Source organism: Citrobacter sp. Cpo012 (genome assembly GCF_030333015.1).
In the GTDB taxonomy this organism is placed as follows: Bacteria; Pseudomonadota; Gammaproteobacteria; order Enterobacterales; family Enterobacteriaceae; genus Citrobacter; species Citrobacter portucalensis.
Map to the genome: position 1 here is coordinate 57,672 of NZ_JAOWGR010000038.1, position 57,671 is coordinate 115,342.

Genomic DNA, 57,671 nt, shown 5'->3' on the forward strand with positions numbered 1-57,671 from the left:
GCGGTAAACTTTTGACGCAGATGTTTGTTTCAGGCATGGGAACCAGCGTTATCGCCGGGAACTTTATTGCATTTTCTATCGCCGCGCTTATCAACTTACCGGGGAATGCTTTAGGTTCCGCGTCGACAATCATTACCGGCAGGCGTCTGGGAAATGGCCAGATTGCCCAAGCTGAAATCCAGCTACGGCATGTATTCTGGCTGTCGACGATCGGCCTGACGGCAATTGCCTGGTTAACCGCTCCTTTCGCCGGGGTGATGGCCTCATTTTATACCCACGATCAGGATGTAAAAGAGGTCATAGTCATCCTGATTTGGCTCAACGCAGCATTTATGCCGATATGGGCAGCCTCCTGGGTATTACCAGCAGGCTTTAAAGGTGCGCGAGATGCACGTTTTGCTATGTGGGTATCGATGCTGGGCATGTGGGGCTGCCGCGTAGTCGCGGGTTACACCCTGGGTATCGTATTAGGATGGGGAGTTGTAGGCGTTTGGTTAGGTATGTTCTTCGACTGGGCCGTACGCGCCGCGTTATTTTACTGGCGTATGGTCACCGGCCGCTGGTTGTGGAAATACCCGCGCCCCGAACGCGAAAAGTGCATAAAACAACCGGTTGCGTCTGAATAAGCGGCGAAATGGGGAATATTTCAGCAAACGATCGCATTTATCCATTCAGGCTTTGACAACGCTGAGCGGCATCGCTAATATTCGCCTCGTTCAAACGATTCCTCTGTAGTTCAGTCGGTAGAACGGCGGACTGTTAATCCGTATGTCACTGGTTCGAGTCCAGTCAGAGGAGCCATATTTAAGAAGCCTGCTTAGGAAACTAAGCAGGCTTTTTGCTTTTCTGCGATCCTATTCGCCAGGTAGAGCGCTTCACTCCACACCAGTTTTTTCCATAGTGCCGACAGGAGAATGTCCGTCTGCTTATGCAAAATGTCTCTATGATCCAATTCGTTAACGTCATGGTTAAGTATCTTATCGTGCAACGACATCAGAATGAGACCCATACTTGCCCATGCCGATACTGCTGAAAGCAGCGCTAACCGCTTTATTAGTAATTCCACTGAGTACAATAGCCGGTGAGAAAGTCACGCTACGTTGCCCGGACAGAGGCTGGGCGGAGGTGACATTTCATCTGTTCCAGCACGTTAGCGTGCTGTGGGAAAACAATAGTTTTTATGTTTCCGATGCCCGGCGTAGTCAGAGTAATAAATTCTATACGTTTACCAATCGAGATGTTCTTTCGGTGAAGAATGGATTTCAGTTTATTTATGCGGATTCGGGCCGGGCGGTGTCTTGCTCGATATTGTCGCGGGTGCCGACGCAGGATCTGAGGCTGGAGACCTTGAGGTAACGCAGAGTTCTACCCGCCATTCGGTGACGTCAGAGAAGCCCGTTTACTCACGGGCTTTGGTAGTTAAATCTGATAATCAATCACCGCTTCATCTGGCTCCATCGCCTGGCGCTTAATTTCATCGACGGATAACCCTGCATTGCATAGCTCGATGAATCGCCAGACGTAGTTGCGCTGCAGCTGTCCGCGTTTAAGCCCCAGCCAAACGGTATTTGCATCAAACAAATGCCGGGTATCCAGACGGGTTAAGGTCCCCTCTTCCTGCTCGCCGCTGGATTGCTCTGCCACCAGCCCAATCCCCAACCCCAGCGACACGTAAGTTTTAATCACATCCGAGTCCTGGGCGCTGAGAATAATATCCGGTATCAGCCCTTTGCGAGCAAATGCTTCATCGATGCGGGAACGCCCTGTAATCCCCTGACGATAGGTAATTAACGGCCAGTGAGCAATAGACTCCAGCGTGAGCGGAGAGGCTTTCACTAATGGATGGTCATTAGGAACAAGCAGGCTGTGGTGCCAACGAAACCAGGGAAAAGCCACCAACAATGGATCGCTGCTCAGCCGCTCACTGGCAATTCCGATATCTGCCCCGCCATTTTGTAGCAGGACATCAATCTCCTGTGGCGTACCCTGAATAAGTTCCAGACGCACCTCAGGGAACAGCTCACGAAAAGCTTTTATCACCGCAGGCAAGCTATAGCGTGCCTGGGTATGCGTGGTGGCAATCGTCAGAACGCCGGACGTGTCATTGGTAAACAGATCCGCCAGTCGACGAACATTACTGGCCTCATTCAGAATACGCTCGGCAATAACCAGCAAGGCTTTACCCGGTTCGGTCATGCCCAACAGGCGTTTACCGCGACGGATAAAAATCTCGATACCAAGTTCATCTTCAAGTTCACGAATGTGTCGGCTGACGCCCGACTGCGAGGTGTACAGTATATTCGCGACCTCTGTCAGGTTGTAATCCTGACGGGCCGCCTCGCGGATTATTTTAAGTTGCTGGAAATTCACGTTTCGCTCCGGGCACATCAGACATTACGCTATTGTTAAAGTCTGATGCCCGGCATAACAAATAATAAAAACCTGCATCTTATTCCTTGCGGGAATAAGGTTTAGCTGACCAGCTGCAGCTCGCGATTTTCCAGCGCCGGACGGCTGACCAGCGACAACAGGATCTCCTTCACGGCCTGCGCCTGGGGCGATAAGCTCCCTCTGGCGGATACGTTCAACGATAATGGCAGATTCATCGACGGTGTTGTGATGCGCGCCATCCAGCCGTTAGCCGCATTGCATAATGAACGGGCGGCCGACTCAGGCAACACTGTGACACCCATACCACTGGCAATGGCGGCCGTTAGGGTGGAGATAGACTCAATTTCGCCAATCACTTTAGCCGTTAAGCGACGTAGCGAAAAAGCTTCATCCACGCGCAGGCGAACCGCGCTGTAATCCCGTGGCAAGAACAAATTCATCTGCGCCACTGCGGCTAAATCGACGCTTTGGCCAGGACAGTCACGCGTGCCGACCAGGTACAGATCCTCTTTAAGCAACGGTTGACTGCTGATGCCCGCCACAGGAGAACGCTCATAGAGCACTGCCATATCTAATTGCCCGCTGAGCAGCTTGTCATTCAGCACTGCCCCACTGTTTTCATGCAAATAGACCAGCACATCAGGCAGTTCGGCACGTAGCGTCTGTAATAACGGCATGGTAATGGATGACGCGACTGTCCCCGGCGCAAGGCCGATAGAGACATGTCCACTCAAGGTCTGGCCCACGTTATTAACCGCAAGTTGCGCCTGTTCGCACTGACGTAAAATCGTCCGGGCGTGGGTATATAGCACTTTTCCTGCTTCCGTCGGCGTGACGCCACGCTTGGTACGAATCAGCAATTGCTGATCCAGCTCACCTTCCAGCGTAGCGACCTGCTGGCTCAGCGCGGGTTGCGCAATGTGCAACACTTCCGCTGCCTGGGTCAGGCTACCAATATCGACGATTTTCACGAAATATTTCAGTCGTCTGAAGTTCATTTTGCCTCCTGTCGGAATACCAGAACCCGTGCTGGCAGTCATTAAATTCAGGATTGCAAGATGCTTGCCACTTTCGTCTAAAACGGTGTTTTACGGTTAAAGCCGCGTAAAGTCAGGAGTAAAAGCGAAGGAAGATCATTCTGCACACCTAAGTATCTCATTCAGGCTGCCCTGGAAGAGGTAGACACGCACCAGAATGGGGCAAAAGCATAAAAAGACGGAAAGATCGCCGCTTTGCTGATTTTGTCAGCAAACGAACACACAAATGTATTTACCCCTTTGACAAGCCTCACCACCCTCGCTAATATGCGCCTCGTTCAAACGATTCCTCTGTAGTTCAGTCGGTAGAACGGCGGACTGTTAATCCGTATGTCACTGGTTCGAGTCCAGTCAGAGGAGCCATATTTAAGAAGCCTGCTTAGGAAACTAAGCAGGCTTTTTGCTTTTATGCCATTGCTCATTGCGCATATCAAAACCTCAACTTAGTCTGGCCAACACTTCATTCATAATAGCCGCAGGTATTTGTTCCAGACGCTTGCCGTTCCAGGCTTCCATATCAATAGACCGGAACAACAATGAGTTGAGATGTCCACTCTTCGCTCACAGTAGACTTTAAACTCACCCAGTACCTTCGCTCTGTGCCCAGAAGCGGCGTTTTCTATCACCGCTGATATATTAATCAATGTAGAGCAGGCCATATTTATAATATAAATTGACGGGTACGCTGAATTTTACAGGAACATCTCCAATGAATATTGCCGCCTCAATTGCCCTTTTGGGCGCTTGCCCATTTGTGAGTCTGGCGGCAGTACCGGTGACCTTTTCCGAAACTGCCCTGGATGCCGCAGGGCCAAAAGGCCCTTTGAAAGGCACGTTACTCACCCCGAATTCAAAACCAACAGCCGTTGTTCTTATCGTTCCTGGCTCCGGGCCAACCGATCGGGATGGAAACAACCCGCTTGGTGTGAATGCATCGCCTTACCGACTTCTTGCTGAAGGCCTGGCTGCCAAAGGTTTTGCGACGCTTCGTATCGACAAACGTGGAATGTTCGCTAGCGCAATGGCCGTAAACGATGCCAATGCGGTGACGATTGCTGACTATGTTGACGACATTCGATCCTGGGTAGACGTGCTTCGACGTCACATGCACACTCCCTGTGTTTGGGTTTTAGGACACAGCGAAGGGGGTGTAGTCGCACTTGCCTCGGCTCAAGAAGAGAATGTGTGCGGTGTGGTTCTTATCGCAACGCCTGGGAGGCCGATGGGCGAGGTGTTGAGGGGGCAACTTAACGCTAATCCGGAAAATGAAATTCTATTAAAGCAGGCGCTGCCGATAATTGATGCTCTGGAGCATCGGCGGCGAGTCGATATTACGAATATTCACCCAGCACTGCAAAGTATCTTTAATCCTGCTGTTCAGGGGTTTTTGATCAATGCGTTTTCATATAATCCGGGTCATCTCATTTCGAGTATTTCCAAACCCGTGTTAGTGCTACAAGGGCAACGCGATCTCCAGGTGGAAGAAACGGATGCAAGACTGCTTAAGGCCGCGAATCCTCAAGCGTCCCTGGTTATACTGCCCAATATGAACCATGTTATGAAAGAGGTGACTTCGGACGATCGCAAAGCGAATATCGCGACATACGCTGAACCCGCGCTCCCCTTAGCTCCCGGTTTAATCGACTCGATTGAGCATTTCCTGATCCGCAACTCACCTTTTCCAGAAAAGTAACAGCTGCTCTGCTCTCGGTGTCCTCCCAATACGGTTTACTTTTAAAGAGTTCAGCATGCTTTAAAGCATTCGTCTGCTCCATGCTCACAGCAGACATGGTCAGATGTCATTCCAACCGTCACATGCCAGAAGCAGACTCCCCTTCCCCATCCGATATCCACCTCATAACATTTTTATAAATAACAACGCATTAAGAAGTTCAACGTAATACAATTATATTTATAATTGTAATGATAACCATTCTCATATTACTATAATCGCGTGATAATTAACTTTTGATACATTCCACATGTCTGACCACGCCACTACCACTGCTTCCTTTACGCTCGAGTCGCTTTATGGCGCACATCACGGCTGGTTGAAAAGCTGGCTGACGCGCAAACTCCAGTCCGCCTTTGATGCAGATGACATTGCCCAGGACACTTTTCTACGGGTAATGGGCAGCGACTCGCTCTCGACGATCCGCGATCCGCGCTCCTTTCTGTGCACTCTCGCCAAACGGGTGATGGTCGACCTGTTTCGCCGAAACGCGCTGGAAAAAGCCTATCTGGAGATGTTGGCGCTTATGCCGGAGGCGCTCGCGCCTTCCCCCGAGGAACGCGAGAGCCAGCTCGAAACCCTGCAACTCATCGACAGCATGCTTGACGGGCTGAACGGAAAAACACGAGAGGCGTTTCTGCTTTCGCAACTGGATGGTCTGACATACAGCGAGATCGCGCTGAAGCTCGGTATCTCCGTCAGCTCGGTGAAAAAGTATATGGCAAAGGCTATCGAACATTGTCTGCTGTTTCGTCTGGAGCACGGTCTGTGAACGCTTCTATCACCGATTCTCGCCGCCAGGCATTGCGCTCGGCATCGCACTGGTATGCTGTATTGAGCGGCGAGCGTGTCAGCCCACAGCAAGAAGCGCGCTGGCAACAATGGTACGAAGAGGACAAAGATCATCAGTGGGCCTGGCAACAGGTTGAAAACCTGCGCAGCCAGCTCAGCCGCGTACCGGGCGATGTTGCCAGCCGGGCGCTGCACGATACGCGCCTTACCCGTCGTCATGTCATGAAAGGGTTACTGCTGCTGCTCGGCGTGGGCGGCGGCTGGCAGCTCTGGCAGTCTGAAGCCGGTGAAGGTCTGCGCGCGGATTACCGCACCGCCAAAGGCGCGGTCAGCCATCAGCGGCTGGAAGATGGCTCGCTGCTGACGCTCAACACACAAAGCGCCGCGGACGTTCGTTTTGATACGCGTCAACGAGTTGTCCATCTCTGGTACGGAGAAATTGCTATTACTACCGCAAAAGACGCGCAGCAGAGACCTTTCCGCGTTGTGACCCGTCAGGGCCAGCTCACCGCATTAGGCACAGAATTTACCGTCTACCAGCAGGACAACGTCACACGCGTTGTCGTTCAACAACACGCTGTTGAAGTCTTACTGGCAAATCGTCCGCAGGAAAAACGCATCGTCAGCGCTGGCGAGAGCCTGCAGTTTAGCGCGTCTGAATTTGGTGCAATAGCCTCAGCGGATGATGAAAGCGCCACCTGGACGCAGGGCATTCTGAGCTTCAGCGATAAACCTTTGAGTGAAGTGATTGCCACGCTGAGCCGTTATCGCAACGGCGTGCTGCGCTGCGATCCGGCTGTAGCCGGGTTACGCCTGAGTGGCACTTTCCCGCTGAAAAATACTGATGCAATCCTGGATGTTATTGCCAAGACTCTTCCAGTTAAAATTCAGTCAGTTACGCGATACTGGGTAAATATTTCCGCACTGTAAGAAAAATAATTCTCATTTCGATTGTCCTTTTTCCCCTTCTCATTCGACTCATAGATGAACACAACAAAAATGATGATGGAGAAGGTATGACGCCTTTACGCGTTTTTCGCAAAACAACACCTTTGGTTAACGCCGTTCGCCTGAGCCTGCTGCCGCTGGCCGGCCTGTCGTTATCCGCCTTCGCAGCGCAGGTTGATATTGCACCGGGTTCGCTCGACAAAGCCCTTAATCAGTATGCCGCGCTCAGCGGAATTACCCTGTCGGTTGACGCCAGCCTGACGCGCGGCAAACAGAGTAACGGTCTTCACGGTGACTACGACGTCGAAACCGGCCTGCAACACCTGCTGAACGGTAGTGGCCTGCAGGTGAAACCGCTGGGTAATAACAGCTGGACGCTGGAGCCCGCACCAACACCGCAAGAAGATGCCCTGACCGTGGTGGGCGACTGGCTGGGGGATGCGCGCGAAAACGACGTATTCGAGCATGCCGGCGCACGTGACGTTATCCGCCGTGAGGATTTTGCCAAAACCGGCGCAACATCCATGCGCGAGGTACTGAACCGCATTCCTGGCGTTACCGCCCCAGAAAACAACGGCACCGGTAGCCACGATCTGGCAATGAACTTTGGTATTCGCGGCCTGAATCCGCGCCTGGCCAGCCGTTCAACGGTGCTGATGGACGGTATTCCCGTGCCGTTTGCCCCTTACGGCCAGCCGCAGCTTTCACTGGCGCCCGTCTCACTCGGAAATATGGACGCCATCGACGTGGTTCGCGGCGGTGGCGCGGTGCGTTACGGGCCACAGAGCGTGGGCGGTGTGGTGAACTTTGTTACCCGCGCTATTCCGCAAGACTTCGGCATCGAAGCCGGCGTGGAAGGCCAGCTCAGCCCAACATCTTCACAAAATAACCCAAAAGAAACACACAACCTGATGGTGGGTGGCACGGCGGATAACGGTTTTGGTACCGCCCTGCTTTACTCCGGTACACGTGGAAGCGACTGGCGCGAACACAGCGCGACCCGCATCGACGACCTGATGCTGAAAAGCAAATATGCGCCAAACGAAGTGCATACCTTCAACAGTCTGTTGCAATACTACGACGGTGAAGCCGACATGCCCGGCGGCCTGTCTCGCGCGGATTACGATGCCGACCGCTGGCAATCCACGCGCCCTTACGATCGCTTCTGGGGGCGCCGCAAGCTGGCAAGCCTCGGCTATCAGTTCCAGCCGGACAGCCAACATAAATTCAATATTCAGGGCTTCTACACTGAAACCCTGCGCAGCGGCTACCTGGAACAGGGAAAACGCCTCACCCTTTCACCGCGTAACTACTGGGTACGCGGCATTGAACCACGCTACAGTCAGAGCTTTATGGTGGGTCCTTCCGCGCACGAAGTGGGCGTGGGATACCGTTATGTGAGCGAGTCGACGCATGAAATGCGTTACTACACGGCCACCAGCAGCGGACAACTGCCGTCCAGCGCCAGCCCTTACGATCGCGACACTCGTTCGGGCACCGAAGCGCACGCCTGGTATCTGGATGACAAAATCGACATTGGCAACTGGACTATCACACCGGGTATGCGCTTTGAACATATCGAGTCATACCAGAACAACGCCATCAAAGGCACACATGAGGAAGTAAGCTACAACGCCCCACTTCCGGCGCTAAACGTACTTTATCACCTGACTGATAGCTGGAATCTTTATGCAAACACTGAAGGCTCATTCGGCACCGTACAGTACAGCCAAATTGGCAAGGCTGTGCAAAGCGGCAATGTGGAACCGGAAAAAGCGCGAACCTGGGAGCTCGGAACCCGATACGACGATGGCGCGCTGACGGCGGAAATGGGGCTGTTCCTGATTAACTTTAATAATCAGTACGATTCCAACCAAACCAACGACACCGTTACTGCACGCGGTAAAACGCGTCATACCGGACTGGAAACTCAGACTCGCTATGATCTCGGCACATTGACGCCAACGCTCGACAACGTTTCAGTCTACGCAAGCTATGCGTATGTGAACGCTGAGATTCGCGAGAAAGGCGATACCTATGGCAATCAGGTGCCCTTCTCACCAAAACACAAAGGCACGTTGGGCGTGGACTATAAGCCGGGCAACTGGACCTTCAACCTGAATAGCGATTTCCAGTCCAGCCAGTTTGCGGATAACGCCAACACCGTTAAAGAGAGCGCTGATGGCAGTACCGGTCGCATCCCTGGCTTTATGCTCTGGGGCGCACGCGTAGCCTATGACTTCGGCCCGCAGATGGCAGACCTGAACCTGGCGTTCGGTGTGAAAAATATCTTCGACCAAGAGTATTTCACCCGCTCTTACGACGACAACAACAAAGGCATCTACGCAGGCCAGCCGCGCACGCTGTATATGCAGGGTTCGTTGAAGTTCTAAACCCCCGTTTACCCGGCCTGCATGCTGTTTTTGTAGGTCGGGCAAACGAAACGCCACCCGACGCAGGCAATTTACATGTTCACACCATTACGCACGCTATTCGCCGCTCTGCTGCTCACCGGCCATGCTTTTGCCGCCACGGTTCATGACGAACATGGCACCTTTACGCTTGATAAAACGCCACAACGGATAGTGGTGCTGGAACTGTCGTTCGCGGACGCACTGGCTGCTGTCGATGTCAGTCCGGTCGGCATTGCCGACGATAACGATGCCACACGCATTCTTCCAGAGGTTCGTGCCCATCTGAAACCCTGGCAGTCTGTCGGCACGCGTGCGCAGCCGAGTTTAGAAGCCATCAGCGCGCTGAAACCGGATCTGATCATTGCCGACAGCAGCCGCCATGCGGGTATTTACAGCGCCTTACAGCAAATAGCACCTGTGCTGCTGCTCAAGTCTCGCAATGAAACCTACGCTGAAAATCTGCAATCTGCGGCCATCATCGGTGAAATTGTGGGTAAAAAAGCACAGATGCAGTCACGCCTGGCGCAACACCAACAACAGATGTCAGCGTGGGCCAGCCAACTGCCAAAAGACACGATGGTGGTGTTTGGTACGTCCCGGGAGCAGCAGTTCAACCTGCATACTCAGGAGACCTGGACCGGGGGCGTCCTGACCTCTATGGGGCTGACGGTGCCTGCGGCTATGGCGGGTTCGTCTATGCCGTCCATCGGTCTGGAACAGCTGCTGGCGCTCAATCCGGCATGGCTGCTGGTCGCGCACTATCGTGAAGAGAGCATCGTGAAACGCTGGCAACAAGACCCGCTGTGGCAGATGTTAACTGCGGCGCAAAAACAGCAGACGGCGTCGGTCGACAGTAACGCCTGGGCGCGGATGCGCGGCATTTTCGCAGCCGAACGCATTGCCAGCGACACGGTAAAAATCTTTCACCACCAGCCTTTATCCGATGTGAAATGACAATTTTCAAACATCCAGCGCTACAGTGGGGGCTCCCCCTTGTCGCGCTTATCGCTATCTTCTGGCTGAGTCTGTTTTGCTACTCGGCCATTCCTGTTTCTGGCGTTGATGCCATTCACGCCCTGCTGCCAGGCCATACGCCGACGCTTCCACAAGCGCTGGTGCAAAACCTTCGTTTGCCGAGAAGCCTGGTCGCTATTTTGATCGGCGCAAGCCTGGCTCTGGCGGGAACGCTGCTGCAGACCCTGACGCATAATGCAATGGCCTCCCCTTCACTACTCGGTATTAACAGTGGCGCAGCGCTGACGATGGCGCTTACCAGCGCTATCAGCCCTGCGCCCGTTACGGGTTACTCCATCGCCTTTATCGCCGCCTGCGGCGGTGGCGTAAGCTGGCTGATGGTGATGACCGCAGGTGGTGGATTTCGCCACACCCAGGACAGAAACAAACTGATCCTCGCGGGCATCGCGTTCTCGGCTTTCTGCATGGCCCTTACCCGCATCACTCTGCTGCTGACGGAAGATCACGCCTACGGCATTTTTTACTGGCTTGCGGGAGGCGTATCCCACGCACGTTGGCAGGAGTTCTGGCAGCTTTTCCCAATGGTAGTGGTTGCTGTACCGGTGGTATTGCTGCTGGCTAATCAACTGAACCTGCTTAACGTCAGTGACAGCACCGCCCGCACGCTGGGGGTGAATCTGCCGAAGCTCCGTTTGATCATCAATGTTCTGGTGCTGCTTCTGGTCGGTACCTGCGTCAGCGTGGCAGGTCCGGTGGCGTTTATCGGTCTGCTGATGCCGCATCTGGCTCGCTTCTGGGTGGGATTCGATCAGCGCAAGGTCCTGCCGATGAGCATGCTTATGGGCGCCACGCTGCTGCTGCTGGCTGATGTTCTGGCCCGAACGCTGGCCTTCCCTGGCGAATTGCCCGCGGGGGCAGTAGTGGCGCTGATTGGTGCACCCTGTTTTGTCTGGCTGGTCAGGAGGCGTGGATGAAAATTGCGTTCGTCATTTTCATCGCCCTCGCGCTGGCAGGACTTTCGGTTTTGTCACTACAAATGGGGGTGATCGCCGTTCCCTGGCGTGCTCTGCTGAGCGACTGGCAGACCGGGCGCGAATATCATTTCGTATTAACGTCGTACCGCCTGCCGCGACTGCTGCTGGCGCTGCTTGTCGGTGCAGCCCTCGCGGTGGCAGGCGTGCTGGTGCAAGGGATCGTGCGTAACCCTCTGGCATCACCGGATATCCTCGGCGTAAACCATGCCGCCAGCCTGGCCTCTGTGGGCGCGCTGCTTCTCTTACCGTCACTACCGGTGATTACTCTGCCGCTACTGGCCTTTGCCGGTGGCATGGCGGGCCTGATCCTGCTGAGAATACTGGCGAACACCAGCCAGCCGATGAAGCTGGCGCTCACGGGTGTTGCGCTCTCTGCCTGCTGGGCCAGCCTGACGGATTATCTGATGCTTTCGCGTCCGCAGGATGTGAACAACGCCCTGCTGTGGCTGACCGGCAGCTTATGGGGCCGTGACTGGAGCTTTGTGAAAATAGCCGCCCCACTGCTGATTTTGTTTCTGCCGCTGAGTCTGCGTTTTTGCCGCGATCTCGACCTCCTGGCATTGGGCGATGCGCGCGCCACCACGCTCGGTGTGTCGGTGCCGCGTATTCGGCTCCTGGCTTTGCTACTGGCCGTCGCCATGACATCGACCGGCGTGGCCGTCTGCGGCCCAATTAGCTTTATTGGTCTTGTGGTGCCGCATATGGTGCGCAGCATAACTGGTGGACGTCACCGCTGGCTGCTGCCCGTTTCAGCCATGACAGGTGCGTTGCTGCTGGTGGTTGCCGACCTGCTGGCGCGAATTATTCATCCTCCTCTGGAACTTCCGGCTGGCGTGCTGACCGCCATTATCGGTGCACCATGGTTTGTCTGGCTGCTTGTGAGAATGCGATAAATGACATTACGAACTGAAAATCTGACGGTCTGTTACGGTACAAACAAGGTGCTTGATGGCGTTTCACTCACCCTACCAGCGGGGAAGGCAATCGCCCTGCTCGGCCCTAACGGCTGCGGGAAGTCAACGTTGTTAAACTGTTTTTCACGACTGTTAACGCCGCAGTCCGGAGGCGTATTTCTCGGCGATAGTGCCATCAATACGCTCTCATCACGCCAGATAGCTCGCAGGCTGGCGCTGCTGCCCCAGCACCATTTAACTCCCGAGGGGATCACCGTCCAGGAGCTTGTTTCGTACGGTCGCAACCCGTGGTTGTCACTCTGGGGGCGTCTCTCCGTTGAAGACAATACGCGGGTCCATGATGCTATGAGCCAGACGCAGATCCAACATCTTGCTGACCGACGGTTAACCGATCTTTCTGGCGGTCAGCGACAGCGCGCATTTCTGGCGATGGTCCTGGCGCAGGATACGCCCGTTGTACTACTCGATGAGCCAACCACCTATCTCGATATCAATCACCAGGTGGAACTGATGCGGCTGATGGGCGAACTCAGGGCTCAGGGGAAAACGGTGGTCGCCGTGCTGCACGACCTTAATCAAGCCAGCCGGTACTGCGACCATCTGGTGGTCATGGCGAACGGACATGTTATGGCGCAAGGCACACCAGAAGAGGTGATGAACCCTGGATTGCTGAGAACCGTATTCAGCGTGGATACGGAGATACACCCCGAACCAGTATCTGGCAGGCCGATGTGTGTAGTGAGGTAGATGATACAGTCTGTAATGGTACCAGGGTCTCAACAGGTCGCTTGTCATATCACTCACGCTACGATGACTTCACTCTGCCCTGTGAGTTCAATCGGTCGATGCAACGCTATCCTTAATCGAAGGGGGACGTTGGACGCTGTATGTTCACTAGAATACGGCAGTTTCCGGTGTGATAATTAACCATTACGCGTGGTTGTCGTTGTATCAACGTACTATCCTGGAAAGGATAAAATCCACACATCCCTCTACAGAAACGCATAACAATTCATAAGAAAATCTGTCGGCGCATCATCACTGATTTTTTTATGAAAATTATTTGACTGATCGTTCCATAATCAATACTATGCCGCCTCAACTCATTTCAAGTCCCACATCCCTATGAGTGCTGAAAAACCAACCTTTCCAGGTCGTCCACGAAAGTTCGAAGATCAGGATGTCATTGATGCTGCCGTCGCTGTTTTCAGCGCCAATGGTTATGCAGGCACCTCTGCGCAAGATTTATGCAATGGTACGGGATTAGGGCGGGGAAGCCTATACAATGCCTTTGGAAGCAAGCAAGCCCTGTACGAGCAAGCTTTGTTGCGCAGCCACGAACAAACTATGTCAGCACAGTTAACAATACTCACACAGCCAGGTCTGGTAAAAGAGCGATTGCACACCCTTCTGCTCTGGGGTATTGCCGAAGATCTTTCTCAGCCAGAGCAGCATGATGCGATGGTCTTATTTTCAGCCCTGGAGATGGGCAGTAAAGATGAAGCCGTTGCGAGCCTGAATAATGAATATCGTCAGCATTTAGAAAAAACGCTGGTGTCGGTATTCATCGAAGGCCAACGAAGCGGCGAACTGAACAATAAAGCATCAGCCGTCGAAATGGCGAGAGGCTTTATGGCAGGCTATTACGGTTTACGTGTGCTGAATAAAAACATTTCAGATAGAAAAATCCTCGAAGATGTCGTCGCTGGTCTGTTAATCAATTTATAAATTTAAGCGGAAAAATTCATTATTTACTTGCACTCATTTTTGTAACGATCATTCCAATACAAGGAAAAATAAAAAAACATGCCATTAGTCGTTTATATTTTAGGGTTAGCCATTTTTTCATTAGGTACAGCAGAGTTAATGGTGGCGGGTATGATGACCACGCTATCTGAAGCATTTGGTGTTACAGTCGGCGAAGTCGGGCATTTGATTGCATATTATGCATTCGGTGTAATGCTAGGTGGCCCGGTATTAACCTACACCTTTCTTAAGTTTAAAGCGCCCTATCGCTCAACATTATTATGGCTGTTAGGGTTATATGTTATCGTACAAGGATTAAGCGTCTTTGCCTCTGATTACAATGTGCTAGTTGCCATTCGCATCGTGACAGGTATTTTATGTGCAGGGTGTTTAAGTCTTTCACTCGCGACAAGTATGGCTCTTGTATCTGTTGAAAATCGCCCTCGTGCCGCATCAATAGTGATAGCTGGTTTTATGGTATCCAATGTCTTTGGTGTACCTATCGCGACAATCATTGACCAGCACTGGGGCTGGAAAATAAGTTTTGGGCTGGTCGCGGTCCTGGTTTTCATATGCTTGCTAGCATTAGTACGTTTATTGCCACATATGAGCGGCGGCGGTGCTATCAAGATGGCTGAAGAGATTAAGGCATTTAAAAATAAAGCCTATTGGAAAGCCTGTGCAACCAGCTGTTTGATTTTGGGAGCAAGTTTTGCGGCATTCAGTTATTTTGTCCCCGTGCTGACTGATGTCAGTGAATTTACAATGCAGACGGTTCCCTTCATTCTGATGCTTTATGGACTAGCCAATATCATCGGGAATATGGTAACGGGACGTCTTGCATATCGCCATAGTTTAACTGTTATGGTTGTCGGCTTAACAATATTGAGTATTTCTTTGCTCGGCATGGCGCTATTTGTTCAATATCAGGTCATTGCTATTCTGGCTGTTATACTTATCGGTTTATCTGGCGTACCAATGAATCCGGCAATGATGGCAAGAATTGTCAGCGTGGCACATCCAGGGCCAATGGTCAATGCCGTTCATACTTCCGTGATCAATATTGGATTAGGTGGCGGTTCTTATTTAGGTGGAATGGCAATTTCATCTGGATTCGGTTTACGTTCAGCTCTATGGATTGGAATGGTATTAGCGGTTCTGGCTTTATTATCCGTATTACCTTATATCCGTCGTAGTAAACAAGGCTGGAGTTAATAGGTTCTGAAGATAAAAATGCCCCACTTATAAAAATTACGGGGCGTCGATTTATCCGTTAAATTTTATTCAAAACTCACTGGCTGCATGTCGCTCAAAGTTGACCCTCAGCTCCACGACAGGTGCGTAGTAAACCCATCCGTGTAAGTGCACAATTTTCATGTGTCACTAAAGCAGTGTATTCCCATCAACATTCAGTCAGCTTTATACGCCTGCCACTCGCGCCAGACATTCTCAGGATCAATATCGCGGTAGCCGCGCTCTCTGATTATGCCCTCGGCTGCTTCGGCCGGCAGGCGGATGGCTGTAGCGCCATCGCGGATGGACTCAACCTCATCGCGGGTCAATTCCCGTCCCATGTCCTGTTCTTTATCAATCAGGACGGCGATCAACGCAGGGATAAAAACAATCTTCATACTGATAAGCCTCTGAAATATTCGCATACCACTGTATCACTGACAGTTTTGATATAGTTCAGTAATCGTTAATTTATTACCAGGACAGGAATCATTCATGACATTACAAATCCGTGAAGCCACACCTGCCGACGCGATGTTGCTTAATGCGCTGGGCTACCGCATCTACCGCGCACACTTTGAACAAAAGGCAACAATTTTTGAACACCCTGCTTTCGAGCGGTTTTTTTGCTTTTCTGTTTTCTCATTCATCTTATTTTTCATGTTGCCATCAGATGAGGGAGATAATCGTTTTCACTTCCCGTCTGTCGCGGTAATCTCATAACGGTCGTTAATATTGCGACTGCAATGTGTGTAACCCAACTCAAATACTAATAACTAAAAAACAGTACAGACAGGATAACTATGGATTCCTCCCTCACCTCCACGGGTCCCCAACAGGACGCCTCTTCACTTAACCGCGCCCGACGCGCTGCGCTTGGTAGCTTCGCGGGTGCCGTGGTCGACTGGTATGATTTTCTGCTTTACGGCATCACTGCCGCACTGGTCTTTAACCGCGAGTTCTTCCCGCAAGTCAGCCCGGCAATGGGGACTCTTGCCGCATTTGCTACCTTTGGCGTCGGATTCTTGTTCCGCCCGCTAGGCGGGGTGATCTTCGGCCACTTCGGCGATCGCCTGGGGCGTAAACGTATGCTGATGCTCACCGTCTGGATGATGGGGATCGCCACTGCACTGATAGGGATTATTCCTTCCTTTGACACCATTGGCTGGTGGGCTCCCGTTCTGCTGGTGACGCTGCGTGCTATTCAGGGATTCGCCGTTGGCGGTGAATGGGGCGGCGCGGCGTTGCTCTCGGTCGAAAGCGCGCCGAAAAATAAAAAAGCCTTCTACAGCAGTGGTGTTCAGGTCGGTTATGGCGTCGGGTTACTGCTTTCTACCGGTCTGGTCTCGCTGATTAGCTCGCAAACCACCGATGAGCAGTTCCTGAGTTGGGGCTGGCGTATTCCATTCCTGTTCAGCATCGTGCTGGTATTGGGCGCGTTGTGGATGCGTAACCGAATGGATGAATCGGCCGAATTCGAACAGCAGCAACAGGCGCCGCAACCAGAGAAAAAGAGACTACCGGTAGTCGAGGCGTTAATCCGTCATCCAGGTGCCTTTTTGAAAATTATCGCTCTGCGCCTGTGTGAACTGCTGACGATGTATATCGTCACTGCGTTTGCCCTAAATTACTCCACGCAGAATCTGGGCTTACCCCGTGAACTGTTTCTGAATATCGGCTTGTTGGTGGGTGGGCTGAGCTGTCTGACCATCCCCTGCTTCGCCTGGCTCGCCGACCGTTTTGGTCGCCGGCGCGTTTACATTACCGGCGCACTGGTCGGGACGCTCAGCGCATTCCCGTTCTTTATGGCGTTAGAAGCGCAATCCATTTTCTGGATCGTGTTCTTCGCGATTATGTTGGCCAACATTGCACACGATATGGTGGTCTGCGTGCAGCAACCTATGTTTACCGGTTTGTTTGGCGCAAGCTATCGCTACAGCGGTGCGGGCGTTGGTTATCAGGTAGCAAGCGTGGTTGGCGGCGGTTTTACCCCCTTCATTGCTGCTGCGCTGGTAACATTCTCCGGTGGAGACTGGCACAGTGTGGCCATTTATCTGATGGCGGGTTGTCTTATTTCCGCCACTACAGCATTGCTGATGCGGGATAAGCAGCACGGTTAAGCCCGGGTGCGGAGGCCGGCCGGTCTTCGCACAATCTTCCTCAACGTCTGACTTTTGTTTCACATTCCTGTGACATACTATCGGGAGAGCAGTACATCTGTGGAACAAGGAGACAGACATGAACAATAAGGGCTCCAGCCTGACCCCGGCTCAGGCACTGGATAAACTGGACGCGCTGTACGAGCAGTCGGTTAAAGCACTGCGTAGCGCCATTGGTAAGTATATTGAAATAGGGACGCTCCCTGACGTAATCGCCCGCCATAACGGTCTTTTTGTTTACCCATCACTGTGTGTCACCTGGGATGGCAGCGCCACCAATCCCCCTAAAACCCGCGCCTATGGTCGTTTTACCCATGCGGGCTGCTACACCACTACGATTACCCGTCCGTCGCTTTTTCGTCCGTATCTTGAAGAACAACTCACGCTGCTGTATCAGGATTATGATGCGCATATCTCCGTTGAGCCGTCGCAGCATGAAATCCCCTATCCGTATGTCATTGACGGTTCTGAACTGACGCTCGACCGCTCGATGAGTGCCGGCCTAACGCGCCATTTCCCCACAACCGAGCTGTCACAGATTGGCGATGAAACAGCCGACGGTACCTATCATCCGGCGGAATTCTCCCCGTTGTCGCACTTCGACGCCCGACGAGTAGATTTTTCGCTGGCGCGACTGCGCCACTACACGGGAACACCGGTTGAACATTTTCAGCCGTTTGTGCTGTTCACCAACTACACCCGCTACGTCGATGAGTTTGTGCGTTGGGGTTGCAGCCAGATCCTCGACCCGGACAGCCCGTATATCGCGCTTTCTTGTGCGGGCGGGATCTGGATCACCGCTGAAACTGAAGCGCCTGAAGAAGCGATCTCCGATCTCGCCTGGAAGAAACACCAGATGCCCGCCTGGCATTTAATCACCGCCGACGGTCAGGGGATCACACTGGTCAATATCGGCGTTGGCCCGTCTAACGCCAAAACCATTTGCGATCATCTGGCCGTACTGCGTCCTGACGTCTGGCTGATGATTGGTCACTGTGGCGGACTGCGTGAAAGCCAGGCGATTGGCGACTATGTTCTGGCCCACGCTTATCTGCGTGACGACCACGTGCTGGATGCAGTTCTACCGCCAGATATTCCAATTCCGAGCATCGCGGAAGTGCAGCGCGCACTGTATGACGCTACCAAAGAAGTCAGCGGTATGCCCGGCGAAGAGGTTAAACAACGCCTGCGTACCGGTACCGTCGTCACCACTGACGATCGCAACTGGGAGCTACGCTATTCCGCTTCTGCGCTACGCTTTAACCTCAGCCGCGCGGTGGCTATCGATATGGAAAGCGCCACCATCGCCGCCCAGGGATATCGTTTCCGCGTTCCGTACGGCACGCTGCTGTGCGTTTCCGACAAGCCGCTGCACGGTGAGATCAAACTGCCTGGTCAGGCCAACCGTTTTTATGAAGGTGCCATTTCTGAGCATCTGCAAATAGGTATCCGGGCTATCGATCGTTTGCGTGCTGAAGGCGACCGACTGCACTCCCGTAAATTACGTACATTCAACGAACCGCCGTTCCGTTAAGACCTGAAGGTAACTATGCACAACTCAACTCCTCTTTCCGCCCTGCGCAACCTGCTGATAGCGCAGGGGCTGGATGGCATGATTGTTCCGCGCGCCGATGCTCATCAAAGTGAAGATTGTACGCCGCATGACAATAAACTAGCCTGGCTGACCGGTTTTAGCGGCTCAGCGGGACTCGCGCTGGTCCTGCAAGACCGCGCATTAATGTTTGTCGATGGACGCTATCAGGTCCAGGTGCGCAATGAAGTCTCGCTGGATGATTTTGAAATTCATCATTTACACGATGAACCGCTGGCCGACTATTTGCAGTCTCATGTTGCAGCAGGTAAACGTATCGGCTTTGAACCGATGCTGATGGTCAATAGCCAGTTTGAAGCACTGTCGGCAACCCACTGCGAGCTGGTGCCTCTTGAGCAAGATCCTTTTGACCAGGTATGGCTAGACCGCCCGGCAGCACCCTGCGGCATCATTCGTGAAATGCCCATTGAAATCAGCGGGGAAAGCAGCACGCAAAAGCGTGCCCGCGTCGTGGAACAACTCGCTCAACACCAGGCTGACGTGCTGGCAATTACCCTGCCGGATAACATTGCCTGGTTATTGAATGTGCGCGGTTCGGATCTGGCCATGGTGCCAGTGCCGTTTTCGTTTGCCCTGCTCCATCGCAGCGGTGAGCTGGAATGGTTTGTAGATAGCAATAAAACGCAACAGCTCCCCTCATCACTGCTGGATACGCTTACTCTGGCCCCGCAAGAGAATTTTCTGACTCGCTGCCAGCAATTAGCTAATGGGAAGCATTTCCTGGTCGATAAAGACTACGCCCCGGTCGCATTGCGCTTTGCCATTGAAGAACACGGTGGCAACGTTCTTTGGGCGCCCGATCCCATCACTCTGATGAAATCCCACAAAAATGACGTTGAACTGGCAGGCTATCGGGAATGCCATGAACAAGATGGCGCAGCCTGGGTAAACTTCCTTGCCTGGCTGGCCCATGAAGTTCCTTTGCGCGAAGCGGCAGGCAATCCGGTCACCGAGCTGGAAGCGCAGGCCAAGCAACTGGAATTTCGCCAGCAGCAGCCGGGATTTATCGAGCAAAGTTTCAGCACGATTTCGGCCTCTGCCAGCAATGCCGCAATGTGCCATTACCACTCCAGTGAAAAAACCAATACGCCAATTACCTCACAGGCCATGTATCTGAATGATTCCGGTGGCCAGTACCACAATGGTACGACGGATACGACGCGTACCCTCGCGTTTGGCCCACAGGATCCACAACGTCGCCTGCATTACACCGCCGTGTTGAAAGGCTTTTTGTCGCTTATTTCGCTGCAGTTTCCCAGCGGGACTCAGGGCCATCAACTGGATGCTTTTAGCCGCCGGGCGTTGTGGGAGCTGGGACTGGATTTTGATCATGGCACGGGACACGGCGTGGGTCACCAGTTGCTTATTCATGAGCAACCCCATCGCATTGCCAAAAAAGTAAACCCGTGGCCACTGGTCGCAGGCAACATCATCACCATCGAGCCAGGTTATTATCTGGCCGGACAATATGGGATCCGCATTGAGAATCAGGTGGAGATTATCAACAGTCGTCCTGGTTTCTGTCGTTTCTCAACGCTGACGCTGGTAACGATTGATTTGAATCTGGTCGAACTGCATCTGCTGAGTGATGCTGAGAAACAGTGGATTGATGATTACCACCAGCAGGTCAGAGAGACGCTATCCCCGCGCGTGAACGCAGAGGCACGTCCCTGGCTGTTCGCCGCCACCGCACCGATTCGCATTCAGGCTAATTAATGCAATAAAAAAGGCAGCCCGCAGGCTGCCTTAGTTCTCCCCAACTTCTTACTGCTTAGCTGTTACGGATGTACTCATCCATTTCAGTTTTCAGGTTATCGGACTTAGTCCCGAAGATAGCCTGAACACCGGAACCAGCTACCACAACGCCTGCCGCACCCAGTTTCTTCAGGCCAGCCTGATCCACTTTAGCAACGTCAGCCACGCTGACACGCAGACGAGTGATGCACGCATCGAGGTTAGTGATGTTTTCTTTACCGCCGAATGCAGCAACCAGAGCCGGAGCCATTTCACCGGTCGCACCTGCTTTGCTGTCTTCGGTAGCATCTTCACGACCTGGCGTTTTCAGGTCCAGCGCTTTGATCAGCACACGGAAGATGGTGTAGTAAACAATCGCATAACCGATACCGACAATCGGGAACAGCCACAGTTTGCTGCTGTTACCGGACAGAACGATAAAGTCGATCAGACCGTGGGAGAACGACGTACCGTCGCGCATACCCAGCAGGATACAGATCGGGAATGCCAGACCAGCCAGAATCGCGTGGATGATGTACAGGATCGGCGCCACGAACATGAAGGAGAACTCGATCGGCTCGGTAATACCGGTCAGGAACGAGGTCAGCGCCGCGGAGATCATGATACCGCCCACTTTCGCGCGGTTTTCTGGTTTAGCAGAGTGCCAGATAGCGATAGCGGCAGCCGGCAGACCGTACATTTTGAACAGGAAGCCACCGGACAGTTTGCCCGCAGTCGGGTCACCCGCCATATAGCGAGGAATATCACCGTGGAACACCTGGCCCGCAGCGTTGGTGTACTCACCGATCTGCATCTGGAATGGAACGTTCCAGATATGGTGCAGACCAAACGGTACCAGGCAGCGCTCAATGAAGCCATAGATACCGAACGCCACGACCGGGTTCTGGTATGCAGCCCACTGAGAGAACGTCTGAATAGCAGTACCAATCGGCGGCCAAATGAAGGACAGAACCACACCTGTGAAGATGGCAGCCAGACCAGAAATGATAGGAACGAAGCGCTTACCCGCAAAGAAGCCAAGATACTCAGGCAATTTGATACGGTAGAAACGGTTGAACATATACGCTGCAATCGCACCGGAGATAATCCCCCCGAGAACACCCGTATCAGCAAGGTGTTTAGCGGCGATCTCTTCAGCAGGTAAATGCAGAACCAGCGGCGCAACAACAGCCATGGTCTTAACCATGATGCCGTAAGCAACAACGGATGCCAGTGCAGATACACCGTCATTATTAGTGAAGCCTAACGCAACACCGATAGCAAAAATCAGCGGCATGTTCGCAAAAACAGAACCGCCTGCTTCTGCCATTACGTGCGATACAACGGCTGGCAGCCAGCTGAAGTTAGCGGAACCGACGCCCAGCAGGATACCTGCAATCGGGAGTACGGATACCGGCAGCATCAGCGATTTACCGACCTTTTGCAGGTTAGCAAATGCATTCTTAAACATAATTAGGAGTGCTCCTGAGTATTTGTGCTTATACACTTCATCCTTCAAACCGCCTCAGGGCGGGCTGAGCTCGTTCATCACAGTCACTTACTCTAGTAAGCTCCTGCAATTCACTCACTTGCCGCCTTGATGCAGCTTGATTGACTTTGTGTATTCTACGTTCTCACGCATTGGCGAGGGGGGAGAACCTCGCCGTGTACAGGGCATCTAAGTACCCTTTATTTATTACACAGAGTAAAATAATTCAGTTTGTTTTTGTTTGACGGCTATCACAGTTCAGTCGTGAATGGCCGCAAAATCCGCACATTCCGATAAAATGCGTTTCTGAATGTGTCAAACTGATTATTCACCGCCCATTTTGTGGCGGTGAACTTTACTCGCATTAGTGATTAATTACGAGCTTTAAAAAAAGTCAGTTAACGAACAGATTGCAGGCGAGAAGCGTCGATGTGAAACAGGCGGGCAAAGTTATCAGTGGTTGCCTGCGCCAGTTCTTCAACGGCAACACCTTTCACTACGGCCATGTACTCTGCAACGTCACGAGTCATGGCGGGCTGGTTCTCTTTTCCACGATGCGGTACAGGCGCAAGGTAGGGAGAATCCGTCTCGACCAATAACCGGTCCAGAGGAACATAGCGGGCGGCATCACGGAGCTGCTCTGCATTTCGGAACGTGACGATGCCGGAAAACGAGATATAGAATCCAAGGTCCAGTAATTTGCCCGCCGTTTCTCTGTCCTCTGTAAAACAGTGTAGTACGCCGCCACAATCCGTCACTTTTTCTTCGCGCAGAATAGACAGCGTATCGGCTCGCGCATCGCGGGTATGCACGATAACCGGCTTCTGTAACTCACGGCCGATCTGAATATGGTGGATAAAAGATTCCTGCTGGCGCACCTTTGTTTCCGGCGTGTAAAAATAGTCCAGCCCGGTTTCTCCCATCGCCACAACCCCCTCTTCGGCGGCAAAGCGACGCAGGTCCTCAACATCATAGGTTTCATCCTGATTTAACGGATGCACGCCGCAGGAGAAAACGACATTGTCACGCTCACCGACCAGTTCGCGCATACTGCGATATCCAGGCAGAGTTGTCGCGACGGCAAGACAGAATTTCACATCACGTGCGGCCGCTTTTGCCAGCACGTCATCCACGTCCTTATGCAGAGATTGATAATCCAGGCCATCAAGATGGCAGTGTGAGTCGACTAAAAACATAATGTCTCTCTCAAAGATGGGGAACAGGCAGTACGGTGCCTGGTTGCAGGTAATGCTCAATACGAAGAATAAGATCGGTTAACACCAGCTCACGGTTTACGCCTGTTACGTTCAGCAGTTGCTGACGACAATGACAAACGTCACCGAGTATCGCCTGTATCTGGGCAACGGATAACCGTTCTGCGATAGAAGATATCAGGTCCAACGCATCAGGATTCGTTAAATGGGAAACGCCATACGGACGTTTCAACGCATCCGTCAACAACGTTGCCAGCCAGTGTAAACGGGCGGCAGCCTGATCGTGGTTTAACGCCGCGAGCAAGATATACCAGTCGCCTGCGTTTAATGTGTTCACCAGTGCCGCACAAAAATCTGTGCGGTGCGCCCAGCTTTCAGCCTGTAACAACGTAAGTGCCGCGCCAGGCGAACCAGCACTCAGGCGTAACGCGCTAAGCAGCGCTTCTGACGACGCAGTCACCTCACGAGCAAGCCAGGAAATCGCATACGACTCCGGCGGTGGTGCAAGATGATGTAACCGACAACGGCTGCGTAATGTCGCCAGCAAGCGAGCTGGCTCCGTGCTGGCGAGGAAAAACCAGGTTTGTGCCGGGGGTTCTTCCAGCGTTTTCAGCAAGGCGTTGGCGGCGGCATCGGTTAACTGGGCAGCATCCGGGATCCACACGACCTTCGCACCGCCGAGACGCGAATGCTCGTACAGCTTTTCACTGACTTCGCGTACCGCATCAACCCCGAGCGTGCTTTTGCCTTTTTCCGGCAGCAGCGAATAGTAGTCAGGGTGCGTCCCCGCCTGCATTAGCTGACAGCCGCGGCACTGTCCACAGCTTTTATGCCCTTCCGGCTGCTGGCACATTAAATAGCGGCTGAGGGCGTAAATCAGCGCGTCGTCGCCCATTCCGGGTAACGCCTGAATCAGTAACGCATGGTGACCACGACCAGCCTGGTAGCTGGCTACCAGTTTTTCAAAATCCGGTCGTAACCATGGGTACCATTTCATGCGCCCTGCTCCTTCACCCATTGGGTGATGGTATGACGGATATCAGCCATCACAGCCTCCAACGGCTGCGTAGCATCTATAGTTCGAATGCTGGTGTCTTTGGCAGCCAGCTCAAGATAGCGCGCGCGAGTACGATTAAAGAAGTCGAAAGATTCCTGCTCAATACGATCCAGCTCGCCGCGGGCACGGGCACGCTTCAACCCGACTTCTGGCGTCACATCCAGATAGATCGTCAGGTCCGGGCGAAAATCACCAAGCACCGCATCGCGCAAGGTTGCCAGCATGTTTTGATCGATACCGCGTCCGCCGCCCTGATACGCCTGGGTCGACAGATCGTGACGATCGCCAATTACCCACGCGCCTTTCGCCAGTGCAGGTTTAATAACGGTTTCGACCAACTGTACACGCGCCGCGTAAAACATCAGAACTTCGGCTTTATCGGTAATGACCTCGTCACCGACCGATTTAATATCCAGCACCAGACTTCTTAGTTTCTCAGCCAGCTGCGTTCCACCAGGTTCACGGGTGAAAACCATGTCACGAATACCGAGTTGCTCAAGTGTCTCCACCACCACGTTACGCGCGGTGGTTTTTCCGGCGCCTTCCAGGCCTTCAATGACGATATAGTTACTGCCCATTTTTTTCCTTAAGCACTTTCAGGTAATCCTGCACGGACCGGTTATGGCTGGCAAGATTGGTGTTAAACGTGTGGCCGCCTTTACCGTCAGCCACAAAATAGAGATACGGCGTTTTTGCCGGATGCGCCGCGGCCTGCAATGAAGCCTCTCCCGGCATGGCAATCGGGCCTGGCGGCAGTCCCGTAATGGTATAGGTGTTATAGGCGGTCGGGGTGTCTAAATCCACACGCGACAATTTGCCATTATACCGTGTACCCATCCCGTAAATCACGGTCGGATCGGTTTGTAAACGCATACCGATACGTAAGCGGTTAATAAAGACCGAAGCCACCTGGTCGCGCTCGCTGGCAACCGCAGTTTCTTTTTCAATAATAGAAGCCATGGTTACCAGCTGATTTTTGTCCTGATAAGGCAGGCCATCAGCGCGTCCCTCCCAGACAGTATCCACCGCTTTAACCATTTTCTGATGCGCGCGTTTTAGTAACGCTACGTCAGTAGTATTGGCGGTATACATCCAGGTATCTGGCCAGAACCAGCCTTCTACCCATTGCGGGTTTTCAAGCTTCAGCGCCTCGGCCACGGTCTCATAGCTATCGTCGCTTAACGTATGTTTGATATACGGGGCATCACGCAGCTGTTTGAGGTAATCGCTCAGGCGCATCCCTTCAACCAGACGTAACGGGAACTGCGCCTCTTTGCCGCTTTCCAGCAGTTGCAGCATGTCCCGCACCGTCATGTCAGGCGTGAAGCGATATGTTCCGGCCTTAAAATGCGACAGCTCGGGCTCCACACGCAGCAGCCACTGGAACACGCGCGGACGATTGATAACTTTGTCTGCATACAGCTGTTCGCCGAGAGCCAGACGGCCCGTCCCCGCTTTCAGCGTAAAAATCGTTTCTTCTTTAATCAATAATTTGCTGTCCGCCAGATGGCGAACTTTCCACATTCCCACTCCAGCGGCAATGCCCAGCACAACCAGCAATAACAGGACAACAAGTAACAGTTTTTTCATGACTAATTCGGGTGCTCACAAAGTGGGGCTAAATAATCGAATAACAAACGTGAAGACAACAACGTGTCGCCACAGGCACGCACGGGAATAATGGGCATTAACGCGTTACAGACGACGATTTCATCAGCCTGCATTACCTCCTCCAACCCGGCATACACTTCGACAATACTGAATGGCGATTGTGCCAGCATCCGGATACAGAATTGTCGCATAATACCGTTCACTCCGGCCTGGTCCAGCCGGGGCGTGTAAACCACATCGCCTTTACGCCAGAACAAATTAGCCGCACAGCATTCCGTAACCCATCCCTTGCTGTCAAGAACCAGCGCTTCATCGGCGTCCGTCTGTTCAAGATGAGAGCGAATCAACACCTGCTCCAGTCGATTCAGGTGTTTAAGCCCGGCAAGCAGTGGATTACGTCCCAGCCGCACTGGGCTTAGCGCCAACGTAATACCTTCTTGCCGCCAACGATCGTAATGATCGGGCCAGGATGAAACGGAGAGGATGCGTGTGGCACTATGACAATTTTTGCCACTGTAACCCCGGCCTCCACTGCCACGGCTGATAATCACTTTCAACACACCGCGTACGTGCCCTTTCGCCAGCATTTTCATTTCATTTTGCAGCTCGGACCAATCTTCAAAAGAGATCAGCAGTTTTTGGCAAGCGTCTTGTAAACGCTCAAGATGCGCTGCAAAGAGAGGAATTTCACCGTCGATAATACAGGCAGTGGTAAAACAGCCATCACCAAATTGGGTCGCTCGATCGCTTGCGGCCAGCATATCTTGCTCGCAGCCATTAATTAAGAACATGGTGGCTCCTTATTTCTGGTCCGCTAGTTTGGCAGGATGAGTAACACAGGACAAGGGCGGAAAACCGAATAAAAAAAGGCCCGACAAGCGGACCTTTTCAATTTGCTATCGATGCTAGCGCATCACCTGACGGACTTAAATCTTTTTAAAGATCAAAGAGCCGTTGGTACCACCGAAGCCAAAGGAGTTACACAGCGCATACTCCAGACCACTAACCTGACGCGCTTCGTGAGGTACGAAGTCCAGGTCACAACCTTCATCCGGGTTATCCAGGTTGATGGTTGGCGGAATAGCCTGATCGCGCAGCGCCAGGATAGAGAAAATAGACTCTACCGCGCCCGCCGCACCCAACAGGTGTCCGGTCATGGATTTGGTGGAGCTTACCATCACACGGCTTGCCGCATCGCCAAAGACAGATTTCACTGCCTGGGTTTCAGCTTTATCGCCTGCAGGCGTAGACGTACCATGTGCGTTGACATAGCCGATCTGACCCGCTTCAATAGCCGCATCGCGCAGTGCGTTGACCATTGCCAGCGCAGCGCCTGCACCGTTTTCCGGTGGCGACGTCATGTGGTAAGCATCGCTGCTCATACCGAAGCCAACGACTTCAGCATAGATTTTTGCACCGCGCGCTTTCGCATGCTCGTACTCTTCCAGTACCACCATGCCAGCACCGTCGCCCAGCACAAAGCCGTCACGCTCTTTGTCCCATGGGCGGCTTGCCGCTTGCGGGTTATCATTACGCGTAGACAGTGCACGTGCCGCGCCAAAGCCACCCACACCCAACGGCGTACTGGCTTTTTCAGCACCACCCGCAACCATCGCGTCTGCATCGCCGTATGCAATGATACGTGCGGCATGACCGATGTTATGCACGCCTGAAGTACAGGCGGTCGCGATGGAGATGCTTGGCCCTTGCAGGCCGTACATGATGGTCAGGTGACCAGCCACCATGTTAACAATCGTCGACGGAACGAAGAACGGGCTGATCTTACGCGGTCCACCGTTTACCAGTGAGGTATGGTTTTCTTCGATCAGACCGAGACCGCCAATACCAGAGCCGATAGCGGCGCCAATACGATGAGCGTTCTCTTCCGTAATTTCGAGGCCAGAATCCTGCATGGCCTGAACGCCAGCGACAATTCCATATTGAATGAAGGCATCCATCTTGCGCTGTTCTTTACGCGAGATAATGTCTTCACAGTTAAAATCCTTTACTAAGCCAGCAAATTTCGTTGCATAGGCGCTAGTATCGAAATGGTCGATCAGGCTGATGCCACTCTGACCGGCAAGGAGAGCTTTCCAGGTAGACTCTACGGTATTGCCGACAGGAGACAACATGCCCAGTCCGGTCACAACTACACGACGCTTAGACACGGTTGTCCTCCAGGGAGGGAAAATAATTCAAGTGGGATAAAAAGATAAAACTCAGGCGGTCGAATGACCGCCTGGAGATGTTCACTTACGCCTGGTGGCCGTTGATGTAATCAATGGCAGCCTGAACGGTAGTGATTTTCTCAGCTTCTTCGTCCGGAATCTCAGTATCAAACTCTTCTTCCAGAGCCATTACCAGCTCAACGGTGTCAAGAGAATCTGCGCCCAGGTCTTCAACGAAGGAAGCATTGTTGGTTACTTCTTCCTGCTTAACGCCCAGCTGTTCGCCGATAATTTTCTTAACGCGTTCTTCGATAGTGCTCATACTCTTAAATTTCCTATCAAAACTCGCTTTCGCGATGGTTTTCGTAGTGTATAAAATGTTGAAAAATTTGCAACTAAATCCCGGCAGGTCTTACCACGATTTTACGTTATTTTGAGGCCAAGACCTACAATAACGCAAATATTTTTCATCGTGGTTAAACCATGTACATCCCGCCGTTGACGTGCAAAGTCTCACCTGTGATGTAACTTGCTTCGTCAGAAGCTAAAAATGCAACCGCACTGGCGATTTCCTGAGCGCCACCGAGGCGACCCGCAGGAACCTGCGCCAGAATACCCGCACGCTGATCATCAGACAGCGCACGCGTCATGTCCGTTTCAATAAAGCCCGGAGCAACAACGTTTACAGTAATGCCACGAGACGCAACTTCGCGCGCCAGTGATTTACTGAAGCCGATCAGACCCGCTTTCGCCGCAGCGTAGTTAGCCTGACCCGCATTTCCCATGGTACCAACCACAGAACCGATAGTGATAATACGCCCATGACGCTTTTTCATCATAGCTCGCATTACCGCTTTTGACAGACGGAAAACAGATGACAGGTTGGTTTCGATGATATCGTTCCACTCGTCATCTTTCATGCGCATTAACAGGTTATCACGAGTAATCCCGGCATTATTGACCAGGATATCGACTTCACCAAATTCTGCGCGAATATTTTCCAGAACAGATTCGATAGATGCCGGATCGGTCACATTCAACATCAGACCTTTACCATTTGCACCTAAGTAATCGCTAATGGCCTGCGCGCCGCTTTCGCTGGTAGCAGTACCGATAACTTTCGCGCCACGGGCAACAAGTGTCTCAGCAATTGCGCGGCCAATGCCACGGCTTGCACCGGTAACCAGCGCGATTTTTCCTTCAAAACTCATGGTCTTCCTCTTTTATTGCTCTAGCGCCGCAGACAGTGCCGCCGGCTCATTCAGTGCCGAAGCAGTCAGGGTGTCAACAATACGTTTCGTCAGACCGGTCAGAACTTTACCCGGACCGACTTCATACAGGTGCTCTACGCCCTGGGATGCCATAAATTCAACGGTTTTAGTCCACTGAACCGGGCTATACAGCTGACGAACCAGCGCATCGCGAATTGCGTCTGCCGTGGTCTCGCACTTCACGTCGACGTTGTTCACAACCGGAACAGTCGGCGCGTTAAAGGTGATTTTCTGCAGCTCAACGGCCAGTTTCTCAGCGGCAGGCTTCATCAGCGCGCAGTGAGAAGGAACGCTGACCGGCAGCGGCAGCGCACGCTTAGCGCCCGCGGCTTTACAGGCAGCACCAGCACGTTCTACGGCTTCTTTATGCCCGGCAATAACCACCTGACCCGGTGAGTTAAAGTTTACTGGTGAAACCACCTGGCCTTCGGCAGACTCTTCGCACGCTTTAGCGATAGCGGCATCGTCCAGACCGATAATAGCAGACATGCCGCCAGTGCCTTCCGGAACCGCTTCCTGCATGAATTTGCCACGCAGTTCAACCAGACGTACGGCATCGGCAAAACCGATAACACCCGCACATACCAGAGCAGAATATTCGCCCAGGCTATGACCCGCCATCAGCGCAGGTGTTTTACCCCCCTGCTGCTGCCATACGCGATAAAGCGCAACGGATGCGGTCAACAGCGCGGGCTGCGTCTGCCAGGTTTTATTCAGTTCTTCAGCCGGACCTTGCTGAGTCAACGCCCACAGATCATAGCCCAGTGCAGCTGATGCTTCAGCAAATGTTTCTTCAACAATTGGGTAGTTTGCTGCCATTTCAGACAACATCCCAACGGTCTGGGAACCCTGCCCCGGAAACACAAATGCAAATTGCGTCATGTTTAAATCCTTATACTAGAAACGAACCAGCGCGGAGCCCCAGGTGAATCCACCCCCGAAGGCTTCAAGCAATATCAACTGCCCAGCTTTAATACGCCCGTCGCGGACGGCTTCGTCCAGCGCGCACGGTACGGAGGCAGCAGAGGTATTACCATGTCTGTCGAGCGTCACGACAACATTATCCATCGACATACCCAGCTTTTTAGCTGTCGCGCTGATAATGCGCAGGTTAGCCTGATGCGGCACCAGCCAGTCCAGCGCAGAACGGTCGAGATTATTGGCTTCCAGCGTTTCATCAACGATGTGCGCAAGCTCGGTCACCGCGACTTTAAATACTTCGTTACCCGCCATCGTCAGGTGGATCGGGTTTTCCGGGTTCACGCGATCGGCGTTAGGCAGCGTCAACAGTTCGCCGTAGCGACCGTCAGCGTGCAGATGCGTGGAGAGAATACCTGGCTCTTCTGATGCGCTCAGTACAACCGCACCAGCCCCATCACCGAAAATGATGATCGTTCCGCGATCGGTTGGATCGCAGGTACGGGCCAGGACATCGGAGCCAACGACCAGAGCATGCTTAACTGCGCCAGATTTAACGTACTGGTCGGCAACGCTCAGGGCGTAAGTGAAGCCAGCACAAGCGGCTGCAACGTCAAACGCCGGACAGCCTTTGATCCCCAGCATACTTTGGATCTGGCACGCCGCGCTTGGAAATGCGTGAGTGGATGATGTGGTAGCAACCACAATCAGACCAATTTGTTCTTTGTCGATGCCCGCCATTTCAATCGCACGGTTTGCGGCGGCAAAGCCCATCGTCGCAACTGTTTCATTTGGCGCTGCAATATGGCGTTCACGGATACCTGTACGAGTGACGATCCACTCATCAGACGTCTCAACCATTTTTTCCAAATCGGCGTTAGTACGCACTTGTTCAGGCAGATAGCTGCCAGTACCAATAATCTTCGTATACATGTACGCTCAGTCACTTTTTGGTTATATACCGCTACGAGCAAATCGCTGATACGTTGGCCACATTCACAAACGCACCGTTATCTGTGTGCTCGTGATTTTGCGTTTTCGCCACCGTCCAGCAGTTCGAATCCAGCTGGGTATACAGATTCCAGGCGAGCGGCAATTCGCTGAGGAACTTGTCGCTGCACCGCCTGCACTGCCTGTTCAATCGCGACTTCAAATGCTCGCTGATTGGCCGCACCATGACTCTTAATCACCGTGCCGCGCAATCCTAACAGACAGGCGCCATTATACTGGTCGGGGTTGAGGTGACTAAATCGCCTTGTCAGGCTTTTTTGTAACCAACGTTTTAATAACAGAAGCCACCACGACCGTTTTTTGCCCTCACCCTGAGATTTCAGCAGTGAAAGGAACATTCTGACAACACCTTCCATCGTCTTTAATGTGACATTACCTGTAAAACCGTCACAGACCAACACATCGGTTTTGCCAGTCAGTAACTCATTGGCTTCAAGATAGCCGATATAATTAATGGAAGGGATTGTTTTTAGCACAGCTGAAGCATCTCGAATACTGTCGAGACCTTTCGTTTCTTCTTCGCCGATGTTGAGTAACGCTACGCGAGGATTGGCAATGCCAACAACCTCTTCTGCCAGCACGGAACCCATGACGGCAAATTGCACCAACATCGTGCTATCACAATCTACGTTGGCGCCCAAATCCAGCACCACCGTTTTGCCCTTTTGCTGATGGGGTAACACCGTCACCAACGCAGGACGCTCAATCCCCTCAAGAGGTTTGAGCAATAACTTCGCAAGTCCCATGAGTGCGCCCGTATTACCGGCGCTGACACAAGCTTGTGCCTGACCTTCTTTCACGAGCTCCAGGGCAACACGCATTGAGCTTCCACGACTGGCGCGAATAGCTTGCGAGGGCCGGGCATCACTGGCAATAACTGACTGAGCAGGGATAATCTGCAGACGCGAACGTTGTTCGAAGTCAGCTTTGGCAAGTAATGGCGTGATTGTATCGGGATCCCCGACTAAAAGAAGTGTGAGTTGCGAATTAGAATTCAGTGCCTGCAATGCTGCAGGCACTGTCACGGTAGGGCCAAAATCTCCCCCCATGACATCTAACGCCAGGGTTAGACGTGTCAAGGTATCGTCGCTGCCCGGTTAGGTGTTTCCCCAGTCACCCGGGGAAAGCCTCACTAAGCTTCATCACGCGTTCACTCTTTGTCTTTCTCACCAGAAGTGGGAAAGCCATTGAGTCATGCGTGATTACTTAGCGATTACCTTACGGCCACGGTAGAAACCGTCGGCAGTGATGTGGTGACGCAGGTGTTGTTCACCAGAAGTTTTGTCTACAGACAGGCTGGTGACTGCGGTCAGAGCGTCATGAGAACGACGCATGCCACGTTTGGAACGGGTTGGTTTATTCTGTTGTACGGCCATGGACCTTACTCCTCAATTACTTACGCTTTAAGCTGGCTAATACGGCAAATGGGTTTGGTTTTTGCGCTTCATCAGGCAATTCGCCAAAGACCATGTCCGCCTCGGACACTTCACAGTGTTCAGAATCATGCACCGGAACTACCGGCAAGGAGAGGATAATCTCATCTTCAACCATTGCAAGCAGATCGATTTCACCGAATTCGTTAACCTCAATCGGCTCATACGCTTCCGGGAGTGCTTCAGCCTGCTCGTCAGAACGGACAGGACTAAAACAATATGTTGTGTGAACATGAAGTGGGAACGGTTTCCCGCAACGCTGACATTCGAGCGTAACCGATACCTTCGCATCACCGGTTATAACGGCGAGACGCTGGTTATCGATAGCGAACGACATGGAGCATTCCACATCACTGTCCACACTGACTACAGAATCGGCGACGCGCTCAACCAGATCAGAAGTATAGATACCTTCATAATCGAGGCGTTTTTGAGCCGTACGAACCGGATCAAGAGTCAGGGGTAATTTTACCTTTTGCATAGGGCGCGCATATTAACTTTGTAACGTCATATAGTCAAAGAAAAAGGCAGCCTGTGGTTGCCTTTTGCCAATAATTCGCACACATTGCGGGTCATCGACTTAAAATCGCTCAAGACAAGCCACTACAGCCAGCTTGTAGGTCGAAGTCCATAGTTTAAAATGGCTATCATCAATACGCTATATGCGAGGGAAAAAATATGCCTCAACTTATTCTTGCTTCTACCTCCCCCTGGCGTCGCGCTTTACTCGAAAAACTGGCAATCCCGTTTGAATGCGCTGCGCCAGAGGTTGATGAAACGCCGTTGCCCGGCGAGGCACCACGCCATTTAGTCTTGCGACTGGCGCAGAAAAAAGCGCAATCTCTCGCCCACCGTTACCCATCGCATCTGATTATTGGCTCCGATCAAATTTGTGTTCTTGATGGTGAAATAACAGGCAAACCATTAACTGAAGAAAATGCGCGCCAACAATTACTCAAAGCCCGTGGCAATATTGTGACGTTTTACACCGGACTGGCGCTGTATAATTCTGCGACCGGACATTTACAAACTGAAGTAGAACCTTTTGACGTCCATTTCCGTCATTTAAGCGAGGTGGAAATTGATGATTATCTGCGTAAAGAGCGCCCGCTCCATTGTGCAGGTAGTTTCAAAAGTGAAGGGTTAGGTATTGCACTCTTTGAACGCCTGGAGGGTCGTGACCCAAATACCCTGATCGGTTTGCCGCTTATCGCGTTGTGTCAAATGCTGCGGCGGGAAGAGATGAACCCGTTGAATGCCTGATTGATCTGCCTGATGGCGACGCGATGCGTCTTATCAGGCCTACGGTGCATCACACGATTGTAGGCCTGATAAGCAACGCGCATCAGGCTTTACTGCGTAAAACCTCGAGGCAGCGCTTCAATTGCTTATCCATCGGCGCCTCAATACGCATCACTTCACCCGTTCCCGGATGGGTAAATTTCAACGCTGCGGCGTGCAGGAAAAGTCGATTCAACCCCGTATCCGCCAGTTGCTTATCGAACTCACGGTCACCGTAGCGATCGTCAAAAGCAATTGGATGACCGGCATACTGGGTATGCACACGAATCTGGTGCGTACGTCCGGTCACCGGGCTACAGCGCACAAGCGTGGCAAACGCATAGCGCTCTTCCACTTTAAAACGTGTTTCTGACGGTTTGCCTTCCTGGTTCACCCGCACGATACGCTCGCCACTTTGCAGAATGTTCTTTAACAGCGGCGCCTGCACGGTTTTGACATGCGACTGCCATTGGCCTCGAACCAGCGCGAGATAGTCTTTCTGCATGCCTTTTTCACGCAGTTGTTCATGCAATGAACGCAAGGCTGAGCGCTTTTTAGCCACCAGCAAAACGCCGGAGGTATCCCGGTCGAGGCGATGCACCAGTTCAAGGAAACGCGCTTCCGGGCGCAGCGCACGTAATCCTTCAATGACGCCAAAGCTTAACCCGCTTCCGCCATGTACGGCCGTACCTGAAGGTTTGTTAAGCACCAGAATGTGGTCATCTTCATATAAAATGACGTCGGTCAGCGCCGCGACCTTTTGCAGGTTCGGTGAAATGGCCTCTTCTTCACGTTCAGCGACCCGCACAGGTGGAATACGCACAATATCCCCGTCTTCGAGTTTGTACTCGGGTTTAATGCGTTTTTTATTCACCCGCACTTCGCCTTTACGCAAAATGCGATAAATCATACTTTTCGGCACGCCCTTAAGCTGGGTGCGCAAAAAGTTATCGATGCGTTGCCCTGCTTCGTCGGCAGTAATGGCAACTGTTTTTACGGCTGGAGTCTCTGTTTTCATGGGGGCCGATTTTAAATAGCCATCAAGATTCGCGCCACACATTTTTCTATGCTTATATTAACTGCTATACCTTATTACTTAAGTTTGACATAGCCGATTTGGTGGTTATTAAAGCAATCACTACGCGGAAGTGAAAAAACTGTGAGTAACCGGGTGATAAATGGCAAAAGTCATCTTGCTATAACAAGGTTAGCAGTGGAATAATGAGGTTGTTTCCGTGTTGAATCTTGTTAAAACAAGAACTTTTCCGGAATGACCCAATTTTGCCCGACCGATCATCAACGCAGCAATGGCGTAAGACGTATTGATCTTTCAGGCAGTTAGCGGGCTGCGGGTTGCAGTCCTTACCGGTAATATGGAAGCTTTTCTGGAGAGTAACACCCAGACTGTTCCCCTGATAATTGCGCTGTGTTTCCGTATGAAATGCAGGCAACCGACACTCTGCGCCTCTTTGAGCTGACGATAACCGTGAGGTTGGCGACGCGAATAGACACGAGGCCATCGGTTCACACCCGGAAAGGCATTACTCTGCCCGCAGCTTAGTCGTCAATGTAAGAATAATGAGTAAGTTACGATGAAAAGAATGTTAATTAACGCAACTCAGCAGGAAGAGTTGCGTGTCGCCCTTGTAGATGGGCAACGTCTGTACGATCTGGATATCGAAAGTCCTGGACACGAACAGAAAAAAGCCAACATCTATAAAGGCAAAATTACCCGTATTGAACCGAGTCTGGAAGCTGCTTTTGTTGATTACGGCGCTGAACGTCACGGTTTCCTCCCGTTAAAAGAAATTGCCCGCGAATACTTCCCCGCTAACTACAACTCCCATGGTCGTCCCAACATTAAAGACGTGTTGCGCGAAGGTCAGGAAGTCATCGTTCAGATCGATAAAGAAGAACGCGGCAATAAAGGCGCTGCGCTGACTACCTTTATCAGCCTGGCGGGTAGTTATCTGGTTCTGATGCCGAACAACCCGCGCGCGGGCGGTATCTCCCGTCGCATTGAAGGCGACGACCGTACCGAATTAAAAGAAGCGCTGGCAAGCCTGGAATTGCCTGATGGCATGGGGCTTATCGTGCGTACCGCAGGGGTCGGCAAATCCGCCGAAGCACTGCAGTGGGACCTGAGCTTCCGCCTGAAGCACTGGGAAGCGATTCAAAAAGCCGCTGACAGCCGCCCTGCTCCGTTCCTGATCCACCAGGAAAGCAACGTTATCGTTCGCGCTTTCCGTGACTACTTACGTCAGGACATCGGCGAAATCCTTATCGATAATCCGAAAGTGATGGAGATGGCGCGTCAGCACATCGCCGCACTGGGTCGTCCGGATTTCAGCAGCAAAATCAAACTGTACACCGGTGAAATCCCGCTGTTCAGCCACTATCAGATCGAGTCTCAGATTGAGTCCGCGTTCCAGCGCGAAGTGCGCCTGCCGTCCGGCGGCTCAATCGTTATTGACAGCACAGAGGCACTGACCGCTATCGATATCAACTCCGCACGCGCAACTCGCGGCGGCGACATCGAAGAAACTGCGTTCAACACTAACCTTGAAGCAGCCGATGAAATTGCCCGTCAGCTGCGTCTTCGCGACCTCGGCGGTCTGATTGTAATCGACTTCATTGATATGACGCCGGTTCGCCACCAGCGCGCGGTTGAAAACCGTCTGCGCGAGGCCGTACGCCAGGACAGAGCGCGTATTCAGATCAGCCATATTTCTCGCTTCGGTCTGCTGGAGATGTCTCGTCAGCGTCTGAGCCCGTCTCTGGGTGAATCCAGCCATCACGTGTGCCCACGCTGTTCCGGCACCGGTACCGTACGTGATAACGAATCACTGTCGCTGTCTATTCTGCGTCTGATCGAAGAAGAAGCACTGAAAGAAAATACGCAAGAAGTTCATGCTATTGTTCCTGTGCCAATCGCCTCTTACCTGCTTAACGAAAAACGTACCGCGGTTAATGCTATCGAAACGCGTCAGAATGGCGTGCGCTGTGTGATCGTGCCAAACGATCAGATGGAAACCCCGCACTATTCTGTGCTGCGCGTACGTAAAGGGGAAGAAACACCGACCCTGAGCTACCTGCTGCCGAAACTGCATGAAGAGGCAATGGCATTGCCGACGGAAGAAGAGTACGTCGAGCGTAAACAGCCTGAGCAACCGGCGCTGGCCACCTTCGCCATGCCAGACGTTCCGCCAGCCCCTGCTCTGCAGGAACCTGCCGCGAAAGCCACCGCGCCTAAAGCTGCAGCAGCAACCGCAGCCGTTGCCGCACAACCCGGTTTGATTAGCCGTTTCTTTGGCGCACTGAAGTCCATCTTCGGTGGTAGCGAAGAAGTGAAACCGGTTGAACAACCTGCGCCGAAAGCTGAAGAGAAAACCGAACGCCAGCAGGATCGTCGTAAACCGCGTCAGAACAATCGTCGCGACCGTAACGATCGTCGTGATAACCGTGATAATCGCGGTGACCGTGACAACCGTAGCGAACGTTCAGAAAACGGCGAAAACCGTGAAGATAACCGCCGTAACCGTCGTCAGTCCCAGCAGCAAAATGCGGAAGCTCGCGATAACCGCCAGCAAACCACTGATGTTGTAGACAAAGCGAAATCCGGTGATGAACAGCAGGCGCCGCGTCGCGAACGTAACCGCCGTCGTAACGATGACAAGCGTCAGGCTCAGCAGGAAGTTAAAGAGCTGAACCAGGCTGAACAACCTGTGCAGGATACCGAGCAGGAAGAGCGCGTACGTCAGCCTCAAACCCGCCGCAAACAGCGTCAGTTGACTCAGAAAGTTCGTTTCACAGACAGTCCGGCGGTTGAAGCCGAAGTGGCTACTGTTGCTGCAATCGCTGAAACTGCTGTTGCTCAACCAACAGAGCAGCCGGTACCGGCACAGCGCACCGAACTGGCGAAAGTTGATCTGCCAGCCGTCGTTGCGACTGAGCAGGAAGACAACAGCGAAGCTCGTGACTCCAACGGTATGCCGCGTCGTTCTCGCCGCTCTCCTCGCCATCTGCGCGTCAGTGGACAGCGTCGTCGTCGTTACCGTGACGAGCGTTATCCGGTTCAGTCGCCGATGCCGTTAACGGTCGCCTGCGCATCTCCTGAATTAGCGTCCGGTAAGGTTTGGATCCGCTACCCTGTTGCACGTCCTCAGGATCAGCAGGTTGAAGAACAGCGCGAACAGGAAATGATCCAGCAGCAAGCTGCACCTGTCGCCGTAGAACCTCAGGTTGCTGCCGCTGCCGTTGAACACATTGTGGATACCCCTGCGCCGGTTGAAGCCGTGCAACCAGAGGTTGTCGTAGCTGAGCCTCAGGCCGCCGTTGTTGAAACCACACAGGTTGAAACCACGCATCCGGAAGTGATTGCGACCCCGGTCGAGGAACAACCGCAAATTATCGCTGCATCTGATGCGCCCGTAGCAGAAGAAATCGCCGCTGAAGCCGAACCTGTGGCTGACGTTGTGACTGCACCGGTTGCCGAAGAGCCTGCAGAGGTTGTTATTCCCCAGCCAGAAGTGGTTGAAGAGATTACTGAGGTTGTGGAAACAGCGCCAGTTGTTGAAGAGGTTGCAGCGCCGAAAGACGTTGTTGCCGCGCCTGTCGTCGAAACTGAAGTCGTTAAGGCTGAAGTTGTCGCAGCCAGCGCTGATGCTGAACACCTGCACAGCCATGCAACCGCGCCAATGACCCGCGCTCCGGCACCGGAATATGTGCCAGAAGCGCCGCGTCATAGCGACTGGCAGCGTCCGGCATTCGCCTTTGAAGGCAAAGGTGCCGCAGGTGGACACAGCGCAACGCATCAAGCGACTGCGCCAGCAACACGTCCACAGCCTGTTGAGTAAGCCATAATCAATATCAAAGCCGGCCTTCGGGTCGGCTTTTTTATATCTGATCTACGCCTTTCATCCCCGTCAGCTGCGGCATAACATCCTTCATTAGGGCCAGAAACTTGCGTAAGCGGGTCGGATAGTAACGCGCCCACGGATAAACCAAATGTACAGGCAACGGCGCCGCATGCCACTCAGGTAGCAACGCAACCAGACGTCCATTGGCAATATCCTCCGCCACCATCCAGCTTGAAACAATTGTCACTCCCAACCCCGCCAGCGCGGCATTTCTTGCGACATAAATACTGTCTGTGCTTAATCTGGGTGAAATATTCAGCGTGACTGGCTCATTACGCAATTGGTGCAACAACGAAACGCTATGCTGATAAAACGTGTTCACGGCAATCCAGGGCAGCGCTGATAACTGCTCAGGATGAGAAAGCTCGCCATATTGCTCCAGCAGTCCTGGACTCACCACCATACTACGGGGAACTTCAGCCAGTAAGACGGAAACCGTGGCCGGATCCACCTCAGCACCAACCCTGATCGCGCAATCAATATTATCGCTCAGAAAATCAACGGTTTTATCGTTGAGCATCCACTCTACTGCCAACTGGGGATAGCGCGAAAGAAACTGCAAAAGCGGCTCAAGTAGTTGTTGTTGTCCGAACGCATGCGGTGCGCGGACTCGCAACGTCCCCACCGGTTCATCTTCTGTGACATTAAGTCCATCTTCCAGCGCCAGCCAGGCATCAATAATCTTCTTAGCATGCTGATAGCCTCTTTCGCCGTCGTCGGTCAATTTCATCGCATGCGTGGTACGCATAAGCAGTTTCACACCCAGCAGCGTCTCCAGCGATTGCAGCCGTCGGCTTACGGTCGCCTGCGTCGTCCCTATCTGTTTTGCCGCTGCCGAAAGCGATCCTGCTTCTACGATACGCACAAACGTGCGCATCAGCTCCACCCTATCTATACGTTCAGTTTTTATCATTATCAGTTTCTTCATACGTCTGGCGTATAACTGTTTTACCACTGCGCTCGCTACCGCACCACCCGCAGAAGGATAAAAATAGCCGCACATCCTGTGATTGAGGAATCATTTGTGAACACACATACCGCACTTTCCCGTTGGGTCATTTTTGTTCTGGCAATGGGCGCCGGATTCAGCGTGGCCGCTATCTACTACGCCCAGCCTCTTCTGCCTTTAATGGGTCAGGATCTGGCCTTAAGTCTCACCGGTATGGGGTTGGTCCCGATGCTGACCCAGGCGGGATATGCGTTAGGTATATTGTTTTTATTGCCATTAGGCGATCGTTATGACCGCCGGACATTAATCCTGCTGAAAAGCATCTCTCTTGCCGCGCTGCTGCTGGCCTGTAGCTTTACCGGTCAGTTGCATTCGCTATTACTGGTGAGCCTGCTGATGGGAATGGCGGCAACCATGGCACAAGATATTGTGCCTGCGGCGGCAATACTGGCGCCCGAAGGCAAGCAGGGAAAAACGGTGGGCACCGTGATGACGGGCCTTCTGCTGGGGATTTTACTCTCACGTACCGTCAGTGGACTGGTGGGCGAAGCGTTTGGCTGGCGCGAGATGTACCAACTCGCTGCCGTCAGCATTGCCGTAATTACCGCGATTATGTGGAAAGTACTGCCTCGCTTTACGGTCCATTCCACGTTGAGCTATCCATCATTAATGCTCTCAATGGCGCAACTTTGGCAACGATATTCCACCTTGCGCCGCGCAGCACTGGCACAAGGCTTTCTGTCCATAGCCTTTAGCGCCTTCTGGTCTACGCTGGCGGTAATGTTATCTGAGCATTACCACATGGGTAGCGCTATAGCGGGTGCTTTTGGTATCGCGGGAGCAGCCGGAGCGCTTGCCGCACCGATGGCAGGCCATCTTGCCGATAAAGTGGGTGCGGCAAAAGTGACGCAATTGGGTGCTTTGCTGGTAACGGTATCTTTCGCACTAATGTTTTTGTTACCCGCCCTGCCCGTTCAGGGGCAGTGGCTGCTCATCGCCCTTTCGGCAGTAGGTTTTGATCTCGGATTGCAATCCAGCCTGGTTGCTCACCAGAATCTGGTCTATAGCCTGGAGCCTCTGGCACGAGGACGATTGAACGCTCTGCTGTTTACGATGGTGTTTATCGGTATGGCGCTGGGTTCGGTTCTCGGAAGTCAGGTCTACGCCCTGGCCAATTGGGAAGGTGTCGTTGCGTTGGCTACCTTCAGCAGCGCAATTGCGTTGGTCATAAGACTGACGGGGAACCCGTCGCTTAGTAAGACGTCGGTTGCCTAAAAAAATGCCCGCTCCGGGGTGTTAAAGGAGCGGGCAGACAAACATACCCAGTTTCAAGATATGTTCAAAAAGAGTTATTACCGATTAAGCTGGAACAACGACATTCCCTGCATATCGGTAAATGCTTTATAGGATGCCTGTAGCGCAGCCTGCTGCATGACATAAGACGAGATCGCGGCGTTCCAGTCAACATCCACCAGATTACTCATCTGCTGAGTTTGGCCTAATGCACGATCGGCGCCCAGTGAATCCAGCGAGCTTAATTCACTCAGTTGCGTACCTAATTCTGCACGGACGCTCAAAACATTATTGAGTGAATTCTTTAAACCACGGTTGGTTTTATCAATGGCAGCAGCGGTGGTAGCTTTTGCAACGTCATTACCCTCAATAGGGGTTTTGAGCGCATCAATAGCGGTATCCAGCATTTTAAACAGGTTCTTTTCCTGAGTACCGCCACCAGGTTCCGGTACCGCGTTGCTTGTCAGGTTGGCGAATACTTTATCGCCAGTATGACCAATCACCATGGTTCGGGAGGCATCGACCTGTTGGGTAACGTTTGTTGTACCGCCGCTGTAAGCGCCATCTGCCTGGGCAAACGGTGCGGATTCTGTTTTATATCCACCGAAAATATAGCGACCATTACCGTCGGTACTGTTTGCCAGGTTCATCAGCTGATCGCGGATCCCCTGTAGGTCGGTGGCCAGCGATGCACGGTCGTCATCACTTAACGTTCCGTTCCCGGCATAAACGATTTTTTCCTGTGCAGCCTGAATTGCCGTCGTCACCTGGCTCAGAACATTCTCTTCCAGCGACACCTTTTGCGTCGCGAATGAGCGTGCCAGCGTATATTGGCTGTTCTGCGCCTGAGCCTGAGAAAGTACCACGGCCTGCGAGGCGGCAATCGGATCGTCTGATGGGTTGATCACGCGTTTGCCCGTTGACATCTGCTCGCCGAACTTCATCCATTCAGCCTGAGAGTTAGTGATGCCACGCATATTCTGCTGGTACATCATCTGGGTGCTGATACGCATTGTGTCCCTCTCCCTTAGCGGATATTAATCAGTGCATCAAACAACGCATTCGCGGTCTGCAGCACTTGCGCGTTAGCCAGGTAATACTGCTGAAAACGCTGTAAATTACCGTACTCTTCGTCGAGGTTAACGCCGGAAATAGACTGTTGCTGCCGGTAAAGCTGTGTCACCACGTTGTTCTGGGTGGTGGCACTGGTTTTCAGCGTAGCGGTTTTGTTCCCGACATCGCTTACCAGCGTGGCATATGCATCGTTGAAGGTCTTATTGCCGACAGTCGCTTTGGTTTGCAGATCTAACAGTTTCTGACCGTTACGGTTGTCGCTCTTGCCTTTATCGATCGTGGGGTCCGTATCATTTTTAGACACTTGAGCCATGGCGATTTTCGACTCATCGGTCACCATAACTTTCATATCAACGATAGCGTTACTCACGGGTTTTACAGTAAAACTGTCATTAGCTTTCGCGCCAGCATTAACGGTGATTTCCATCCCGTCAAAGGACATTTTTCCACCGGTAACGGTGGCTTTGAAGCTGGTATTATCCGCCAGGCGAGTAACCTGCCAGTCCTTCCCATCAAAAACGATTTTATAATCTGTCGCCTGTACAGCGGAGCTGTCAGTGATCTTAGCGCTTAACGATCCTGTACCCGTATTTTTCGCGTTGTTGAAGACTTCCGGGCTACCGATAGCAAAGAAATCCTTACCCTGATCGCCGTTGGCATCAAAACCTTCTTTATGCTGAGCGTTAAATGCACTGGCAAATGCAAGCGCCAGTTGGCCGAGGGTATTACGCGTCTGATCCAGCTCCTGAGAACGGAAGGTGAGCAGTCCACCCAGTGAACCGGTATTCAGCAGTTTCTCCGGAATTTCAACAGCTCCGGCAACGCCATCAACGTAGGCCACGGTTGTACGATTAGGATCATCGCTGGAAGGCACTGCCGCCAGTTGACGTGCATTGCTGCCCTGCACCAGCGAATAGCCGTTGGCCATGGTCAGGTTGTAAGTGCCTCCATCCTGAATGCTGACTTCAACACCGACAATCTGATTCAATTCACTGACCAGCTGATCGCGCTGGTCAAGCAGGTCGTTAGGAGACGCACCTGCGCCGACGCCTGTCATACGAGAAATCTGGTCGTTGAGGCTGGCAATTTGTTTCGAATAGTTGTTGATCTGATCAACGCTGGCTTTAATCGCGGTATTGACCTGCTTATCCTGATCGCGCAGATACTGGTCGGTCGTTTTAAACTGATTTACCAATCCATCAGCTTTACCGATTAGCGCCTGGCGTGCCGCCGGATCTTCGGCGTTGCTGACCAGCGTTTGCAGGCTGGTAAAAAAGTCCTGCATGGAGGTCGAAATAGAACTGGTTTTGCTGGAGAGCAGATTGTCGATTTTTGACATTTGCTCATAACGTGTCGTCAGACCGCTGCTCTGGTTCTGCGCTGCTCGCAACTGGTTAGTGATAAAGGAGTCATATTCACGTTGTACACCAGAAACATAGACACCATTGCCTACCCAGCCCCCCGCACCCAGCGTGCTGTTCGCTTGCGCCATAATTGTCGTCTGTCGGGTATATCCGGCAACGTTATAGCTGGAGATGTTGTTACTGGCAGTATTCAACGCGGCCTGCGCTGCGCTGAGTCCACTCATCGCGTTATTAATCAAGCTGGACATGGAGGTTCCTTGTAATCCTTCAATACTCGTTATTATCGGCAGCAGGTCGGTAGACTTGAGCTATTTAAAAGAGATTATCGATGTTCGTGCTGTAGGTTTTGCTCACTTTTTCACTCATCGATTTCAACTGCTGGATCATGCTGGTTAATTTTCGCGCATAGTTAGGGTCCGTGGCGTAACCCGCATTTTGCAATGCCTGCGCCCCTTGCTCGGCGGTCGCGGCAGCGGTCACTGCCGCATAGCGCGGGTTACGGGATATCAGACCGACATAATCCGACAACGCTTCAAGGTAAGAGCTATAGACACGGAATCTGGCTTTCACCTTTTTCGCCTCACCGTTCTCATATTCAGTCGTGGTGATTTCAGTGGTTGGACCTTTCCAGCTTCCTGAAGCCTTCACACCAAAAATGTTAAAGCTCGGTTCACCGTTCTCACGGCGAATTTGTCGCTGCCCCCATCCGGATTCCAGCGCCGCCTGTGCCAGAATCAGATGATGCGGGACCCCGCTTTGCTGGCTGGCCAGCTTAGCTGGCAGCGATAGCTGGGCGAGGAAGTCTTTACTGTCACCTGACAGCGGCTCATCATTGCTTTCTGTCGCCCGGGGGATGGCTTTGCGGACCAGTTGCGTCAGTGCCTGATTTTGATAGCTGGTCACCGTTTCCAGTGAAAACTTCATCGGCACCTGCGGCGCGTCATCCGCAGGTTGCGCTTGCCCTTCAGTCATCTGCTTGACCATCATTTCAGCCAGCCCCAGACCTTTGCCTGCGGTCATTTGCTGCGCAATTTGTTGGTCATACATACTGGTATACAAGCGCGTTGAATCGCTGCTAAACACGCCATCTTTCGGCAGCGCTTCACGCATGCTTTTCAGCATCATCTGCACGAACATCCCTTCAACCTGACGGGCGACCGGACGGATATTCGCCGCCGGGTCCTGGCCCGCTTTCGCTTTCAGTTCGTTCAGTGATTGCGCATCCCAGGCAGCGCTGGTCAACAGTTTGCTGTCACCAATCATTAGATGATTTCCAGTTTGGCGCGTAAGCAACCCGCGCTCTGCATCGATTGCAGAATGGACATCAGATCCATCGGCGTTGCCCCCAGCGCATTCAGCGCACGCACCACATTGTTCAGGTTGGCGCTGGAACGCACGCTTTGCAGCGAACCACCGCTCTGGCGCAGGTCAATCTGGGTTTGTGGCGTCACCACGGTTTGTCCACCGCCAAACGGTGTGTCCGGTTGGCTGACGTTCGCCTGGCGGTTCACCGTGATCGACAAGTTGCCTTGTGCCACGGCACAGCTATCCAGCGTCACTTCGCGGTTCATGACGACGGATCCGGTGCGCGAGTTGATAATCACTTTCGCATCCTGCGGCGTAACGTTCACCTCAATATTCTGGATATCAGCGAGGAAACGCACCTGCGAGCTGTTGCCACTTGGTACGCGAACCTGAATGGTTCGGGCATCCAATGCTGTTGCGCTACCAAAGCCACGCGCGCGGTTGATGGTGTCGGTAATCTGCTGCGCCATCGTGAAATCTTCATTATTAAGCTGCAGATTAATGGTGTTACCACCGCCGAACTGGCTGGGTAATTCACGTTCGATAATCGCGCCGTTGGTAATGCGTCCACCATTGAGCTGGTTAACCTGCACGCTACTGCCACCTGCAGCCGCGCCCGCACCGCCCACCAAAATATTCCCCTGAGCCAGCGCATATACCTGACTATCAACCCCTTTTAACGGGGTCATCAGCAGCGTACCGCCGCGCAGGCTTTTGGCATTCCCCATAGAGGAAACCACTACGTCGATGGTTTGTCCCTGACGACCGAATGCAGGAAATGACGCGGTAACCATCACCGCCGCCACGTTTTTCAGCTGCATATTGGTGCCAGTTGGCACGGTTATCCCCAACTGCGAAAGCATGTTATTGAGCGTTTGCGTCGTAAACGGCGTCTGTGTGGTCTGGTCACCCGTACCATCCAGACCGACTACCAGCCCATAACCTATCAACGAGTTTTCCCGCACCCCCTGAACGCTGGTCAGGTCACGAATACGGTCAGCATGCGCAAAGGTGGTTATCAGCACCAGTACCATTCCAACAAAAGATTTAAACACTGGGTACCTCGCTTACATCGGCGACAAGTTAAGGAAGAAACGCTGCAACCAGCCCATATTCTGCGCTTCATTGATGTAGCCGTTGCCGACGTACTCAATACGCGCATCCGCAACCTGGGTTGACGGTACGGAGTTGCTGCCACTGATGGTGCGCGGGTTAACAACACCGGAGAAGCGGATGAATTCAGTGCCCTGATTTATAGCGATCTGTTTTTCACCCACGACATGTAAGTTGCCATTCACCAGTACCTGATCGACCGTTACGGTCAGCGTACCGCTGAAGGTATTTCTGGCGTTCGCGCCGCCTTTACCGTTAAAGGAGTTACCGCCGGAGGCTTCTACGTCGGCACGTTCGTTACCGAACAATCCTTCCAGATAGCGCGGTACGGTATCAAAGCCAAAGTTTGTCTTGCCGTCGCGACTGGCGTTCGCCGAAGAGCTTTTGCTCGCGCTGACGTTTTCCTGCAATACGATGGTCAGCGTATCGCCAATATTGCGTGGACGACGATCTTCAAAGAGTGGCTGATAACCATAGTTAATCGGTTGTGCCGACTGGAAGATTGAGCCATTCGCCACCGGCGTTGGACCTGGAACTGGCTGGGCAGACGTTGCGCCCTGCACGAGCGGCGTGGCCGGGATCCAGGCACATCCTGTTAGTGAAACCACCAGCAGGGCTAAAATTGGGTATGGGTGAAGCGCGTATTTTCGCATTGCGGTCATCTTCAAAATCAGTGTGCCGGTGAGGTTTTCACCCCACCGGGCTCCACTTTAGAGTTGCGTCAGTTTTTGCAGCATCTGATCGGTGGTCGATACCGCTTTACTGTTGATTTCGTAAGCGCGCTGAACCTGGATCATGTTTACCAGCTCTTCCGCCACGTTGACGTTAGAGGTTTCAACATAGCCCTGATACAGCAGACCCGCGCCGTTCAGCCCTGGCGTGCTCTCATTCGGCGCACCGGATGACTGCGTTTCGGTGTACAGATTCTCACCAATGCTTTCCAGACCGGTATCGTTCATGAAGGTTGTCAGGTTAAGCTGCCCGACCTGAACAGGCGCCGCCTGCCCCTGTTGGGTCACGCTGACAATACCGTCACGTCCAATGGTGATACTGAGCGAGTTAGCCGGAATGGTGATGGCAGGCTGAACCTGAAAACCACCCGCCGTCACCAACTGGCCGTTCTGATCCACCTGGAAAGAACCGTCGCGGGTATAAGCGGACGTACCATCGGGCAACATGACCTGGAAAAAGCCCTGGCCTTTAATCGCCACATCTTTACTGTTGTTGGTCTGCGACAGGTTACCCTGGCTGTGTAAACGCTCGGTCGCAACCGGACGTACGCCGGTACCAATCTGCAAACCAGACGGCAGTGTGGTCTGTTCAGAAGACTGTGCGCCAGGCTGACGAATCGTCTGGTACAACAGATCTTCAAATACGGCACGTTGGCGCTTAAATCCGTTGGTGCTGACGTTTGCCAGGTTGTTGGCAATCACATCCATGTTGGTTTGCTGCGCATCCAGGCCGGTTTTGGCGATCCATAATGAACTGATCATAAAATGTCCTGTATTAACTCATCGACAGCAGTTGGTTGGCGCGGCCCGCGTTATCATCCACGCTACTGATAATTTTCATCTGCATTTCAAAGCGGCGGGCGTTGGCGATCATGTCGCTCATCGCAGCAACCGGTTTAACGTTACTGCCTTCCAGCACGCCAGACATCACACGGATGCTGGGGTCAGCCTGTAACGTCGCACCACGGGTTGCCTGTGCGGCCTGGGTCAGACGGAACATACCGTCATCGCCACGTTGCACTTCAAGCCCTGTAGCCTTCACCAGCTTCAACCGCCCCACTGGCGCGACCGTATTAGCCGGATCGCCAGGGTTAAGTGCAGAAATGGTCCCGTCCGCCGCAATGGTGACTTCTGAACCTTCTGGTACGGCGATCGGTCCGGCTTCGCCAATTACCGGGTGTCCCTGAATAGTCAGTTCACCCGTTGGGCTCACCTGAATAGCACCGTTACGGGTATATCCTTCGCTACCGTCAGCGGTCTGCACAGCCAACCAGCCATCTTGTTGCAGCGCCACATCCAGCGGGCGGGAGGTATAGTCCATCTGACCGGGCGTCATATCGGCCCCCGGCGTGGAGGCCACGACCAGCGTACGCGTCGGTAAAGACAATCCTTCTACAGGAACCGCGCGCAGTGCATTGAGCTGCGCACGAAACCCTGGCGTGGAGGCGTTTGCCAGGTTGCTGGCCGTCACCGCCTGTTGATTCAGCGTCTGACTGGCCGCGCCCATGGCGGTATAAATTGCGTGATCCATTAAGCCATCCCGTCAGGCGCTTAGCGCAGGTTGACCAGCGTGTTGAGGATCTGATCCTGGGTTTTGATGGTCTGCGCGTTCGACTGATAGTTACGCTGGGCGACAATCATATTCACCAGTTCTTTACTCAAATCCACGTTTGACGCTTCCAGCGCGCCGTTGGTCAGCTTGCCGAAGTTACCTTCGCCTGCGGTACCCAGCAGCGCCACGCCGGAAGACTGAGTCGCCGCCCAGACGTTGTCGCCCTGAGACGCCAGACCTTCGTTGTTGGCAAAGTTTGCCAGCACGATCTGCCCCAGAACCTGTTGCTGTTCGTTGGAGTAGTTACCGACCACCGTACCGTCATTATTAATCTGGTAGCTCACCAGATCACCCGGCTTGTAGCCGTTCTGATTCGTGGCAACGATGTTGTTGGCACCGGTGTTCTGCTGCATGGAATTCAGGAAGCTCAGGGAGAAGTTCGCCGGAACTGCGCCATTGATCGTACCGGTGGAGATCTGAATTTGCGGTTGAGGGTTGGCTGGTCCTTCCACGATATGTTTTGGTCCGGTTGGATCTGAGGGGTCTACTGGCTCTTCAACATAATTATTCACAGAAGTCAGCGTACCGTTAGCACTAAAGTTCATCACCGCATTCTTGCTGGCAACTGAACCCGCAACGCTGGCATCCTGGGTGTAGACATCCCATTTGTTAGGGCCTGTTTTGACATAAAAAATGTTCATGTCATGGGCATTACCCTGGCTATCGAAAACGGTAACACTGCCTTTTTTATTGTAGGAATCCGCATCGCTTGGGTTAAACGGGGTCTTGGTAGGAACCTTGTCAGTGGAGTTCAGGTTGACCTGCATTGACGCAGTGGTGGTTGATTTAGCCGCCATCAGCGTATTCGGGATAGTGATCGGTGCCGGGTTCGCACCCTGCTGAACTGTTGGCGGTGTACCGGTAGCCGGATAGCCCGTCAGCTGCAGCCCCTGCATGTTAACGATATTGCGGTTTTCATCGAGCTTGAACTGACCGTTACGGCTGTAGAAAACGGAACCGTTGCTGTCTACCATACGGAAAAAACCGTTCTGGCTGATAGCAACGTCCAGACCACGTCCGGTGTTGGTGGTAGTACCGTCGGTAAAGTCCTGAGTAATACCCGCAACTTTAACGCCCAAACCGACTTTCGAACCGGCAAACATATCGGCAAAAGATGCCGTGCCAGATTTAAAACCGTATGTGGCGGAGTTGGCGATGTTGTTACCAATGACATCGAGGTTGGTCGCTGCAGCGTTCAGACCGCTGACCGCTTGAGAAAAGGCCATGACTTACTCCTGATAAGTGTGAAGGCTTAAATTATCTGCCGTACTTCGTCGAGGGTGGTGGTTCCATAGGTGCCCAGATCCAGCGTATTACCGCCGTTACTGCGAATAACGCCCTGCACCAGCGCAAACTGAAGCGGCTGGGCCACCAGTTGCGTTCCGCCATTACTGGCAGCAATTGACACGTTGTAAGAACCGCTTGGTGCATCCGTGCCATCGGTCATGGTGCCGTCCCAGGTAAAGGTATGAACGCCCGCTTTCAATCCACCAATGTCAATGGTGCGTACCACTTTGCCGTCTTTATCGGTAATGGTTGCGGTAACCTTATCTGCCGGTTGCTGCAGCTCAACGCCAAATGGTGTTGTCGTAGTTTTGGCACCTTCTTCTGTCCCTTTACCGGTCAGGATGGTGGTACCCGGGATCATGACACCGTGGCCAATCAGCGTACTGGCCTGCAGCGACTGGCTGTTGTCGATCTGCCCAGAGATTGACCCTAACGTGGTGTTCAGCTTCTCAATCCCGCTCACGGTACTGATTTGCGCCAACTGGGTAGTCAGTTCGTTGTTTTGCAGCGGGTTGGTAGGGTCCTGGTTTTTCAGTTGTGCAACCAGCAGCGTAAGAAAGCTGCTTTGCAGGTCAGCGGCGTTGCTGCCCGTCAGTGAACTATTCCCCGTGGCGGCATTAACCCCCGTCGTGCTCGGGTCATTCATTTTTACAGCAATAGACATGTGCGCCTCCTTTACTGGCCTAGCGTCAGCGTTTTAAGCATCAAGCTTTTCACGGTGTTGAGCACTTCGACGTTTGCCTGGTAGCTACGTGAGGCAGACATGGTGTTGACCATCTCGCCAACAACGTCCACATTCGGCATTTTTACGTAGCCGTTCGCATCGGCCAGCGGATTACCGGGTTCATAAACCAGCTTATCCGGTGCCTGACTTTCAATGACGTCAGCGACTTTTACGCCACCGGTTGCCGCACCTGGCGCAGCATCTACCTGAAAAACAACCTGCTTCGCGCGATACGGCTGACCGTCGGGTCCGCTGACGCTATCCGCATTCGCCATGTTGCTGGCCGCGACGTTCAGGCGTTTAGACTGAGCCGTCAGCGCAGAACCTGCGATATCAAAAATATTTAACAGCGCCACGGATTAGTTCCCTCCTTGCAGCACGTTCATCATGCCTTTGATTTGTCCGCCCAGCGCCGTCAGCCCCATTTGATATTTGAGGCTGTTGTCTGCAAATTGCGTGCGCTCCCGGTCCATATCTACCGTGTTGCCATCAAGAGATGGCTGGTCAGGAATACGGTAGAGCAGCTCCGTAGACGGCGCAGAAACGGTCTGGGCCGGAATGTGTTGTGCAGAGGTCAGCGTCAACGAAACGCCGCCGGTTTCTTCCCGTCCTCGCACCATGACTTTTTTTAATTCACTGGCGAAATCCAGATCGCGCGCCTGGTACCCCGGCGTGTCGGCATTGGCAATGTTGGCCGCCAATATTTCCTGGCGTTGGGCGCGCAAATTCAGCGCTTCCTGTTGAAAACGTAAGGCGGCGTCGAGCTTATCGAGCATATCTCCTCCGCAAATGACAAAATTCAGCCGACAGCTTAAATCCCATTACGCGCGCGTTATCGCCGGAATAAACGCAAAATGCGTCGCTATTTGTTGCGTTGATGACTGCGTCACACAGGTAAAATCCTGCCACTACCTGAAAAAGCGCGAGGTTTTGATGCAAACGTTTAAACGTGGAATAGTCGTGGCAGCACTGCTGTTCAGCCCAATGACGCTGGCGCAAGACCTGAATTCGCAGCTAACGGCATGGTTTTCCCAGCGCCTGGCCGGATTTAGCGATGAGGTGGTGGTCACTATCCGAACGTCACCAAACTTATTGCCCAACTGCGAACAACCAGCATTAAGCGTGTCAGGTAGCGCGAAACTGTGGGGCAATGTGAATGTGCTGGCCCGCTGTGCCAACGAAAAACGTTATCTGCAGGTGAACGTGCAGGCGACGGGAAACTACGTTGTTGCCGCTGCATCCGTAGCGCGAGGTAGCCCCTTGACCCCAGCCAGCGTAACGCTGAAACGTGGTCGACTGGACCAACTACCGCCGCGCGCGGTGCTGGATATGAGTCAGGTGCAAGATGCAGTGAGCCTGCGCGATCTGGTGCCGGGCCAACCGATACAGCTTTCGATGTTGCGCCAGGCATGGCGGATCAAGGCCGGTCAGCGCGTACTGGTTATTGCCAACGGAGATGGATTTCGGGTCAATGCCGAAGGTAAAGCGCTGAACAACGCCGCTGTCGCACAGAATGCGCGAGTGCGGATGATTTCAGGCCAGGTGGTGAGCGGCGTCGTCGATTCTGATGGGAATATTCTTATTAACCTATAATAGGTTAAAGATTTTTTAGCGTGTGCCGATAGATAAACAACCAATGATTACAGCGGGCCGCTATAGCGTAACCCCTCGATGAGGAAAAATAAAATGAGCATTGATCGTACCTCACCATTGAAGCCAGTAAGCACCGTTCAGCCGCGTGAAACCAGCGATGCGCCGGTACAAAAAGCGCTGAAGGAAAAAACCACCACGACCACCAGCACCAGCGTCATGCTGAGCGACGCCCAGGCCAAACTAATGCAGCCAGGCACCAATGACATCAATATGGAACGCGTGGAAGCACTGAAAACCGCAATCCGTAACGGTGAATTGAAAATGGATACCGGAAAAATTGCCGACTCGCTGATTCGCGAGGCACAGAGCTACCTACAGAGTAAATAAAGTATGACTCGTTTGTCAGAAATACTTGACCAGATGACGACCGTCCTCAATGACCTGAAAACGGTAATGGATGCTGAACAGCAGCAGCTTTCCGCAGGGCATATCAACGGCAGCCAGCTACAGCGTATTACAGAAGAAAAAAGCTCCTTGCTGGCAACCCTTGATTATCTTGAGCAGCAGCGCCGCCTGGAGCATGACGCCACGCGCAGCGCCAATGATGAGATTGCTGAACGCTGGCAGACTATCACCAAGAAAACACAGCATTTACGTGACCTCAACCAGCACAACGGTTGGCTGCTGGAAGGGCAGATCGAGCGTAATCAACAAGCAATACAAGTGCTGAAACCGCACCAGGAACCGGCGTTGTATGGCGCAAACGGTCAAACCTCTGCTGCGCACCGCGGCGGGAAAAAATTCTCTATTTGATGTCAGCCTGATAACGTTTTGCTTATCAGGCCTACGCCTTTTGTAGGCCGGATACGGCGTTATGCCGCCATCCGGCATTGATCCATTACGCCGTCCGGCGCACAAACTCTTTTACTTTAAAGCCCAGTACGGCGAGTGCTGCGAAGTAAGCGGCAATACCTGCCACCACGACCGCCATCAGACGCAGCAGACGCCACAACATCGTTCCCTGCGACCAATCCGGCATGATGTAGAGCATCCCAACCAGCACCGCAGACATCACCAGCACGGAAATCACCAGACGCGCCAGGAACCAGCTCCAGCCCGGTTGTGGGGTAAAGATTTTCTGTTTCCGCAGTTGCCAGTACAGCAGTGAAGCGTTCAGACATGCCGCCAGACCAATCGACAGCGACAATCCGGCATGCTTTAACGGCCCGATAAACGCCAGGTTCATCACCTGGGTCATAATCAGCGTCACAATGGCAATCTTCACTGGCGTTTTAATATCCTGGCGCGAGTAAAAGCCCGGAGCCAACACTTTCACCACGATCAAGCCAATCAAACCTACCGAGTACGCCACCAGCGCACGCTGGGTCATCGCGGCATCAAAGGCGGTAAATTTACCGTACTGGAACAGAGACACCGTCAGCGGTTTGGCCAGAATACCCAACGCTACGGCACTCGGTAATGCCAACAGGAAACACAAGCGCAGGCCCCAGTCCATCAGGCGACAATATTCATCATGATTACCGCTGGAAAAGCTTTTGGACAGCGATGGCAGCAGGATAGTCCCCAGCGCCACGCCCAGAACACCGGACGGAAACTCCATCAGACGGTCGGCATAATACATCCATGAAACTGAGCCAGAGGCCAGAAACGAGGCGAAAATCGTATTGATGATCAGTGAAATCTGGCTGACAGATACCCCAAGGATCGCCGGGCCCATTTGCTTGACGACACGCATCGCCCCCGCATCACGGAAGTTCACGCGCGGCAGCACCAGCATGCCAATTTTCTTCAAGTGCGGAAGCTGATAAATCAGCTGTAGCACGCCGCCAACCGTAACGGCCCACGCCAGCGCCAGCACCGGCGGGTTAAAATAGGGTGCCGCAAATAGCGCGAAGCCGATCATGCTGATATTCAGAAAGGTCGGGGCAAACGCAGGAATGGAAAAGCGGTTCCAGGTATTAAGGATCGCACCAACCAGTGAGGCCAGTGAAATCAGTAGAATATAGGGAAAAGTGATCCGCAGCAGTTGAGTGGTCAGCGCAAATTTATCCGCTGTGTCGGCAAATCCCGGCGCGGTGACTAATATCACCCATGGCGCAGCCAACATCCCGGCTACCGTCACCACGGCCAGCGCCAGCGTCAACAGTCCGGAAACGTAGGCAACAAACACGCGGGTAGCATCTTCCCCCTGCTTGCTTTTGTACTCAGCAAGAATCGGCACAAATGCCTGCGAAAATGCGCCTTCGGCAAAAATTCGGCGCAACAGGTTAGGAAGTTTGAATGCCACAAAAAAGGCATCTGTCGCCATCCCGGCACCAAAGATTCTGGCGACAATCGCATCACGTGCAAAACCCAGCACACGTGAAAACATCGTCATCGAGCTGACGGCTGCCAGCGACTTTAATAAATTCATCTATGTTGTATTCCAGACTCTGAGGCAAAACCCCGACAAACCTGCCCGTAGGTCAGATAAGGCATTCTCGCCGCCATCCGACACTTTTGCTGTGCCTGATGGCGACACCCTGGCACCTTATCAGGCCGACAAACCAGCCTATGGTTGAAAAGAGGTGTTATTTTGAGTGGGCATATAGTACCTGGATTACAATGAATTACTACCGCCAGATGTTACAGGGGGTTATTCAGCCATCGCCTCCCGCCACAGCTTTTCAACAACACGCTGGGCCAGTAGCGCCTGCTCGCCTGCCGTCTGGGGAACCGTCTGATTTTGCACGCACTCAATGAAATGACGCGCACATCCGGCAAAACCACGCTGTTCTAAGGTCGTTTGCCAGCCCGCTATCGGCTTATGAACAACACCTTGCCCACGCTCTTCCTGCCATTCCCGCATATCAGTGACGTCAATCAGGCCGCCGTCCGTCACCGCCTGCACGCTCTCGCGCTGGCTACCAGCACGGCGATGCATACTGGTCGTTATCTGCATTTGACCGACAGAAAAATGATGCTCGGCGTAGAGCATCGCACCAGATTCATTGGTCAGCAGCGTGCCGTTATTTAACTGCGCCTGCCCTCCCGCCAGCCACAAAGCGGTATCGACCACGTGCAGATAGTCGTCCAGCAGAGTGAAGCGCAGATCGTTCGGCCCAACGCTATCCGTACGGTGCTTATCCATACGTACAGACGCTGCGGTGCCCAACTGGGTTTTGAGCTCCTGGTACAGCGGTGCAAATCGACGGTTAAACCCGACCATCAGCGTGAGTTTTTTCCGCGCGGCCAGCTCGACCAGTTGCTCAGCCTCGTGCAGGTTTTCCGCCAGCGGTTTATCCACACACACGTGAACTCCGGCATTCAGCAATTCACTGACTACCGCATAGTGCGTCGCGGTACTGGAGTGGACGAAAACCGCGTCGCAGGTTTGCGCCAGATTCTTCAATGAATCCACGTAGGGTATTCGCCAGGTGTCACAGATACGCTGTGCTTTATCGCGTGAAGGTGAAAAGGCGCCTTGCAGCGTCCAGTCCGCGGAGGTGCCTAGCACGGGTAGCCAGGCCTTTTGCGCAATACCGCCCAGGCCGACTACGCCGATTCGTAATTTTTTCACGTTAGTCTCCCAGGTGCGCCAGCAAGGAATCAAGTCGCTGCTTAAGTTCTGCGACTTCCGTTTCCAGCGCTTCCACGCGCGCCTGCAGATCACCGGAGGCTACAGGGAGTTCATCTGCCGCGGCAATGGCTTCATCAACCTCACCACAAAACAGGTGCATATAGCGACTTTCACGTTTGCCCGGCTCACGCGACAGGCGGATCACATAAGGCCCATCTTCCCGGTTCGCCAGATTTTCCAGCGTCGACTCCACTTCGGCCATATCGCTGAATTCGTACATACGGGATGCGCGGCTACGCAGTTCACCAGGCGTCTGAGCGCCCCGCAGCAGCAGTGTGGTGATTATGGCCACCTCTGCGGCACTAAGCTTCAGATTGCCAAATTCAGAGTTGCAGAAACGCTGCTCATATTTCGTGACGCGATTGCCAAAACCGCTCACCGTGCGCAGAAAATGTCGCTTAACCAGGTTATCCAACTGCTCCTGCACGTCCGATTCCGACAGGTTCATCACCGGTTCACGATTCGTTTTTTGATTGCAGGCTGTTACGACTCCATTAACGGAGAGTGGGTACTGTTCCGGCGTGGTCACTTGTTTTTCTAATAAACAGCCAATCACTCGTGCTTCGGTGGCGGTTAATTCGTATTTCATCGTCTTCTCCATTAATCATGGCTGCATCTGAAACTTAGCGGCCGGGGGTCCATTCTGATGTGGTCAACGCCGTCAGCACGTGATCGCGCCACTGCCCGTCAATCAGCAGGTAGTCTTTGGCATACCCTTCTTTTTCAAAACCCAGTCGCGCCAGCAGGTCACCGCTGCGCTTATTATGTGGCATGTAGTTAGCCATAATGCGGTGAATATGCTGCGTGCGCTGTATATAACGGATGGCCGAGGTTAAGGCTTCATACATTAGCCCCTGCCCCTGCCATTTCTGCGCAATGGAGTAGCCGAGATAACAGGCATGGAAGGATCCCCGCACCACGTTTGAGAAGTTCGCAACGCCGATAATCTCTTTTTCGTCCGGATCGAGCAGCGCAAAATAATAGGCGGTGCCCTGTTTATGAAACTCAGAGATCATGCTCAGACGCGCCTGCCAGCCGGACGGATAGCAGTGGCTTTCATCGCGAATAGGTTCCCAGGGTTTTAAGAAATGACGATTTTCTGCGTAATAATCTGCCAGACGCCAGGCATCACGCTCATGCACTAAACGCACGACCAGGCGGTCGGTGGTTAAGCGCACTTTTGGCACGTTACTGCGATAGCCAAACATTCTATACCTACTCCTTCCCGTAACGTCTTCAATACGCTATTCGCATTACTATACCTGTGCGAATACGCCCTGTGAAAAGAGCAAAATGCCATTTTTTGAATTATTCACACATTTTGATGAAAACTCTCTATCAAGACGGACTTTTGATAAAAAAATATTGTCCCGCGAAGGGTGGGAAAAGCGATGACGACACCGCAGAATAGGAGGTGCTTATCTTTTAAACTCTATCCAGAGTGACGAGTTTTTCCCTGGAGGGGAAATGTCGCAAGTCTCGCAGGCAAGGAACCTGGGTAAATACTTCCTTCTCATCGATAATATGCTGGTCGTGCTGGGTTTCTTCGTCGTTTTCCCGCTGATCTCAATTCGTTTCGTCGACCAAATGGGCTGGGCCGCCGTGATGGTCGGTATTGCACTAGGATTACGTCAATTTATCCAGCAGGGGTTGGGTATTTTCGGCGGTGCTATTGCGGACCGTTTCGGTGCAAAACCGATGATCGTCACCGGCATGCTGATGCGCGCTGCCGGGTTCGCCACCATGGGCATTGCCCATGAGCCGTGGCTGCTGTGGTTTTCCTGCTTTCTCTCCGGACTGGGCGGTACACTATTCGACCCACCCCGCTCGGCGCTGGTGGTTAAACTGATCCGCCCGGAAAAGCGTGGGCGCTTTTTCTCTATTCTGATGATG

Annotated in this window: 57 protein-coding genes and 2 tRNA genes (2 of these 59 cut by a window edge); 25 read left to right on the forward strand and 34 right to left on the reverse strand. The window is 52.9% G+C overall.

The features are described 5' to 3' along the window. From OGX90_RS13420 to OGX90_RS13430, 3 genes are all read left to right on the forward strand, one after another. Positions 1-626 carry the final stretch of an EmmdR/YeeO family multidrug/toxin efflux MATE transporter gene (locus OGX90_RS13420; protein ID WP_003846749.1) on the forward strand. 862 nt of this gene lie to the left of the window's left edge, so only the last 626 of its 1,488 coding nucleotides appear in the window; its start codon lies off the left edge, out of view; it ends in the stop codon at positions 624-626. A gap of 99 nt (positions 627-725) precedes the next feature. Further along, positions 726-801: transfer RNA gene (locus OGX90_RS13425), tRNA-Asn, on the forward strand. 216 nt (positions 802-1,017) lie between these two features. After that, the gene (locus OGX90_RS13430) at positions 1,018-1,356 is read left to right on the forward strand and encodes a hypothetical protein (RefSeq protein ID WP_032942992.1); all 339 of its coding nucleotides are present in this window, start codon (positions 1,018-1,020) and stop codon (positions 1,354-1,356) included. A gap of 63 nt (positions 1,357-1,419) precedes the next feature. Here the strand turns inward: OGX90_RS13430 and cbl are convergent, their stop codons facing one another. Both cbl and nac read right to left on the reverse strand, forming a co-directional pair. Continuing rightward, complete coding sequence (cbl, locus tag OGX90_RS13435; protein WP_020996493.1) at positions 1,420-2,370, reverse strand: HTH-type transcriptional regulator Cbl; 951 nt, start codon at positions 2,368-2,370, stop codon at positions 1,420-1,422. A gap of 101 nt (positions 2,371-2,471) precedes the next feature. Further along, complete coding sequence (gene nac / locus OGX90_RS13440; protein ID WP_286624049.1) at positions 2,472-3,389, reverse strand: nitrogen assimilation transcriptional regulator NAC; 918 nt, start codon at positions 3,387-3,389, stop codon at positions 2,472-2,474. Positions 3,390-3,715: 326 nt separating this feature from the next. On the opposite strand from nac, the gene OGX90_RS13445 reads away from it, so the two are divergent. The 11 genes from OGX90_RS13445 (at position 3,716) to OGX90_RS13500 (ending at position 15,198) form a co-directional block, all read left to right on the forward strand. Next, positions 3,716-3,791 (forward strand) — tRNA-Asn (locus OGX90_RS13445). A 346-nt stretch (positions 3,792-4,137) separates the two neighbouring features. Then, positions 4,138-5,121: an alpha/beta hydrolase gene (locus OGX90_RS13455; RefSeq protein ID WP_286624051.1), complete on the forward strand. Its 984-nt coding sequence runs from the start codon at positions 4,138-4,140 to the stop codon at positions 5,119-5,121. Between the two features lie 289 nt (positions 5,122-5,410). Beyond that, on the forward strand, positions 5,411-5,932 hold the full coding sequence (fecI, locus tag OGX90_RS13460; protein ID WP_008784388.1) for a ferric citrate uptake sigma factor FecI: 522 nt from the start codon (positions 5,411-5,413) through the stop codon (positions 5,930-5,932). Next, a complete protein-coding gene (gene fecR / locus OGX90_RS13465; RefSeq protein WP_286624053.1) occupies positions 5,929-6,882 on the forward strand; it encodes a ferric citrate uptake sigma factor regulator FecR in 954 nt (317 codons plus the stop codon). The genes fecI and fecR overlap by 4 nt, the downstream gene beginning before the upstream one ends. An 86-nt stretch (positions 6,883-6,968) precedes the next feature. Continuing rightward, positions 6,969-9,293: a TonB-dependent Fe(3+) dicitrate receptor FecA gene (gene fecA, locus OGX90_RS13470; protein ID WP_213753136.1), complete on the forward strand. Its 2,325-nt coding sequence runs from the start codon at positions 6,969-6,971 to the stop codon at positions 9,291-9,293. 75 nt (positions 9,294-9,368) lie between these two features. Beyond that, entirely contained in the window at positions 9,369-10,268 is a 900-nt protein-coding gene (locus tag OGX90_RS13475; RefSeq protein ID WP_286624055.1) for a Fe(3+) dicitrate ABC transporter substrate-binding protein FecB, read from the forward strand. Beyond that, positions 10,265-11,263: an iron-dicitrate ABC transporter permease FecC gene (fecC, locus tag OGX90_RS13480; protein WP_286624057.1), complete on the forward strand. Its 999-nt coding sequence runs from the start codon at positions 10,265-10,267 to the stop codon at positions 11,261-11,263. The genes OGX90_RS13475 and fecC overlap by 4 nt, the downstream gene beginning before the upstream one ends. Beyond that, complete coding sequence (gene fecD, locus OGX90_RS13485; RefSeq protein ID WP_286624059.1) at positions 11,260-12,216, forward strand: Fe(3+) dicitrate ABC transporter permease subunit FecD; 957 nt, start codon at positions 11,260-11,262, stop codon at positions 12,214-12,216. The genes fecC and fecD overlap by 4 nt, the downstream gene beginning before the upstream one ends. Further along, positions 12,217-12,984: a Fe(3+) dicitrate ABC transporter ATP-binding protein FecE gene (fecE, locus tag OGX90_RS13490; RefSeq protein WP_286624061.1), complete on the forward strand. Its 768-nt coding sequence runs from the start codon at positions 12,217-12,219 to the stop codon at positions 12,982-12,984. It abuts the gene before it with no gap. A 378-nt stretch (positions 12,985-13,362) separates the two neighbouring features. Next, the gene (locus OGX90_RS13495) at positions 13,363-13,965 is read left to right on the forward strand and encodes a TetR/AcrR family transcriptional regulator (protein ID WP_100272629.1); all 603 of its coding nucleotides are present in this window, start codon (positions 13,363-13,365) and stop codon (positions 13,963-13,965) included. Between the two features lie 78 nt (positions 13,966-14,043). Beyond that, entirely contained in the window at positions 14,044-15,198 is a 1,155-nt protein-coding gene (locus tag OGX90_RS13500) for an MFS transporter (protein WP_234692361.1), read from the forward strand. A 194-nt stretch (positions 15,199-15,392) separates the two neighbouring features. On the opposite strand, the gene OGX90_RS13505 is transcribed toward OGX90_RS13500, so the two are convergent. Continuing rightward, on the reverse strand, positions 15,393-15,614 hold the full coding sequence (locus OGX90_RS13505) for a hypothetical protein (RefSeq protein WP_128611808.1): 222 nt from the start codon (positions 15,612-15,614) through the stop codon (positions 15,393-15,395). A 97-nt stretch (positions 15,615-15,711) separates the two neighbouring features. On the opposite strand from OGX90_RS13505, the gene OGX90_RS13510 reads away from it, so the two are divergent. The 4 genes from OGX90_RS13510 (at position 15,712) to OGX90_RS13525 (ending at position 20,703) form a co-directional block, all read left to right on the forward strand. Then, positions 15,712-15,939, forward strand: coding sequence for a hypothetical protein (locus OGX90_RS13510; protein WP_240949844.1), 228 nt, complete (start codon positions 15,712-15,714; stop codon positions 15,937-15,939). Between the two features lie 80 nt (positions 15,940-16,019). Further along, positions 16,020-17,336: a shikimate transporter gene (shiA, locus tag OGX90_RS13515; protein WP_003832199.1), complete on the forward strand. Its 1,317-nt coding sequence runs from the start codon at positions 16,020-16,022 to the stop codon at positions 17,334-17,336. A 118-nt stretch (positions 17,337-17,454) separates the two neighbouring features. Then, positions 17,455-18,909, forward strand: a complete 1,455-nt coding sequence (locus OGX90_RS13520; RefSeq protein WP_286624064.1) for an AMP nucleosidase — start codon at positions 17,455-17,457, stop codon at positions 18,907-18,909. 15 nt (positions 18,910-18,924) lie between these two features. Beyond that, positions 18,925-20,703 carry an aminopeptidase P family protein gene (locus OGX90_RS13525; protein ID WP_286624067.1) on the forward strand — a complete coding sequence of 593 codons (1,779 nt, stop codon included), beginning with the start codon at positions 18,925-18,927 and terminating at the stop codon, positions 20,701-20,703. A gap of 55 nt (positions 20,704-20,758) precedes the next feature. Here the strand turns inward: OGX90_RS13525 and ptsG are convergent, their stop codons facing one another. The 14 genes from ptsG to yceD all read right to left on the reverse strand — a co-directional run bounded on the left by ptsG (position 20,759) and on the right by yceD (position 33,374). After that, a complete protein-coding gene (gene ptsG / locus OGX90_RS13530) occupies positions 20,759-22,192 on the reverse strand; it encodes a PTS glucose transporter subunit IIBC (RefSeq protein WP_003836725.1) in 1,434 nt (477 codons plus the stop codon). 416 nt (positions 22,193-22,608) lie between these two features. Next, on the reverse strand, positions 22,609-23,406 hold the full coding sequence (locus OGX90_RS13535; RefSeq protein ID WP_020996495.1) for a metal-dependent hydrolase: 798 nt from the start codon (positions 23,404-23,406) through the stop codon (positions 22,609-22,611). A 10-nt stretch (positions 23,407-23,416) separates the two neighbouring features. After that, positions 23,417-24,421: a DNA polymerase III subunit delta' gene (holB, locus tag OGX90_RS13540; RefSeq protein ID WP_128611804.1), complete on the reverse strand. Its 1,005-nt coding sequence runs from the start codon at positions 24,419-24,421 to the stop codon at positions 23,417-23,419. Next, positions 24,418-25,059 (reverse strand): dTMP kinase, encoded by a 642-nt coding sequence (tmk, locus tag OGX90_RS13545; RefSeq protein WP_008784374.1) that lies wholly within the window; start codon positions 25,057-25,059, stop codon positions 24,418-24,420. Before tmk ends, holB begins: the two co-directional genes overlap by 4 nt. Then, complete coding sequence (gene yceG / locus OGX90_RS13550; protein WP_008784373.1) at positions 25,049-26,071, reverse strand: cell division protein YceG; 1,023 nt, start codon at positions 26,069-26,071, stop codon at positions 25,049-25,051. The genes tmk and yceG overlap by 11 nt, the downstream gene beginning before the upstream one ends. A gap of 2 nt (positions 26,072-26,073) precedes the next feature. Continuing rightward, positions 26,074-26,883, reverse strand: a complete 810-nt coding sequence (gene pabC, locus OGX90_RS13555) for an aminodeoxychorismate lyase (protein ID WP_286624069.1) — start codon at positions 26,881-26,883, stop codon at positions 26,074-26,076. Positions 26,884-27,018: 135 nt separating this feature from the next. Further along, positions 27,019-28,260 carry a beta-ketoacyl-ACP synthase II gene (fabF, locus tag OGX90_RS13560; RefSeq protein ID WP_003036260.1) on the reverse strand — a complete coding sequence of 414 codons (1,242 nt, stop codon included), beginning with the start codon at positions 28,258-28,260 and terminating at the stop codon, positions 27,019-27,021. An 85-nt stretch (positions 28,261-28,345) separates the two neighbouring features. Further along, positions 28,346-28,582: an acyl carrier protein gene (gene acpP, locus OGX90_RS13565; RefSeq protein ID WP_000103754.1), complete on the reverse strand. Its 237-nt coding sequence runs from the start codon at positions 28,580-28,582 to the stop codon at positions 28,346-28,348. Between the two features lie 154 nt (positions 28,583-28,736). Continuing rightward, the gene (gene fabG, locus OGX90_RS13570; RefSeq protein WP_003036255.1) at positions 28,737-29,471 is read right to left on the reverse strand and encodes a 3-oxoacyl-ACP reductase FabG; all 735 of its coding nucleotides are present in this window, start codon (positions 29,469-29,471) and stop codon (positions 28,737-28,739) included. Positions 29,472-29,483: 12 nt separating this feature from the next. After that, complete coding sequence (gene fabD / locus OGX90_RS13575) at positions 29,484-30,413, reverse strand: ACP S-malonyltransferase (protein WP_003832182.1); 930 nt, start codon at positions 30,411-30,413, stop codon at positions 29,484-29,486. Positions 30,414-30,428: 15 nt separating this feature from the next. Continuing rightward, entirely contained in the window at positions 30,429-31,382 is a 954-nt protein-coding gene (gene fabH / locus OGX90_RS13580; RefSeq protein WP_003832181.1) for a beta-ketoacyl-ACP synthase III, read from the reverse strand. Between the two features lie 77 nt (positions 31,383-31,459). Then, complete coding sequence (gene plsX, locus OGX90_RS13585) at positions 31,460-32,539, reverse strand: phosphate acyltransferase PlsX (RefSeq protein WP_103014535.1); 1,080 nt, start codon at positions 32,537-32,539, stop codon at positions 31,460-31,462. A gap of 123 nt (positions 32,540-32,662) precedes the next feature. Next, positions 32,663-32,836: a 50S ribosomal protein L32 gene (rpmF, locus tag OGX90_RS13590; RefSeq protein WP_003036242.1), complete on the reverse strand. Its 174-nt coding sequence runs from the start codon at positions 32,834-32,836 to the stop codon at positions 32,663-32,665. Positions 32,837-32,852: 16 nt separating this feature from the next. Continuing rightward, entirely contained in the window at positions 32,853-33,374 is a 522-nt protein-coding gene (yceD, locus tag OGX90_RS13595) for a 23S rRNA accumulation protein YceD (RefSeq protein ID WP_003036239.1), read from the reverse strand. Between the two features lie 197 nt (positions 33,375-33,571). Between yceD and OGX90_RS13600 the strand changes: the two genes are divergently transcribed. Beyond that, entirely contained in the window at positions 33,572-34,156 is a 585-nt protein-coding gene (locus tag OGX90_RS13600; RefSeq protein ID WP_198802001.1) for a Maf family protein, read from the forward strand. Between the two features lie 82 nt (positions 34,157-34,238). Here OGX90_RS13600 and rluC read toward each other — a convergent pair whose 3' ends face one another. Next, the gene (gene rluC, locus OGX90_RS13605; RefSeq protein WP_003036228.1) at positions 34,239-35,192 is read right to left on the reverse strand and encodes a 23S rRNA pseudouridine(955/2504/2580) synthase RluC; all 954 of its coding nucleotides are present in this window, start codon (positions 35,190-35,192) and stop codon (positions 34,239-34,241) included. A gap of 574 nt (positions 35,193-35,766) precedes the next feature. On the opposite strand from rluC, the gene rne reads away from it, so the two are divergent. Continuing rightward, on the forward strand, positions 35,767-39,030 hold the full coding sequence (rne, locus tag OGX90_RS13610) for a ribonuclease E (RefSeq protein WP_286624073.1): 3,264 nt from the start codon (positions 35,767-35,769) through the stop codon (positions 39,028-39,030). A 40-nt stretch (positions 39,031-39,070) separates the two neighbouring features. On the opposite strand, the gene OGX90_RS13615 is transcribed toward rne, so the two are convergent. Then, the gene (locus OGX90_RS13615) at positions 39,071-40,096 is read right to left on the reverse strand and encodes a LysR family transcriptional regulator (RefSeq protein WP_125363410.1); all 1,026 of its coding nucleotides are present in this window, start codon (positions 40,094-40,096) and stop codon (positions 39,071-39,073) included. 21 nt (positions 40,097-40,117) lie between these two features. Here OGX90_RS13615 and OGX90_RS13620 point away from each other — a divergent pair, with 21 nt between their 5' ends. Next, a complete protein-coding gene (locus OGX90_RS13620) occupies positions 40,118-41,317 on the forward strand; it encodes an MFS transporter (RefSeq protein WP_286624075.1) in 1,200 nt (399 codons plus the stop codon). 77 nt (positions 41,318-41,394) lie between these two features. Here the strand turns inward: OGX90_RS13620 and flgL are convergent, their stop codons facing one another. The 11 genes from flgL to flgB all read right to left on the reverse strand — a co-directional run bounded on the left by flgL (position 41,395) and on the right by flgB (position 51,321). Next, on the reverse strand, positions 41,395-42,348 hold the full coding sequence (gene flgL / locus OGX90_RS13625) for a flagellar hook-associated protein FlgL (protein WP_286624077.1): 954 nt from the start codon (positions 42,346-42,348) through the stop codon (positions 41,395-41,397). 14 nt (positions 42,349-42,362) lie between these two features. After that, the gene (gene flgK / locus OGX90_RS13630; RefSeq protein WP_048214465.1) at positions 42,363-44,021 is read right to left on the reverse strand and encodes a flagellar hook-associated protein FlgK; all 1,659 of its coding nucleotides are present in this window, start codon (positions 44,019-44,021) and stop codon (positions 42,363-42,365) included. Between the two features lie 64 nt (positions 44,022-44,085). Next, positions 44,086-45,036 carry a flagellar assembly peptidoglycan hydrolase FlgJ gene (gene flgJ / locus OGX90_RS13635; RefSeq protein ID WP_016152632.1) on the reverse strand — a complete coding sequence of 317 codons (951 nt, stop codon included), beginning with the start codon at positions 45,034-45,036 and terminating at the stop codon, positions 44,086-44,088. Continuing rightward, positions 45,036-46,112, reverse strand: a complete 1,077-nt coding sequence (locus OGX90_RS13640; protein WP_050579918.1) for a flagellar basal body P-ring protein FlgI — start codon at positions 46,110-46,112, stop codon at positions 45,036-45,038. The genes flgJ and OGX90_RS13640 overlap by 1 nt, the downstream gene beginning before the upstream one ends. 33 nt (positions 46,113-46,145) lie before the next feature. After that, positions 46,146-46,844: a flagellar basal body L-ring protein FlgH gene (locus OGX90_RS13645; protein WP_032934415.1), complete on the reverse strand. Its 699-nt coding sequence runs from the start codon at positions 46,842-46,844 to the stop codon at positions 46,146-46,148. Between the two features lie 57 nt (positions 46,845-46,901). Next, positions 46,902-47,684 (reverse strand): flagellar basal-body rod protein FlgG, encoded by a 783-nt coding sequence (gene flgG / locus OGX90_RS13650; protein ID WP_003036202.1) that lies wholly within the window; start codon positions 47,682-47,684, stop codon positions 46,902-46,904. A gap of 13 nt (positions 47,685-47,697) precedes the next feature. Beyond that, positions 47,698-48,453, reverse strand: coding sequence for a flagellar basal body rod protein FlgF (locus tag OGX90_RS13655; RefSeq protein ID WP_003832161.1), 756 nt, complete (start codon positions 48,451-48,453; stop codon positions 47,698-47,700). 20 nt (positions 48,454-48,473) lie between these two features. Next, the gene (gene flgE / locus OGX90_RS13660) at positions 48,474-49,760 is read right to left on the reverse strand and encodes a flagellar hook protein FlgE (RefSeq protein WP_186413516.1); all 1,287 of its coding nucleotides are present in this window, start codon (positions 49,758-49,760) and stop codon (positions 48,474-48,476) included. 26 nt (positions 49,761-49,786) lie between these two features. Then, complete coding sequence (gene flgD / locus OGX90_RS13665; RefSeq protein ID WP_003832158.1) at positions 49,787-50,485, reverse strand: flagellar hook assembly protein FlgD; 699 nt, start codon at positions 50,483-50,485, stop codon at positions 49,787-49,789. Between the two features lie 11 nt (positions 50,486-50,496). Next, positions 50,497-50,901, reverse strand: a complete 405-nt coding sequence (gene flgC, locus OGX90_RS13670) for a flagellar basal body rod protein FlgC (RefSeq protein ID WP_003036191.1) — start codon at positions 50,899-50,901, stop codon at positions 50,497-50,499. 3 nt (positions 50,902-50,904) lie between these two features. Then, positions 50,905-51,321 (reverse strand): flagellar basal body rod protein FlgB, encoded by a 417-nt coding sequence (flgB, locus tag OGX90_RS13675; RefSeq protein ID WP_003036189.1) that lies wholly within the window; start codon positions 51,319-51,321, stop codon positions 50,905-50,907. A 157-nt stretch (positions 51,322-51,478) separates the two neighbouring features. Here flgB and flgA point away from each other — a divergent pair, with 157 nt between their 5' ends. From flgA to flgN, 3 genes are all read left to right on the forward strand, one after another. Further along, the gene (gene flgA, locus OGX90_RS13680; protein ID WP_079934930.1) at positions 51,479-52,138 is read left to right on the forward strand and encodes a flagellar basal body P-ring formation chaperone FlgA; all 660 of its coding nucleotides are present in this window, start codon (positions 51,479-51,481) and stop codon (positions 52,136-52,138) included. A 93-nt stretch (positions 52,139-52,231) separates the two neighbouring features. Next, positions 52,232-52,525 (forward strand): flagellar biosynthesis anti-sigma factor FlgM, encoded by a 294-nt coding sequence (gene flgM, locus OGX90_RS13685; RefSeq protein WP_128611796.1) that lies wholly within the window; start codon positions 52,232-52,234, stop codon positions 52,523-52,525. 3 nt (positions 52,526-52,528) lie between these two features. After that, a complete protein-coding gene (gene flgN / locus OGX90_RS13690) occupies positions 52,529-52,951 on the forward strand; it encodes a flagella biosynthesis chaperone FlgN (RefSeq protein ID WP_003036178.1) in 423 nt (140 codons plus the stop codon). A gap of 85 nt (positions 52,952-53,036) precedes the next feature. Here flgN and murJ read toward each other — a convergent pair whose 3' ends face one another. The 4 genes from murJ to rimJ all read right to left on the reverse strand — a co-directional run bounded on the left by murJ (position 53,037) and on the right by rimJ (position 56,986). Then, positions 53,037-54,572 carry a murein biosynthesis integral membrane protein MurJ gene (gene murJ / locus OGX90_RS13695; RefSeq protein ID WP_003832150.1) on the reverse strand — a complete coding sequence of 512 codons (1,536 nt, stop codon included), beginning with the start codon at positions 54,570-54,572 and terminating at the stop codon, positions 53,037-53,039. 222 nt (positions 54,573-54,794) lie between these two features. Further along, positions 54,795-55,718 (reverse strand): Gfo/Idh/MocA family protein, encoded by a 924-nt coding sequence (locus tag OGX90_RS13700; protein WP_174770467.1) that lies wholly within the window; start codon positions 55,716-55,718, stop codon positions 54,795-54,797. Between the two features lies 1 nt (position 55,719). Further along, entirely contained in the window at positions 55,720-56,367 is a 648-nt protein-coding gene (locus OGX90_RS13705) for a YceH family protein (protein WP_032942953.1), read from the reverse strand. Positions 56,368-56,401: 34 nt separating this feature from the next. Further along, complete coding sequence (gene rimJ / locus OGX90_RS13710; protein WP_286624083.1) at positions 56,402-56,986, reverse strand: ribosomal protein S5-alanine N-acetyltransferase; 585 nt, start codon at positions 56,984-56,986, stop codon at positions 56,402-56,404. Between the two features lie 259 nt (positions 56,987-57,245). On the opposite strand from rimJ, the gene mdtH reads away from it, so the two are divergent. After that, on the forward strand, positions 57,246-57,671 hold the start of the coding sequence (gene mdtH, locus OGX90_RS13715) for a multidrug efflux MFS transporter MdtH (RefSeq protein ID WP_003832142.1). The gene runs 783 nt beyond the window's last position; the window shows 426 of its 1,209 coding nt (coding positions 1-426); its start codon is at positions 57,246-57,248; its stop codon lies off the right edge, out of view.

Bases quoted from the DNA above. Each gene is read 5' to 3' on its own strand.
- OGX90_RS13430 (WP_032942992.1), top strand. From the start codon at position 1,018: ATGCCGATACTGCTGAAAGCAGCGCTAACCGCTTTATTAGTAATTCCA.
- nac (WP_286624049.1), bottom strand. From the start codon at position 3,389: ATGAACTTCAGACGACTGAAATATTTCGTGAAAATCGTCGATATTGGT.
- OGX90_RS13455 (WP_286624051.1), top strand. From the start codon at position 4,138: ATGAATATTGCCGCCTCAATTGCCCTTTTGGGCGCTTGCCCATTTGTG.
- fecI (WP_008784388.1), top strand. From the start codon at position 5,411: ATGTCTGACCACGCCACTACCACTGCTTCCTTTACGCTCGAGTCGCTT.
- fecA (WP_213753136.1), top strand. From the start codon at position 6,969: ATGACGCCTTTACGCGTTTTTCGCAAAACAACACCTTTGGTTAACGCC.
- OGX90_RS13475 (WP_286624055.1), top strand. From the start codon at position 9,369: ATGTTCACACCATTACGCACGCTATTCGCCGCTCTGCTGCTCACCGGC.
- fecC (WP_286624057.1), top strand. From the start codon at position 10,265: ATGACAATTTTCAAACATCCAGCGCTACAGTGGGGGCTCCCCCTTGTC.
- fecD (WP_286624059.1), top strand. From the start codon at position 11,260: ATGAAAATTGCGTTCGTCATTTTCATCGCCCTCGCGCTGGCAGGACTT.
- fecE (WP_286624061.1), top strand. From the start codon at position 12,217: ATGACATTACGAACTGAAAATCTGACGGTCTGTTACGGTACAAACAAG.
- OGX90_RS13495 (WP_100272629.1), top strand. From the start codon at position 13,363: ATGAGTGCTGAAAAACCAACCTTTCCAGGTCGTCCACGAAAGTTCGAA.
- OGX90_RS13500 (WP_234692361.1), top strand. From the start codon at position 14,044: ATGCCATTAGTCGTTTATATTTTAGGGTTAGCCATTTTTTCATTAGGT.
- OGX90_RS13505 (WP_128611808.1), bottom strand. From the start codon at position 15,614: ATGAAGATTGTTTTTATCCCTGCGTTGATCGCCGTCCTGATTGATAAA.
- OGX90_RS13510 (WP_240949844.1), top strand. From the start codon at position 15,712: ATGACATTACAAATCCGTGAAGCCACACCTGCCGACGCGATGTTGCTT.
- shiA (WP_003832199.1), top strand. From the start codon at position 16,020: ATGGATTCCTCCCTCACCTCCACGGGTCCCCAACAGGACGCCTCTTCA.
- OGX90_RS13520 (WP_286624064.1), top strand. From the start codon at position 17,455: ATGAACAATAAGGGCTCCAGCCTGACCCCGGCTCAGGCACTGGATAAA.
- OGX90_RS13525 (WP_286624067.1), top strand. From the start codon at position 18,925: ATGCACAACTCAACTCCTCTTTCCGCCCTGCGCAACCTGCTGATAGCG.
- ptsG (WP_003836725.1), bottom strand. From the start codon at position 22,192: ATGTTTAAGAATGCATTTGCTAACCTGCAAAAGGTCGGTAAATCGCTG.
- OGX90_RS13535 (WP_020996495.1), bottom strand. From the start codon at position 23,406: ATGTTTTTAGTCGACTCACACTGCCATCTTGATGGCCTGGATTATCAA.
- holB (WP_128611804.1), bottom strand. From the start codon at position 24,421: ATGAAATGGTACCCATGGTTACGACCGGATTTTGAAAAACTGGTAGCC.
- tmk (WP_008784374.1), bottom strand. From the start codon at position 25,059: ATGGGCAGTAACTATATCGTCATTGAAGGCCTGGAAGGCGCCGGAAAA.
- yceG (WP_008784373.1), bottom strand. From the start codon at position 26,071: ATGAAAAAACTGTTACTTGTTGTCCTGTTATTGCTGGTTGTGCTGGGC.
- pabC (WP_286624069.1), bottom strand. From the start codon at position 26,883: ATGTTCTTAATTAATGGCTGCGAGCAAGATATGCTGGCCGCAAGCGAT.
- acpP (WP_000103754.1), bottom strand. From the start codon at position 28,582: ATGAGCACTATCGAAGAACGCGTTAAGAAAATTATCGGCGAACAGCTG.
- fabG (WP_003036255.1), bottom strand. From the start codon at position 29,471: ATGAGTTTTGAAGGAAAAATCGCGCTGGTTACCGGTGCAAGCCGTGGC.
- fabD (WP_003832182.1), bottom strand. From the start codon at position 30,413: ATGACGCAATTTGCATTTGTGTTTCCGGGGCAGGGTTCCCAGACCGTT.
- fabH (WP_003832181.1), bottom strand. From the start codon at position 31,382: ATGTATACGAAGATTATTGGTACTGGCAGCTATCTGCCTGAACAAGTG.
- rpmF (WP_003036242.1), bottom strand. From the start codon at position 32,836: ATGGCCGTACAACAGAATAAACCAACCCGTTCCAAACGTGGCATGCGT.
- yceD (WP_003036239.1), bottom strand. From the start codon at position 33,374: ATGCAAAAGGTAAAATTACCCCTGACTCTTGATCCGGTTCGTACGGCT.
- OGX90_RS13600 (WP_198802001.1), top strand. From the start codon at position 33,572: ATGCCTCAACTTATTCTTGCTTCTACCTCCCCCTGGCGTCGCGCTTTA.
- rluC (WP_003036228.1), bottom strand. From the start codon at position 35,192: ATGAAAACAGAGACTCCAGCCGTAAAAACAGTTGCCATTACTGCCGAC.
- rne (WP_286624073.1), top strand. From the start codon at position 35,767: ATGAAAAGAATGTTAATTAACGCAACTCAGCAGGAAGAGTTGCGTGTC.
- OGX90_RS13615 (WP_125363410.1), bottom strand. From the start codon at position 40,096: ATGTGCGGCTATTTTTATCCTTCTGCGGGTGGTGCGGTAGCGAGCGCA.
- flgL (WP_286624077.1), bottom strand. From the start codon at position 42,348: ATGCGTATCAGCACCCAGATGATGTACCAGCAGAATATGCGTGGCATC.
- flgK (WP_048214465.1), bottom strand. From the start codon at position 44,021: ATGTCCAGCTTGATTAATAACGCGATGAGTGGACTCAGCGCAGCGCAG.
- flgJ (WP_016152632.1), bottom strand. From the start codon at position 45,036: ATGATTGGTGACAGCAAACTGTTGACCAGCGCTGCCTGGGATGCGCAA.
- OGX90_RS13640 (WP_050579918.1), bottom strand. From the start codon at position 46,112: ATGGTACTGGTGCTGATAACCACCTTTGCGCATGCTGACCGTATTCGT.
- OGX90_RS13645 (WP_032934415.1), bottom strand. From the start codon at position 46,844: ATGCGAAAATACGCGCTTCACCCATACCCAATTTTAGCCCTGCTGGTG.
- flgG (WP_003036202.1), bottom strand. From the start codon at position 47,684: ATGATCAGTTCATTATGGATCGCCAAAACCGGCCTGGATGCGCAGCAA.
- OGX90_RS13655 (WP_003832161.1), bottom strand. From the start codon at position 48,453: ATGGATCACGCAATTTATACCGCCATGGGCGCGGCCAGTCAGACGCTG.
- flgE (WP_186413516.1), bottom strand. From the start codon at position 49,760: ATGGCCTTTTCTCAAGCGGTCAGCGGTCTGAACGCTGCAGCGACCAAC.
- flgD (WP_003832158.1), bottom strand. From the start codon at position 50,485: ATGTCTATTGCTGTAAAAATGAATGACCCGAGCACGACGGGGGTTAAT.
- flgB (WP_003036189.1), bottom strand. From the start codon at position 51,321: ATGCTCGATAAGCTCGACGCCGCCTTACGTTTTCAACAGGAAGCGCTG.
- flgA (WP_079934930.1), top strand. From the start codon at position 51,479: ATGCAAACGTTTAAACGTGGAATAGTCGTGGCAGCACTGCTGTTCAGC.
- flgM (WP_128611796.1), top strand. From the start codon at position 52,232: ATGAGCATTGATCGTACCTCACCATTGAAGCCAGTAAGCACCGTTCAG.
- flgN (WP_003036178.1), top strand. From the start codon at position 52,529: ATGACTCGTTTGTCAGAAATACTTGACCAGATGACGACCGTCCTCAAT.
- murJ (WP_003832150.1), bottom strand. From the start codon at position 54,572: ATGAATTTATTAAAGTCGCTGGCAGCCGTCAGCTCGATGACGATGTTT.
- OGX90_RS13705 (WP_032942953.1), bottom strand. From the start codon at position 56,367: ATGAAATACGAATTAACCGCCACCGAAGCACGAGTGATTGGCTGTTTA.
- rimJ (WP_286624083.1), bottom strand. From the start codon at position 56,986: ATGTTTGGCTATCGCAGTAACGTGCCAAAAGTGCGCTTAACCACCGAC.